The organism is Nitrincola iocasae (assembly GCF_008727795.1).
In the GTDB taxonomy this organism is placed as follows: Bacteria; Pseudomonadota; Gammaproteobacteria; order Pseudomonadales; family Balneatricaceae; genus Nitrincola; species Nitrincola iocasae.
Genome location: NZ_CP044222.1, coordinates 2,244,470 through 2,302,140, shown reverse-complemented (window position 1 = coordinate 2,302,140; position 57,671 = coordinate 2,244,470). Strand labels below are relative to the sequence as shown.

Below are 57,671 nucleotides of genomic sequence, written 5' to 3'. Positions count from 1 at the left end.
AGTGCTGTTCTGATCAAATTAAAACTGGCTAATCCTAAAGAGTGGAAGGGTCAAATATTGCAGGATCTTGCCCTGGCAAGTTTATTCCCAGCCTTGGGGCTGGTGGTGTTTTTAGCTTTATGGCATTTAGGTGCCCAGCAAATTAACACCTCATTGGGAACCTTTCCGGGACCTCTGCAGGTGGTTGAGCAGTGGAATAATCTGGTTGATGAACATCAGCATGAGATGCAGCGAGAGCAGGCCTATTATGATCGCCAAGAGCAAAGAAATGCGGCAGCTCTACTTAAAAATCCTGAAACTGAGATTAGCTGGCGTGATTTTAATGGTCGAGTCACTTTTTTCGATCAAATACTGACCAGTCTTTGGACTGTTTTGAGTGGTTTTTTTCTGGCTACACTGATTGCTATCCCGCTGGGAATAGTGATCGGCTTAAACAAGCATATTTATAATGCCATTAATCCAATCATTCAAATTTTTAAACCTGTATCACCTTTGGCCTGGTTGCCTTTGGTCACTTTGGTAGTTAGCGCCCTGTATGTGAGTGATGAACCGCTTTTTTCACGCGCATTTCTGGTTTCAATGATTACCGTAACCCTGTGTTCATTATGGCCCACTCTGGTTAATACCTCGGTAGGTGTGGGTAGTGTTAATCAGGATCTTAAAAATGTCAGCAAAGTGTTAAGGCTTGGCTGGCTTACCTATGTCATTAAGGTCGTTATCCCGTCGGCTATTCCTATGATGTTCACTGGCTTACGGCTGTCGTTAGGCATTGCCTGGATGGTGCTGATTGCGGCTGAAATGTTGGCGCAAAGTCCAGGGCTGGGGAAATTTGTATGGGATGAGTTTCAAAATGGATCGTCCAGTTCACTGAGTAGAATTTGTGTGGCGGTGTTGGTTATCGGTGTTATAGGTTTTTTACTGGATAGAGCCATGTTGTTCATTCAGAAATGGGTTAACTGGGATAAAAGTACAGTGGCCCGTTGAATATAGGTGATGATTATGAAACAAAAACAGTTAGTTTTATCCAAAATTGGCATGGAGTTTCCCACTGCAAATGGGGCTTTCTGCGCACTTAGCAATGTAGATCTGACTATCGATAAAGGCGAGTTTGTCAGCATTATAGGTCATTCGGGTTGTGGTAAATCCACCGTTCTTAATCTGGTTGCCGGTTTACATAAAGCGACGTCAGGTGGTGTTTTGCTTAACGGACGCGAAGTGAATGAACCGGGTCCTGAAAGGGCGGTGGTCTTTCAAAATCATTCTCTGATGCCCTGGATGAGCTGTTATCAGAATGTTGAGCTTGCGGTTAAACAGGTGTTCAAAGGCACTAAAAGCCGTAAAGAAATGAAACAGTGGATCGAGTACAACCTGGAACTGGTGCAGATGACCGACGCCATGCATAAGCGTCCTGATGAAATTTCAGGTGGGATGAAGCAGCGGGTAGGAATCGCCCGTGCCTTGGCCATGGAGCCGCAGGTGTTATTAATGGATGAACCCTTTGGCGCACTGGATGCACTCACCCGGGCGCATTTGCAGGACTCGGTCATGGAAATTCATGCTGAACTGAAGAACACCGTCATCATGATTACCCATGATGTTGATGAAGCAGTTTTGCTTTCAGATCGTATCGTGATGATGACGAATGGCCCATCGGCAACTATCGGAGAAGTTCTGGAGGTTGACCTGCCCAGACCCAGAGACCGGATTCAGATGGCTGATAACGCTAAATACAATCATTGTCGCCATGAAGTGCTGCGCTTCCTGTATGAAAAGCAGCGCAAGGTAGAGGCGTTATCGTCAACCACCCGAAAAGTACAACACAGCGATACAGTCCGTCTGACTAAAAAAGTAGCAACGGCCTGATAGGTTCGTGCCCCGCGTGAGCAGACCAAACCAAACAGAGGTTTAACAATGAAAAAACAACTCTTAGTCATCGGTAATGGCATGGTCGGCCACCACTTTGCCGAACAGCTGATGGCATCGGATAAAGCCGATGAATTTCAGCTGCAGATTTTTGCCGGAGAAAAACACCCGGCCTATGACCGTGTGCATCTATCTGAATATTTTGAGTCTCAGAGTGCGACTCACCTGCACCTGGGTGATGCTGATTTTTACAGCCGCGATGGGGTTAATCTACACCTGAATCAACCGGTATTGAGTATCGACCGGGAGGCGCACAAGGTCACGACGGCGGCAGGTGAGTTTAGCTACGATAAATTGGTGCTGGCCACCGGTTCTTATCCCTTTGTGCCGCCAATCCCCGGCCGTGAACAGGATCACTGCCTGGTGTACCGCACCCTGGATGATCTGGATGCGATTCGTGAGAGTGCCAAGGGCGCGACCCGTGGCGTCGTAGTAGGCGGTGGACTGCTGGGGCTTGAAGCGGCGAATGCACTGAAAAAACTGGGACTGGAAGCGCATGTCGTCGAGTTTGCCCCGCGACTTATGCCGGTACAGTTAGACACAGACGCCGGGCAGTTGCTGCGTCGTAAGATTGAAGAGTTGGGGGTACAGGTGCACACCGAAAAAGCGACGCGAGAGATAGTCGCCGGTGACGAGCATCGCTTGCGTATGTGTTTTAGCGATGAAACCTGGCTGGAAACCGATCTGATCGTGTTTTCCGCAGGGATTCGCCCCCAGGACAGTCTGGCTGCGCAGGCCGGTCTTACTCTGGGAGAGCGTGGCGGCATAGTGATCGATAACCAATGTAAAACCAGTGATCCTGATATTTATGCCATAGGGGAATGTGCGCTGTGGCAGAAGCAGCTATTCGGCTTAGTCGCACCGGGCTACACCATGGCCAGAACGGCCGTGTCAGACCTGACTGGAGACGGTAAAACCAGTTTTACCGGTGCAGATATGTCCACCAAACTGAAATTATTGGGAGTGGATGTCGGATCGATCGGTAATGCCCATGGCAGTACCCCCGGCGCGCTGAATTACCGTTACGCGGATGAACTGGTCGGTGTTTACCGACGCCTGGTGGTCTCAGCAGATGGTAAACATCTGATCGGCGCGATTCTGGTTGGCGACAATAGTTACTACGATACCCTGTTGCAGTATGCCTTGAATGGTATCGAACTGCCGGAGTATCCCGAATCCCTGATCTTGCCATCCACCGGTCAGGACATGCCAGGCCTGGGCGCTTCGGCCTTGCCCTATGAGGCGACCATCTGCTCTTGTCACAATGTCACCAAGGGGGATATTTGTGAAGCGATGAATGATGGTGCGGTGTCCATGGCTGATCTGAAAGCCAATACCAAAGCAGCAACCGGTTGCGGTGGTTGTGCTGCCATGGTCAGAACGGTGCTCGACAGTGAATTGGAAAAACGTGGGGTGCTGGTCGACAAGTCGATTTGCGAGCACTTCGGTTATACCCGTCAGGAGTTGTTCCATCTGGTCAAGGTTGAGGAGATCAAAACCTTTGCTGAACTGATCAGCCGTTATGGGCAGGGCGGCGGATGTGAGATCTGCAAACCGGCGGTGGCCTCGATTCTGGCCAGTATCTGGAATGATCATGTGCATGAGCCCGCCCATGTGGCACTGCAGGATACCAATGATACCTTCATGGCCAATATGCAAAAAAATGGCACCTACTCGGTTGTACCGCGTATTCCCGGTGGCGAAATTACCCCCAGTATGCTGATCAGCATTGGCGAAGTGGGTAAAAAGTACAATCTCTATACCAAAATCACCGGTGGCCAGCGTATCGACCTGTTCGGTGCCACGCTGGATGAGCTGCCATTAATCTGGGAAGAGCTGATTGCGGCAGGCTTCGAGACAGGCCATGCCTATGGCAAATCCCTGCGCACGGTTAAATCCTGTATTGGTGATACCTGGTGTCGTTATGGTGTGCAGGACAGCATGAGCATGGCGATACAGCTGGAAAATCGCTACAAGGGATTGCGTTCGCCGCATAAGGTAAAAATGGCCGTGTCCGGCTGTACACGTGAATGTGCGGAGGCGCAGAGCAAGGACATCGGTGTGATTGCCACCGAGAAGGGCTGGAATCTGTTCGTTTGCGGTAACGGGGGTATGAAACCGCGCCATGCCGATCTGTTTGCCACCGATCTGGATGATGAAACCCTGATGCGCTATATCGACAGGGTACTGATGTTTTATGTCTACACCGCCGACCGTCTGCAACGTACTTCGGTATGGATGGAAAACCTGCAAGGGGGCCTGGACTATCTGCGCGAGGTGGTGATTGAAGACAGTCTTGGTTTAGGGGCCGAGCTGGAAGCGCGCATGCAGCATGTGGTGGATAGCTATGAGTGTGAGTGGAAGAATGCTCTACAGGATCCGACCAAGCGCAAACGTTTCCGTAGTTATGTAAACGCCGGAGAGCCTCGTCGGGCGCGTATTGCGCTGATAGAAGAGCGTGGTCAGTTAATTCCGGCACGTGATGTAACTGAGGAGGAATGCGCATGAACTCTGCCATATTGACAGCATCAGAATGGATACCGGTATGCCAGCAGAGTGATCTGGTGGCGGGTGCCGGTGTCGCCGTGATCATCAAGGGACAGCCGGTAGCCATTTTCTGGTTACCAGGGCAACAGCCGGAATGCTATGCACTGTCGCACACGGACCCTTTTTCCGGCGCCGAAGTATTGGCGCACGGCTTGCTGTGTGAGAGTGAGGGGATCTGGTCGGTAGCCTCACCCATATACAAGCAGCATTTTCGACTGGATAATGGTGTGTGTCTGGAAGACTCGCAGGTCAGCATCAACTGCTGGGCTGTCAGGTTTCAGGGAGAGCAGGTGGAAATAGGTGACTTTACAGCACTAGGCGGGCTCGAAACTTGATAGGTTCTGAAAGATAATTTAATTATAACAAAATTCATAATCAGTATTTTCAGTTATAATGGTTTCGGAGTAGACTACGCCTCAATTGCCTATTTAAAAGCCTGTGTCAATGCAGGTGTCAGGGGAAAAGAGTCGTCATGTATCAGTATAATAACGTCGATCAGCAAATCGTTGATGAACGCGTTGAGCAGTTCCGAGATCAGACCCGCCGCTATCTGGCCGGAGACTTGTCGGATGATGAGTTTCTGGCCTTGCGCTTGATGAATGGATTGTATATCCAGCGTCAGGCGCCGATGTTACGGGTGGCAATTCCTTATGGATTGATGTCCTCGGATCAGTTGCACAAGTTGGCGCATATTGCCCGTACCTATGATCGAGGCTACGGTCACTTTACTACGCGTACTAATATTCAGTTCAACTGGCCCAAACTGGAAGAGGTGCCGGATATTCTCGCCGAGCTGGCGAAAGCGCAGATGCATGCCATTCAGACCTCCGGCAACTGTATCCGTAATACCACCACGGACCACTTTGCCGGTGTCAACGCCGATGAGTTGGAAGACCCACGTCCCTGGTGTGAAATTATTCGTCAGTGGTCGACACTGCACCCGGAATTTGCTTACCTGCCGCGCAAGTTCAAAATTGCTGTTACCGGCAGCAAAGAAGACCGTGCCGCCAGTCAGGTACATGATATTGGCTTGCATCTGGTCAGCAACACTGAGGGTGAAGTCGGCTTTGAAGTGCTGGTCGGTGGCGGTTTGGGCCGTACGCCGGTGATCGGTAAAGTCATTCGTGAGTTTTTGCCTAAAGCGGATCTACTGTCCTATCTGGATGCGATTTTGCGGGTGTATAACCTCAAAGGGCGTCGTGACAACAAGTACAAGGCCCGCATCAAAATTCTGGTCGAGTCTCTGGGTATCGATGCCTTCCGTGAGCTGGTTGAAACTGAATGGCAGGAGGCGCGCGATACAGAACTGACGCTGACCCAGCAGGAAATCGACCGGGTGAAGTCGTTCTTCGTGCCACACCCTTATGAATCCCTGCCTGATCACAGTGAAGTTCTGGAAGCCAAGCTGGCGGCCGATACGGATTTCCGTGTCTGGTACGAGCGCAATACCCGTGCGCACAAGGTATCCGGTTATCGCAGTGTTGTGGTGTCGTTAAAACCCCTGCTGGGTGCACCCGGTGATATTACCGATCTGCAGATGGATGTGGTAGCCGACCTGGCTGAGCAGTACAGCTTTGCCGAAATACGCTCAACCCATGATCAGAACCTGGTTCTGGCCGAAGTGCGTAAAGCTGATCTTTATGCTGTGTGGCAAAAGCTGGCTGAGCATAACCTGGCGCGTGCCAATATCAATACGCTGACTGACATGATTGTCTGCCCCGGGTTTGATTTCTGTGCGCTGGCCAATGCCAAAACGCTGAATATTGCCGATGCGATCAATACTGAATTTGAAGATCTGGACTACCTCTACGACCTGGGCGATATTCAGTTGAATATGTCCGGCTGTATCAATGCCTGTGGTCATCACCATGTCGGTCATATCGGTATTCTGGGTGTGGATAAAAAGGGCGAAGACTGGTATCAGATCACCTTAGGTGGTTCGGGCCGCGAAGATGCGTCACTCGGTAAAGTACTGGGTAAAGCTGTCGCAGCCGATGAAGTACCCGCGGTGTTACGTAAAATTCTGGAAACCTATGTAGAACAGCGTACCGATGAAGAGCGCTTTCTGGATACCGTGCGCCGTGTAGGCGTCGCCCCGTTTAAGGAGAAGGTTTATGCCGTTGCTCATTGATCGCCAGACAGCTGAAAATACCTGGACCTTCGTTAACCCGGAGCAGCCGGAAGACTTCCAGGCGGAATCTATTAAAGACCTGCTGGTGCCGTTTGCCTTGCTGCAACAGGCGGCTGATGCTAGACCGGGTCGTCTGGGTGTGCAAATCAATGGTGAGCAAGCGGCGGCTGATCTGCAGCCCTGGCTGGCGCAGTTGTCTCTGATCGCTATCGAGTTCCCCATGTTTCGTGATGGTCGTGGCTATAGTCTGGCTCGGCAGTTACGTCGACTCGGCTATACCGGTGAATTGCGTGCTGTCGGCGATATCGGCCGAGATCAGCTAGGCTATCTGGAACGTTGTGGCTTTAATGCTTTTGCCCTGGCCGATGAAAAATATAAACCGGAGATGCTCAGTGCCTTTACTGAAATCTCCGTGCGCTATCAGGGTGCGGCTGATGATCCGCGTCCGATCTACCGTCAATCCTGAAGGGTATAATAAAAGGTACAGACCATGTCAGATGTATTAACACCCCAGCTAGAAGAGAAAATTGCCCAGGCGGTGAGCCTGTTGCAGCAAGCCGAAAGCCAATATCAGGGCAATCTGGTGCTGGCGAACAGCCTGGGTGCTGAAGATATGGTGCTGGCTGACCTGCTGGCACAGCACCTGCCGGGTATCGGCCAATTTGTGCTGGATACCGGACGCCTGCCGGAAGAAACTCTGACGCTATTGGCAAAATTCTCTGAGCGTTATCCGCAACTGAAAGTGGATGTCTATTACCCGGATGCTACCGCTGTAGAAGGTTTTGTGCGTGATCATGGGATTAATGCCTTTTATGAATCCCAGGCGTTACGCAAAGCCTGTTGTGGCGTACGTAAGCTGGAACCACTCAAGCGCGCTTTGGCTGGGCGTGCGGCCTGGATTACCGGGTTGCGCCGGGAGCAGTCAGTCACACGTGATGCCGTCGAACTCTCCGAGTGGGATGCCGCTAACGGTTTGCAGAAGCTTAATCCGCTGGCTGACTGGACTCTGGCCGAGATCTGGGCCTATATCAAGCACTTTGATGTGCCCTATAATGCCCTGCATGATCAGCACTACCCCAGCATAGGCTGTGCACCCTGTACACGCTCCATTACGGTGGGTGAAGATGTGCGCGCTGGACGCTGGTGGTGGGAGAATCCTGAAAACCGTGAATGTGGACTGCATGCGGCCGCCAGCTCCAGTATTCCTTTACGCACTTCGAGATAAAATCTATGCAATATCTGCCGCTTTTTTTTGACCTCAAGGGTCGGGATGTGCTGCTCGTGGGCGGCGGCGATATTGCCCTGCGTAAAGCCAGGCTACTGAGCCGTGCTGGCGCGCAGCTCAGTGTTGTAGCCCTGGAAATTCTACCTGAACTGCATGAGCTACTGGATCAACATCAGGGTCTTGCCATTACCGGTCCTTACCATGCGGCCTTGCTGGCAGGAAAAACCCTGGTGCTGGCCGCAACCGATGATGAGGCGCTGAATGAGCGTGTGCATCACGATGCCATCGCTGCCAATGTGCCAGTGAATGTGGTGGATAATCCGGCGCTCTGCACCTTTATTTTTCCAGCCATTGTCGATCGTTCACCTATCGTTATCGGTATCAGCTCCGGTGGTCAATCGCCGGTGTTGGCACGTATTCTGCGCTCCAAACTGGAAAGTCAGATTCCGGTCAGTTTCAGTCGCCTGGGGCAGCTGGTTGGTCGGTTGCGCGATCAGGTCAAGGCACGCTTTGGCTCGGTCAATGAGCGTCGAGTGTTCTGGGAGAAAGTGCTGAATGGTCAGGTTGCCGAGCGGGTGTTTGCGGGTCGGGATGCCGAGGCTGAGGCGCTGCTGCTGGAGCAGATAGCCGCCGGTAATGCCGATAATCACACGGGTGAAGTCTATCTGGTCGGAGCGGGGCCGGGCGATCCAGAGCTGTTGACCTTCAAAGCCTTGCGGCTGATGCAGCAGGCCGATGTGGTGCTGTATGACCGTCTGGTGTCGGATGAGGTGTTGGAACTGTGTCGTCGTGATGCGGATCTGATCTACGTGGGTAAAAAACGCGATAATCATGCGGTGCCGCAGCAGGATATCAACCAGTTGTTGATCGACCATGCCCGTGCCGGACGGCGTGTGGTGCGGCTGAAAGGCGGCGATCCGTTTATTTTTGGTCGTGGTGGTGAAGAGCTGGAGCAGTTAAAAGCCGCAGGCATTCCGTTTCAGGTGGTACCGGGTATCACCGCGGCCAGCGCTTGTTCTACCTATGGCGGTATTCCGCTGACCCATCGCAACTACGCGCAGTCGGTGAAGTTTGTTACCGGGCAGCTAAAGAACCGTACCTCCGATCTGAATTTTGCCGAGTTAGTCCAACCCAATCAAACCATAGTGTTTTACATGGGGCTGCATACCTTAGAGCTGTTGGTGCAGGGGTTGATGGAGCAGGGGAAGCCAGCTGATACCTTGATAGCAATCGTGTCGCAAGGTACATCAGCGCAACAGCGGGTGCTCACCGGACAGTTGCAGACTATCGTTGCTCAGCAGGCAGAGGCGCAGCTGGAAGCGCCGGCGATCATTATTGTGGGAGAGGTAGTGGCGTTGCAGTCTCAGCTCAGTTGGTTCGGTGCATCAGCCGAAACTGAATGACGCTTGAGTCAGCGCCAAATTCTGGCATCATAGTGTTATGAATCCTTGGTTTGTTTATATACTCCGCTGTGCGGATAACTCCCTGTACACAGGTATCACCACCGATACCAACAGGCGTGTCCTGGAACATAATCAGTGCAACCGACTGGGGGCTCGCTATACACGCGCTCGCCGTCCAGTGGCGCTGGTCTGGCAGGAGTCTCACCCGAATCGTAGCAGCGCACTAAAGCGCGAAGCGGCGGTAAAAAAACTGCCGCGTCCGGCCAAAGAGCGCTTGCTGGAACTTAAAGAACAAGCCCTTAGCGAGTGAACAGCATCCGCTGACCACTGATACCGGGCTCCTGAATCTGCCCGTCCTGGTACACCACCCGTCCATTCACTAGCGTCGTATCTATACTGCTTCTGAATTGATAATGCTCAAACGGTGACCAGCCGCACTTGTACAGAATATTGTTACGCGTGACTGTGAAGGGTTTATGCAGATCGATCAGAACCAAATCGGCAAAGTAGCCTTCACGCAGGTAACCACGATCAGCGATTTTGTAACGCTCAGCAACATTGTGACTGGTTTTCTGCACAATGCGTTCTAGAGTAATAATGCCGTTATGGTAATGCTCCAGCAGGCTGGGTAGCGCATGTTGTACCAAAGGCAGGCCCGCCGGAGCGGTAAAGTAGCTATCGGCCTGTTTTTCTTCCCAAGTGTGTGGAGCATGGTCGGTAGCGATGATATCTATCACATCTTCATTCACGGCACGCAGTAGCGCCTCGCGATCCGCCAGAGACTTGATTGCCGGATTGCATTTGATCTGGTTGCCCAGTGTCAGGTAGTCATCACTGCTGAAAAACAGGTGATGAACACAGGCTTCCAGGGTAATCTGCTTGCCGGTAATTGGTCCTGCTGTAAACAGCTGCAGCTCATCGGCGGTGGTCAGATGCAGTACATGCAGTTGTGTGCCGAACTGTTTTGCCAATTCCACAGCCAGGGTGGAAGACTTCAGGCAGGCTTCACGTGAACGTATTTCCGGATGATGGATGACCGGGATATTATCGCCGTATTCAGCGCGGTAACGGGCTTCATTCGCCAGAATGGTTGGCGAGTCTTCACAATGAGTAACGACAATAGCAGGGGCTTCGCGGAAAATACCCTCCAGTGCGTGGATATCATCGACCAGCATATTGCCGGTTGATGCACCCATGAATACCTTTACTCCACAAGCCTGATTTTTGTCCAGGCGCTTGATCTCTTCAAGATTATCGTTGGATGCACCCATGTAAAAAGAATAGTTTGCGATCGACTTCTCACCTGCAATAGCAAACTTAGCTTCCAGTGCATCCAGCGTCAGTGTGGGTGGTTTGACGTTTGGCATTTCCATGTAGCTGGTGATGCCGCCGGCAACCGCAGCACGTGATTCGGTGAAAATATCACCCTTATAAGTTACGCCTGGCTCTCTGAAATGCACCTGATCATCAATCATACCTGGCAGCACATACTTACCACTGGCATCCAGAATTTCACACCGCTCCGGTGGCGGAATGAAATCGGCAATTTTCTCGATTCGTTCGCCGGAAATCAGAATGTCGGCATCACTGATTCGACCTTCGTTGACGATTTTGGCGTTTTTAATCAATAGATGGGTCATGCTGGTGTCTCAGTTAGCTGGTTTTGTTTAAATTATAAACCGAATGCGCTTTATTCGCAGCGCATCAATGACTACAATAGTGAACAATAGCTTCGCATCTCTGGCAGAATAAAGGAACCGAAATGCTGTCTCTATCCTTGAGAAAACTGGCAATTACCACCGGCATCGCATTAGCGCTCTCAGCGAGCGCTGTACAGGCACAACAGGAAAATGATCCATGGGAAGGGTTTAACCGCTCCATGTTTTCATTCAACGACGGTCTGGATAGAGCAATCATTAAACCGGTAACCAAGGGTTACCGTTACGTAACGCCTGAAATCGCACAAACCGGCGTAAACAATTTCTTTGAAAATCTTAGAGATTTCAGGACCATGCTAAACAACTTGCTGCAAGGCAAGGTACATAATGCGCTGGAGGATTTCTCCCGTATTACGTTTAACAGCACTTTTGGTCTGGCAGGTTTGATCGACGTAGCTACCCCGATGGGAATTCCCAAGAATGATGAAGACTTCGGTCAGACCCTTGGTCACTGGGGAATGTCATCAGGCCCATACGTGGTACTGCCTTTATTTGGACCCAGCACAATTCGTGACACGGCCGGGATGGTACCTGATTGGCATCTTGACCCGGTCAACTACGTTGATGATGGTGGAGCACGTAACTCATTAAGGGTATTGCGTCTGCTGGATACGCGCTCGCAACTACTTGATGCTGAACGCATTATCAGTGGCGACCGTTATATATTCATTCGGGATGCCTACCTGCAGCGCCGCGAATACCTGATTAATGACGGTGTGATGGATGTTCGCTACGATGAATCGGATTTTTAAAACCTCTTGCCCCCAGTGTTGTTAAACAGGTCGGCTCATGAATCAAATCAACAACAGGTTTAGTGATTTATGAGCCGAATTTTTCAGCATGTACTACTGGTTTCTGCATCCACAGAAACGGTAGATCAGCTGTTTGAACTCTGCGAACTTTGCGATCAGCCCAACATTAAAATTTCGCTGGCGCGTGATCTCGATGTGGCGTTTGAATCATTAGAACATGTTGAGTTCTCTCTCACTATTGTGGATCTTTCCATTGTTGATCTCGATACGTTACGACGTATCGCGGCTCGTTTGAACCCGAAGCCTGTAGTGGCGATCACACCGACAGATAGCTCGGAAATTCTGCGTCAATCGCTGCGTGCTGGTGCTGATGATGTGTTTTTGCGCTCGGAACTTGATGAGCAGCCAGAAGCTTTCGTGGCATCCATGCAGCGCCACATTCGTCGGGCTGCTTTTATTGAAGACACTTCGCGCCTTAGAGAATCACTGGAACGAAGTCTGGACGAGTTGCGTGCCGATCACCATGCCGCTCAGCATGTACAGCAAAATCTGTTACCTCCGAATGAGCAGGTGATCAACAATCTACGTTTTGAATACACCCTGACACCATCGCTGTTGCTCAGTGGTGATTTTGTCGATGCGATTAAAATAAATGACCATCAGGTGATGTTCTATCTGGCTGATGTTTCAGGCCATGGCGCATCATCAGCACTGGTTACTGTGCTGCTAAAGAATCTAACCAGCCGTTTGGCGCGTAACTATCATCGTAACTCCAGCTTTGACATTCTCTCACCATCAGCTACGCTTAGCCGCATTAATCAGGAAATTCTTCTGACGCGTATGGGTAAGCACATGACGATGTTCATCGGGCTGGTCGATACGCGTACTCTCGTATTGACCTATGCCGTGGGTGGTCACCATCCTATGCCCGTGTTAAGTGCCAACGGAACGGCAACGTTCCTGGAAGGGCGTGGTATGCCGGTGGGATTATTTGAGAAGCCTGTTTTTGAAGAGCGTGAAATTGAGCTGCCAGCACATTTCACCCTAACGTTATTTTCAGATGGAATCCTGGAAACAATCGCTGAACCTTCTCTGGCGGACAAGGAAGCCTTGCTGCTGAGAAAATTACAAAATGGCTATGTTTCGTCAGCACAACTCACTACAGAATTTGAGTTTGGCGCCGAAACACACCCTGATGACGTAGCCATTATGACGGTATCCAGAGCCTGACCATATTATGAGTGACGGTGAAATTTTTTATGCCTGTCAGGATGGGCATTATGTGCTTAAGTTTGTTGGAGAGGTACGGTTAACACTTTGCTCTACCATTGATAAACACTTAGAGCAGTGCCTGTCCAATATCACGATCAAAGACACCTTGATCGATCTGACAGAGACAACCAATATCGACAGTACCTCGCTAGGCCTGGTGGCCAAGCTTGCGGTGAAGTGCAGTGAACGGGGCATGCCCAAACCAACGCTGGTTTCAACCAACCCGGATATCACCCAGATACTACTGGCGATGGGTTTTGATCAGGTTTTTTTGCTGCTTGATTTTCTGCCTACCAGCGTAAAAGATCTGAAGCAGGTTCCGTTTGTGCTGGAGTCGGAAGATGATGTGCGTATGCGCATTATCCACGCCCACAGGGTATTAATCGACTTGAATGAAGGCAACCGCAGTGCTTTCAAGGATCTGGTTGAGACCCTTGAAAGCTGTTCTTGATGTGCTAGATTAGCGCGACTTAAAGCTTGCTGAGCAGAGTTTCCAGCTTGACCTGATCTGCTGCGAAATTACGTATGCCTTCAGCCAGCTTTTCAGTAGCCATGGCATCTTCATTCATCTGCCAGCGGAAAGCGGTTTCATCGATCGCGGCTTTCTGATCATCTGACTGTGGGTTTTCGGCACTGAGCCGACGTTCCAGCGTCTCCTCAGAGTCAGACAGTTCCTGCATCAACGCAGGGCTGATGGTAAGACGGTCACAACCGGCCAGCGAGCGTATCTCACCAATGTTACGGAAACTGGCACCCATCACCACGGTGTCATAGCCATGCGCCTTGTAGTAGCGGTAGATGCGACTTACCGAGGCTACGCCTGGGTCCAGTTCACCACTGAAATCCTGATCGGGATAACGCGCCTTGTGCCAGTCAAGAATACGTCCGACAAAGGGTGAAATCAGAAACACACCCGCCTCAGCACAAGCCTTAGCCTGACTAAAACCGAACAAAAGCGTCAGGTTGCACTGAATACCTTCGTTTTCCAGTATTTTGGCCGCTTGAATACCTTCCCAGGTCGAGGCAATTTTGATCAGCACGCGTTCACGGCCCACGCCGAGCTTGGCATACATTTCAATCAATTGACGGGCTTTGGCCAGGGTTGCCTGGGTATCAAAAGAAAGGCGTGCATCCACTTCAGTTGAAATACGCCCCGGGATCATCTGACTGATCTCGCTACCCAGCAACACCGCCAGTTGATCAGTCATATTTTGCAATATGTCAGCATTGCTGCCACCCAGCGCTTCGGCTTGCTGTTTGGCTGTTTGCAACAGGTGCGCATACTTGGTGTCCTGCGCGGCTTTCAGCATCAAAGATGGATTGGTGGTGGCATCTACCGGCTTAAAGCGTGCAATGGCATCGATATCACCGGTATCGGCTACCACACTAGTCATCTGTTTCAGTTGTTCGAGCTGGTCCATTATCAATTCCTTATCCTGTTACAAATTCAAGTGCTTGTATAAAAACTTCGGGTCCTGCCGCTTGCTTGTGGCCATTTTCGCTGATATGGCGGCGAAATTGTTTCCCGCCGCGCTGACCATGGAACAAACCCAGCAGGTGCTTGGTAATGGCATAGAGCGGGGCACCCAGCGCTACCTGTGCTTCAATATAGGGAATAAAGGCTTCCGCTATGGCCTGCCGGGATGCTACCGGGTGGTGATCATTAAATAACAGGGCATCCACCTGGCTCAGAAGCGGGTAGGGGTTCTGGTAGGCCTCCCGACCGATCATAACACCATCCACATGCTGCAAGTGCGTAATGCAGGCATCCATAGATGTTATACCGCCATTGATGATAATTTCCAAGTCCGGAAACACTTGTTTAACTTCATAAACCCGATCGTAGCACAGCGGCGGTATTTCGCGGTTCTGTTTAGGGTTCAACCCTTGCAGAATGGCCTTGCGAGCATGAACGATAAAAGTGCTGCAGCCACTCTGGCGCACCTGGTCGATAAAGCCCAGCAAGTATTCCTGGCTGTCCAGTTCATCAATCCCCAGGCGATGCTTGATGGTTACCGGAATGTTCACTGCATCCTGCATCTTCGCCAGACAGTCCGCCACCCGCTGAGGGTGCTCCATCAGGCAGGCACCAATCATATTATTCTGCACCCGGTCACTGGGGCAGCCGACATTCAGATTGACCTCATCATAGCCATGATCTTCTGCCATACGTGCACAGAGCGCCAACTCCTCCGGATTGCTGCCACCCAGTTGCAGGGCAACAGGGTGCTCATCGGCGGTATAATGCAAAAAACGCTCCCGATGCCCATGAATCAACGCGCCAGTGGTTACCATCTCGGTATAGAGCAGGGCATTGTGTGTCAGCAAGCGGTGGAAAGAACGACAATGAGAATCAGTCCAATCCATCATAGGTGCTACAGAAAAGCGCCGAGCCCTTGTAACCCTTGTGTTGTCCGGTGTGTTGCTTGATTTTACTGTGTTTTCCGGTGTCTGGTTTTTGTTCATGTCTACGGGAGTCTGTGTCTTTTTTAAAAGCAGCCTAGCCTGCTGGGGGACATAGTATACAGTGGCAGCCGGTGTTTACGAAAATCGGATTTCGAAGTTCAAGGGGTCAGGTACCTTGAAGATTCACCCGGCGAAGTTCAAGGGGTCAGGTACCTTGAAGATTAACCCGGCTGATTTCAATCTGCGTCTAACCGCTCCACAATCATATAAGTGTGTAATTCTGGGTGTTGATCAAATTCTAAGTGTCTGATGATACAACCTGATTCCATGAATAACTTCAGGAATCCATTAACACCTAACGATGAGTAGTAGACTTCAGGGCCCATAAAGTCATCTGTTTGGTCACCGGCATCAGTCGTACCGCCAAACGAAAATATGAACACCCCGCCTGCATTCAAGCTATTGATGATTTTGCTGATAACCTGTTGCTGCTGTGCCAGTGGAATATGCCAAATGCTGTCCCAGGCGGTGATGAAATCGTAAGTTTCAGGCAGTTCGAATACGCAGATATCGGCATGATAAAACTGAATGTCTGGATGGCGCTGTTTTGCCAGGCGAATCATTTCGGTCGATACATCGATACCCGACGGTTGGAAGCCATGCTCCTGCAATAGGTCAATAAAGCGGCCCGTGCAACCACAGCCGATATCCAGTGCCTTACCTGCGTTTTTAGTGAAAGCTATGGCTTTCTCATGCGGCTTGATCCCATTGTTCCGGTTAAAGCCTTCGCTTTCCCAGAGGTGGGTGATTTGATTGTAAGCCTGTCCAATATCGGTTGGTTTCATAAATTCAGACTGTGAAAATGGCAAGCCAATCGGCTAATATTAAAATAGAGATGGAATCTACTATCAACTACTACATTCATGTCAGGGAAGATTAAAACATGTTATTGAATAAAATTGTATTTCTGACTGCGCTACTGCTGTCTTCTGAAGCGCTATCACAAGTCTATCGGTGTACCGGCGATAACGGCCAAAAAGTATTTTCAAACTTGCCCTGTGGTCCGGATGCTCATCAAATACCTGCGCTGGATCTCACGCCTACCAGTGGCGGCACGCTTGGTGTTCAACCAGGTCAAAGATCGTTAGGTCATAGCGCGGGTGGAAATGCAGGTCGGCCACTGGATAAACAGCTGATAACAACCCGCTATCAGGATCTCAGAAGTATTGTTAACCGGTTAGTGGGTAGCGATCAACCGGCACTTCGTGATCGTCTTAGAAGTGAGATACAACGAAATGAATCACGAGCCTTGCGTGCTAACCTGCTGCATCCGGATTGGAATGTGATTAACGGTCGCTATGATGAGAGGTTAGAGCAGATACAGCGCCAACATTTGGGTGATAACGTAAACTTGGCGCGAGCGTGGATCCGACTGGAAGCTGAGCGAGATGCCGCATTATTTTTGTTAGCCCCCGGCAGTTAAAGCCGAACCGGTATCCTTCTGGCGTAGTCACATCAAACTGAAGTCTATGGAAATGTTGCGAGTGCACTGGCCGTGTATCTATTAAACGGTACATAGACTTTGCACGATACCATAAACGGGATTAGATGATTCCAAACTTATTTAAGTAATAAGATCAGCAACTCTTGAAAATGCTATAAATTATAAATATCTTATATAAATCAATATATTGTTGATTGCAGAAAAAAGTTTTTAAGCGCTGTTTCCTGAGATTCTCTGTCAATTATTCGATTAGACAGACAAGTGCTTAAGGGGTATGTTTTGTTTCGATTCTTTCCAATAATCTTGTGAAATTTTCAGACAGAAATAATGAATAAAAATAAAACATCAAATGCTTCTAAATCCGACGTACGGTATCTGATTCGAATATATGATCGAACAGAAACTTTTCAAGCACCAGAAAACCGAAATCTGCTGGTCAGTATGGAACAGACACGGCTGGCTATGATTGGTGTTGGTTGCCGTGGTGGTGGCTGTGGAAAGTGTCGTATTCGTGTGCTTAAGGGTGGTTATAACAGCAAGCGCATGAGCCGTGCATGGATATCCGAGGAGGAAGAGGCCCAGGGCATGGTGTTGGCTTGCCGCATCTTTGCCCGCAGTGACATGCTGATAGTCCCTTACCCCCCTAAACTGACGCCAGGTTATCAGATGCTTTCGCACGACTGATAGGTGTGCTGATGTATTAAAATAACGTTAGGAGTACAACGATGAAAAAAGGTGTAATGCGCCCTGGACATATTCAGATACGTGTTCTGGATATTGATGAAGCTTTAAAACATTACCGCGACTTGCTTGGTTTGTTGGAAATGGACCGTGATGAACAAGGTCGTGTCTATTTGAAAGGTTGGACCGAGGTTGATAAATTCTCTGTTGTGCTCCGTGAAGCCGACTCTGCAGGAATGGATTTCGTTGCCTATAAATGCGTTGATGAGGCAACAGTGGATAAATTGCGTGAAGAGTTAATTGCATACGGTTGCCAAATTCAGGATATTCCAGCCGGTGAGTTGAAAGACTGTGGTCGTCGTGTCCGCTTCGATTCACCGAGTGGGCATCAGTTTGAGATCTTTGCCACCAAAAAACAGACTGGCAAATGGGGTCTGAATAACGTCAATCCGGAAGCCTGGCCACGAAATCTAACTGGAATGAAAGCCACCCGTTTTGATCACTGTTTACTTTATGGTCCCAACATCAATGACACAATTGACCTGCTACGAAGTCTGCTGGGTTTCGATCTGGCTGAACAGGTAGTCGATGATAAAGGTACCCGCCTGGCCGGTTTCCTTACAGTGGGTATGAAAGCGCATGATGTGGCGTTCATTGAGCATCCTGAACCAGGCAAGTTGCACCATGTGTCTTTTTATCTGGATACCTGGGAAGATGTTCTGCGTGCCGCTGACCTGATTTCTATGACTGATACGTCACTTGATATCGGGCCGACACGCCATGGTTTAACACATGGTAAAACTATCTACTTCTTCGATCCTTCAGGTAACCGCTCAGAGGTTTTTGCCGGTGGTGATTATCACTATCCGGACCATGAACCTGTTACCTGGTTGGCCGACCAGTTAGGTAAAGCAATTTTCTACCATGATCGTGTTTTGAATGATCGCTTCCTCACGGTATTGACCTGATCGGCAAGCGCGCCTCTGGCACATGCAAGAGGCGCGCTTTTATTCAGTTATTAGCGTAGATTCCGTTCATGTTTAGGAAACAGCCAAAAAGCAAACCAGCGTGTGAAACGTGGCATCAGAACATAGGACATTACCAGCATTACTATAGCCGTAACTATGCATGTGCGCAGAAGCAGTGGAAGCTGTTGCAACCAATCTCCGAACACAAAGAAAACTAACGTTACTGTTGGATAGAGAGCCAGCCAGCTAATAAAGGTCATTTTGTATTTGGCAGGCGGTTTTACCGGGTTTTGGCCGGGAAGTGTAAACCAGTTCACGATACCCGATAATAACTCCTTTTCACTCGGTGAGACTAACAAAGACTCGATTTTCTCCAGTAATTCAGAGCGTTCCGATGAATGTTCCCACTGCTGTAAATCTGTGTGAGATGCAAATTTGAATATGATTCGGTATTCCGGATCCTCGGCATTCGCCGGGCGAAACAGGTTAGCGCCTAAATAACCCGGGTATTTAGAGGCTCGCTCTGTCATTTGTGTGCTCAATTGTTCGAACTCACTCTCTTTTCCTTTGATGACTCGCCGTGAAATAACCACGGTAATAGGGTCATGGTTGATGGCCTGTTTTGACTCATTGTTCATGGTGTACTCACTGTCAGTATTTGAGAGAAGGGTTGTTGCGCCACGAAGCTTACGCAAGATTTTTATGTTATAACGGAACTGCCAGAGCTCTGCCGACATGCTCAACACTTGCGACACCCTATAACCATAGTAAAATTTGTACCCGGTTTGTCCACTGCATCAGCGGGATGTGATGATTCCATATTTGAGGGGCTTATGAATTATCAGGATCTTTATTACTTCATTAAAGTGGTTCAGAAGGGGAGCCTTATCTCTGCTTCTAAATACCTGGATATACCCACATCCACATTAAGCCGACGTTTGCAATCCTTTGAACAAGAGCTGGGCTATAAACTGATTCATCGTAGCGCAAAGAAATTTGGCCTGACTGAATCAGGACAACGTTTTTATAGCACCCTGTCTGGCGTAGTCAGTGAGTTGGAAACCTTGCTTGAAGATGTGAATAGTGAGCTTTCCTCGCTATCCGGTGATATTAAGATAACAGCGCCGGTTAGTTTTGGTCACCATTATGTCAAGGAGTGGGTGTTCGAATTTATGGAACAGAATCCAAAAATTTCTGTGGAAATGTTTCTAAGTAATGACAATGTTGATCTGGTAAAAAACAGTATTGATATCGCCTTTCGCATAGGTGAAATGACCTTAAACGATTGGGTTGCACGTCCCTTATTTGATAATGATCTGGTTATTTGTGCCAGCCCGACTCTGATTCAGAATAAAGGCACACCCAAGGAACCTGAAGATCTGGCACACTTGCCACTGGTAGTAATGAAACGTTCAGCCTTCTGGCGATTCTATGACCAGGATGATCAAGCTATCACCTTTACGCCCAAAGCCCACCTACGCACCGATGAAATAATGTTTGCCAAGGAAGCCGTGAAGAGAGGTATTGGTGCGGCTTGCCTGCCACGCTATGTGGTGCAGAATGCAGTCGATGCGGGTGATATCCAGATCCTCCTTGATCATTGGAAAATAAAAGGAAAAACTGTGCATATTATGTATCCGCACCGTGAGAGTGTGCCTTTGAAAATACGTACTTTTATTGATTTTGTTATAAATAAGGTGCGTACCGCCAATTTGTAAATACCTGTTAAATGACTAAAACCATACAGGTTTTATAACCCCGATATGCCCTTTACTATGCTCCCATTGATGGGAACTTCATATCTCGTTTTTGACCCTTTCATCACTTGGTTGCCTCGTTATACTTGAACAAATGCCTGAAAACATTGTTTAGGTAAACAGATAGGTGAGGAATGAAAGAATTTAAACATTTTATCAATGGTCAATATTCTGCTTCTATCGATGGTAAAACCTTTGAGAACCGTTGTCCGGTAGATAATAGCCTGATCGGCAGAGTTCATGAAGCCGGAAAAACCGAGGTCGATGCGGCGGTACGTGCCGCCAAGGCCGCTCTGAAAGGGCCCTGGGGTCAGTTGACTCAGACTCAGCGTACCGAGTTGCTGAACAAGGTAGCCGATCGTATCAATGAACGTTTTGAAGAGTTTCTACAAGCCGAGTGCCTGGATACGGGCAAACCGCGCTCCATCGCCTGCCATATCGATATTCCCCGGGGTGCGGCTAACTTCAAGGCCTTCTCGGAAACCCTCGCCAATCATCCTACCGAAGCTTTCCGTATGGATACCCCGGATGGCAAAGGCGCACTCAATGTTGGCCATCGAACCCCCAAAGGCGTGATTGCCGTTATCTCTCCCTGGAATCTGCCACTGCTGCTGATGACATTCAAGGTGGGTCCGGCGCTGGCATGTGGTAACACCGTGGTAGTCAAGCCCTCTGAAGAAACCCCGGCAACAGCAACCTTGCTGGGTGAAGTGATGAACGAGTGCGGTGTGCCGCCGGGTGTGTTTAACGTAGTGCATGGCTTTGGACCCAACTCGGCGGGTGAGTTTCTCACCACGCATCCGCTGGTAAACGCCATCACCTTTACTGGTGAAACCCGTACCGGTGAAGCGATTATGAAAGCCGCTGCAGTTGGACTGCGCAACATCTCCATGGAGTGTGGTGGCAAAAATGCAGGGCTGGTATTTGCTGACTGCGATATCGAAAAAGCTGTTGAAGGCACCATGCGTTCAGCGTTCGTCAACTGCGGTCAGGTCTGTCTGGGCACCGAACGGGTGTACGTGGAACGCCCGATCTACGACAAGTTTCTGGCGCGGATGAAAGCAGAAGTGGCCAAGCTAAAACTGGGCCGTCCGGAAGACCCGACGGCCAACTTTGGCCCGCTGGTCAGTCTGGAACACCGTGACAAGGTCAAATATTACTACGATCTGGCGCGTGAAGAGGGTGCAACCGTTGAGATTGGTGGCGGTATTCCTGACATGGGCGAAGCACTCAACTCAGGTGCCTGGATAGAGCCGACCATCTGGACCGGACTGTCGGATGATGCCCGTGTGATTCGCGAAGAGATCTTTGGCCCTTGCTGCCATATCCGTCCGTTTGACACCGAAGAAGAAGCAATCGAACTGGCCAATGACACAGAATACGGGCTGGCATGCGCCATCTGGACCGAAAACTCGGCCCGTGCCGTGCGTGTAGCGGAACAGATGGAAGTGGGTCTGGCCTGGGTTAATTCCTGGTTCCTGCGTGATCTGCGTACCGCCTTCGGTGGTGCCAAGCAATCCGGTATCGGCCGTGAAGGCGGCGTACACGGACTGGAGTTCTACACCGAAACCAAGAATATCTGCATCAAGCTTTAAGGAATACACAATGGATAAGCAACAGATTCAAACCTGCGGTGACGAACTCTACCAGGCCATGCTTGAGCGCAAGCCGGTGCGCCCGCTGACCGAACGTTTCAGCGATATCAGCATTGATGATGCTTACCATATTTCCCTGCGTATGCTGGAGTGCCGCATTGAAGCTGGCGAGCGTGTCATCGGTAAAAAAATCGGTCTGACCTCCAAAGCCGTGCAAAACATGCTCAAGGTAGGGCAGCCTGACTTTGGTTACCTGACCCATGTTATGGCGTTCAGCCAGGGCGAGGAGATGCCGATCTCCGAGCGTCTGATGCAGCCTAAGGCCGAGGGTGAAATCGCCTTTATCTTGAAAAAGGATTTGATGGGGCCGGGCGTCACTAATGCTGATGTACTGGCCGCCACCGATTGCGTGATTCCCTGCTTTGAAGTAGTGGATTCCCGTATCGAAAACTGGGAAATCAAGATTCAGGATACCGTGGCAGACAATGCTTCCTGCGGTCTGTTCCTGTTGGGTGACCGTGCTGTCGATCCACGCAAGGTCGATCTGGCAACCTGTGGCATGGTGGTTGAGAAGAACGGTTCGATTATCAGCACCGGTGCCGGTGCGGCGGCGCTGGGTAGCCCAGTCAACTGTGTCACCTGGCTGGCCAACACCCTGGGTCAATTCGGTATCCCGCTAAAGGCGGGTGAAGTGATTCTGTCCGGTTCTCTGGTGCCGCTGGAGCCGGTCAAAGCCGGTGATTTCATGAGTGTCAGTATCGGTGGTATCGGCAGTGCATATGTTCGTTTCATCTGACCGATTTATCTGAATTGGCCCCGTTGATTACAGGAATACAAAATATGAGCAAAAAACTCAAAGCGGCCATTATTGGTCCAGGTAACATTGGTACCGATCTGCTGATGAAAATGCAGCGCTCCGAATGGATCGAGCCAGTGTGGATGGTTGGCATCGACCCCGAATCCGAAGGCCTCAAGCGCGCCGCCGAAATGGGGATCAAAACCTGCGCCACCGGTGTGGACGGCATTCTGCCGCATGTGCTTGAAGACGATATTCGTGTCGCCTTTGATGCCACCTCAGCCTATGTGCATGCCGAGAACAGCCGCAAGCTGAATGAGTTGGGCGTGATCATGATCGACCTGACTCCGGCAGCAATCGGCCCTTATTGTGTGCCGCCGGTGAATCTTGAAGCCCATGCCAAAAATCTGGAGATGAACGTCAATATGGTCACCTGTGGTGGCCAGGCAACTATACCGATGGTTGCCGCGGTATCCCGTGTACAACCAGTGGCCTATGGCGAGATTATCGCAACGGTGTCCTCTCGTTCCGTTGGACCGGGAACTCGCCAGAACATCGATGAGTTCACCCGTACCACCGCGGCGGCTGTGGAGAAAGTCGGAGGAGCCAAGCAGGGTAAGGCGATCATCATCATCAACCCGGCCGAGCCGCCATTGATCATGCGTGACACTATTCACTGCCTGACAGAAGGTGAACCGGATCAGGCCGCTATCACCGAATCAGTGTATGCGATGGTGAAGGAAGTACAGAAATACGTGCCTGGTTACCGTCTGGTGAACGGTCCGATTTTCGATGGCAAGCGTGTCTCCTGCTTTATGGAAGTGGAAGGTCTGGGTGACTTTTTGCCCAAGTTTGCTGGCAACCTGGACATCATGACGGCGGCGGCTCTGCGCACAGCTGAAATGTTTGCTGAAGAAGCGGCCAATAGTGTCATTACACTGCCTGCACGCGGCTAAGGAGAGAATACACATGAATCTGAACGGCAAAAAAATTACTCTTCACGATATGAGTCTGCGTGATGGTATGCATGCCAAGCGTCACCAGATCAGTCTGGATGACATGATCCGCATCGCCACCGGCATGGATCAGGCGGGTATGCCGCTGATTGAAGTGACTCACGGCGATGGCCTCGGTGGGGCGTCCGTGAACTACGGTTTCCCGGCTCACAGCGATGAGGAATACCTCAACGCTGTGGTTCCGAAAATGAAAAATGCCAAAATCTCCGCGCTGCTGCTGCCGGGGATCGGGACCGTTGATCATCTGAAAATGGCCAAAGACTGTGGTGTAAACACCATCCGTGTGGCAACTCACTGTACCGAAGCCGATGTGTCGGAGCAACATATTGGCATGGCTGCCAAGATGAACATGGACACCGTTGGTTTCCTGATGATGGCACACAGGGTCGGCCCAGAGAAAATTCTGGAGCAAGCACGCCTGATGGTCAGCTACGGGGCCAACTGCATTTATGCCACCGACTCGGCAGGCTACATGCTGCCGGATGATGTGACCGCCCGTATTGGCCTGCTGCGTGCCGAGTTGCCAAAAGAGATCGAGATAGGGTTTCACGGCCATCACAACCTGGGCATGGCGATCGCCAATTCACTGGCGGCGATTGAAGCTGGAGCATCCCGTATCGATGGCTCAGTTGCGGGTCTCGGTGCCGGTGCTGGTAACACTCCGCTGGAAGTCTTCTGTGCCGTACTGGATCGTATGGGTGTCGAAACCGGTGTCGATCTGTTCAAGATCATGGACGTGGCCGAAGACCTGATCGTGCCGATCATGGATCAGCCAATCCGTGTGGACCGCAACGCCCTGACACTCGGCTATGCCGGTGTGTATTCGTCGTTCTTACTGTTTGCCAAGCGTGCAGAAGACAAGTACGGCATCTCCGCGCGTGACATTCTGGTAGAACTGGGCCGCCGCGGTACTGTCGGTGGACAAGAAGATATGATTGAAGACCTGGCACTGACCATGGCAAAAGACAAAGGGTTGATCTAATGGCTGAAGTATACGAAAACAAGCTAACAGCGGCACAGATTGAAGCGTTGGCAGTTCACTGCGAAAATGCCGAACTGCAAGCCTACGAGATCACCAAGATCACCGACGACTACCCCGATATGACCTACAAGGATGCCTTCGATATCCAGTGGGAAATTCGTCGTCGTAAAGAAGCGCGTGGCCACAAGATTGTCGGTATGAAAATGGGGCTGACATCCTGGACCAAAATGGCGCAGATGGGTGTTGAACAACCCTGCTATGGGTTCCTGGCCGACTACTTTAGTGTACCTGAAGGGGGAGAGATCAAGCATGATGAGCTGATTCACCCAAAAATTGAGGCTGAACTGGCGTTCGTACTGAAGGACGAGCTGAAAGGGCCGGGCGTACATATCGGCGATGTGTTGCGCGCCACAGATTTCGTGATACCTGCTGTGGAAGTGATTGACTCGCGTTACAAGGATTTCAAATTCGATCTCAAGAGTGTTATCGCGGACAACTCCTCCTCCAGTCGTTTCGTCACTGGGGGTCGCATGGCTAATATCGCTGATGTGGACCTGAAAAACATCGGTGTGGTGATGGAAATCAACGGTGAAGTGGTTCAGACCGGTGCCGGTGCGGCGGTACTGGGTCATCCAGCCGCCTCAGTTGCCATGCTGGCTAACATGATGGCGGACCGTGGCGAAAGTCTTCCAGCAGGTAGCTTCATCATGATCGGTGCCATCACGGCAGCAATCCAGGTGAATAAGGGTGATGCTTTTACCGTACGTTACCAGGACCTGGGTAGCATCAGTGGTAAGTTCGTATAAATAGGGAAGGAGTATTAGTTATGCCGATTGCCATGTTGCACATTATAGAAGGGCGTTCAGACGAACAGAAAGAGCGGTTGATCAATGAGGTAAGCGATGCAATTGCACGCTCACTTGATGCCCCCAAGGAGAGTGTTCGGGTACTGATCACCGAGATGCCCAAACAACATTTTGGCATTGGTGGCGTATCAGCTAAAAAATTAGGACGTTGATTCTCACGTCTCATTAATGGAATTTCAAAAGGCTATATGAAGCTGAGTGAGATGCTGCATTGTTTTTGTTAGCCCTTTGAGCTTTCCGTTCGCCTAAGGCCTGATTCGATCAGGCCTTAGCCAGATTCTGTGGTTTTCCTTGCGCAAATGCCACGACGTTTTCAAAAGCAATTTTGAAATAAAGCTCATAACTGCCTTTTTCAACATAGCCCAGATGAGGGCTACAAAGCACATTGGTTAAGGATAGTAAGGGCTCATTTGCGGTGGTGGCCGGTTCAATCGAGAATACATCCAAGGCCGCGCGTTTGGTTGGATTGGCTTGCATCTCGATGTACAAAGCATTGGCTTCAACCAGCTCAGCCCGACTGGTATTCACAAATAATGAGTCTGGCTTCATCAACGATAAATCCGCTTGAGTTACACAACCTTTAGTCACTTCATTTAATCTCAGATGAAGTGACACTATGTCAGAATCAGCAAAAAACTCGCGCTTCGAGCCAGCCGCCATAAATCCATGCGCTTCAGCCAGCTTTCTTGATGAGTCACTTCCCCAAACAAGAATCGACATACCAAAAGCTTTGGCATACTGGGCGATGCGTTGGCCAATCTTTCCGTAACCCCAGATACCTAGAGTTAATCCGTTTAATGTTCGACCTAATCCAAGCCCACCCGATTGTTGCCACTGGGAAAGCGAAAGATTTGATACGTACTCAGGAATATGTCGTGAAGCGGCCATGATTAAAGCCCAGCAAAGTTCTGCTGGGGCAATGGCAGAGCCAATACCCTCCACGACAGAAACTCCGTACTGATGGCATACCTCCAGGTTTAAGTGATTGCTGATTTTTCCAGTCTGACTGATGAGTTTGAGATTGGGGAGCTTAGAAAGCAGCTCTTCTGTGATCTGGGTACGTTCACGAATTAACACCACTGCATCAAAATCTGCAAGCTTAAGCGCTAACTCATTGGTATCTATGTAGGTTTCATTAAAAACATGTACATCATGGTCACTAAGAATACTGAAACAGTCCAGTGTCTTCACAACATCTTGATAATCATCTAAAACTGCAACTTTCACAAAACGCTCCTTGGGGTTATAGCGCTAGGCTTCTGTTAGCGCTTCAGCACCTGTCTAGTAATTCTCTTGAGTGTAAGTGTGTTGGCACACTGTTTAGATCACAGCAGAATTCTATCTTATAGCACCTTGTTGGTTATACAAATTGGCACTTCTCCAGAACAGTATCACCATCAAAGGTATACATGAGAACTAACGGCTAGCCCACAAGCCTTTAGATTTCATGAGTGTATTTAAATGCAAAAGTTGAGGATTCAACTATGAAAAAATTTTTACTGGGCGCTATGCTGATGCTGGTATCATTTACTGCTTCGGCAGGAAGTGTGTCCATCACAAATCCAACTTCGGCGGGAAGCGGAGTCCTCTCACTGGTCACTGTCCCTTCCGTTCAATACACCTTTGGCAGTGAGTTTGCCGCTGGTGAATCAGTTGCACTGTCCTGGGATACTCAATTAACAGGCGCCTCTTTGGGTTTGGTTGATTTCAGTGTGGCTAGCACACTGGTTAATTGGTCTCTGTCTATCTTTGATGGTTTGAATGAAACTGTGCTGACTAGTGGTAATCCAGCTAATGTACGGGTTTCTTCGCTGTTTAGCATGACAGGTGATACTGTGTATAACCTTCTCATGACCGGTACTTCAGCTATCACCAGCTTCGCTGTTGGTTTCTCCTATCCACCCGATGTTTCTGAAGTACCCCTGCCTGCGGCTGTATGGCTGTTTGGTTCCGTGCTGTTCGGTGGGCTTGCATTGCGTCGTCGCACAAGAAAAGCAAACATGCAGGCTGTAGCAGCCTAAGCAGGTTATTGATCGAAAAGGGCTTTGTTGGAGGCTGTGTGAAAACAGCCTGAGAGCCTAGCAAAATAACCGCGATATAATACTCGCGGTTATTTTTTATGACGTTAATCCCTCTGGTATAAAGACTCAATTGAAACCAATTCTAGTGTGTTGGCGTTTATCATATAGCCAGCCAGAGCCCCCGAAACTTAATCTGGCCCGATCTTTAATGAGTGCACACTGACCACCGTACCTAGTTCATGGCTGCGTCAGGGCAGGATCGCCTGCACCTGTTTTGTTTGCAGCATCCTCTGGTTGTTTGAGTGCCTTGGTAGCCTGCGCTATCAGTTACTCGCTGTAGGGCGAACGACGATATCGCTGGTATCAACATCTTCGGGTTGGTTAATGACATGCGCGATGGCCGAGGCAATTGCGTCCGGTTTGAGGGCAATCTGACGGTAAATATCGATGATCTTGGCTGTTTCGGTATCGGTGATGGTATTAGCCAGTTCTGATTCCACCACACCAGGGTAAACACAGGTTACACGAATTTTGTCGGTTTCCTGGCGTAAGCCATCGGAAATGGCACGCACTGCATATTTGGTAGCACAATAAACCGCCGCGGTTGGCACCACGCTTAATCCTCCGATGGAGGAGATATTAATCACCTGGCCGCGCTCCTGAGCCTGCATGGTCGGCAGAACAGCGGCAATCCCATTAAGTACACCGCGAATGTTGACATCAATCATGCGGTTCCATTCATCGACTTTGAGCGCCGCCAAAGGTGATAGTGGCATCACACCCGCATTGTTGATGATCACATCAATGCGGCCGTGAATCTGTAGAGCAAAATTCGCGAAGTCCTGCATGTCCTTAAGGTCGGTAACATCCAGCGCCTTAAAATCCACCGTGCCGCCTTCTGTACGAATGGCGTCGGTCAAGCTTTCCAGTCTGTCGATACGACGTGCACCAATGATCAAACTGTGCCCCTGGCTGGCTAACCAGCGCGCAGTTGTTTCGCCGATACCACTGCTGGCACCGGTCAATAAAATAACTTTTGGGGAGTGGGTTGTTGAAGTTGTCATGTGCTAATCCTTCTGTTGGTGAGTACCCTGAGAAGATTAGCCAGTAATGGCAAGTGGCAATAGCGACGTTCCTATTGCGTGTTTGCCTAATCCTATTTGATGGTTGATAGTGCGTGTTAGTTTATAGGTAAAAGCATGTATATTACTCTCATGACTGCATGGCTTCGATTAGCAGCACTGGGTTATTTTAATTAACCTTCACCTACTGAGTGGGTTACTCGTATGACGCTGAATAGCAATGCTTCGGTACATGACAAGATAGTCAAACGCTTATATCAGCTTGCGCCACACCAGGGTTATACGCAGTCTCAACTGGAGGGTGTGCGCTTTATGCGTTCAAACCGTCCGCTTACAAACACCCCGGTTCTCTACGAGCCAGGTATCGTTATTATTTGCCAGGGCCGTAAACGGGGTTACTTAGGTGATGAGGTTTATGTTTATGATGCCCAGCATTATCTTGTGCTCTCTGTTCCCTTGCCGTTTATCTCGGAAACGGAAGCCAGTGAGGAAGAGCCCATGCTGGGCATCGCTATCAGTCTTGATGCGGTGATCATTGCTGAGTTGGTGATGCTGCTGGAAGCCTCCGGTGGTGCCAAATTAGCGCCACCGCGCGGTATGCTTTCTACCCCGTTGGACGAAATCCTGGCCGATGCAACCTTACGTTTGCTGGATGCCCTGGCGACTCCTGCAGAAGCACGCATACTGGCGCCGTCGATTGTACGGGAGATTTTTTATCGGGTACTGGTGGGAGAGCAGGGTGGCAGTGTTCGATCAGCACTTAACCATTATGGGCAATTTGGTAAAATCGCCAAGGCGTTACGCCATATCCATGTGAACTACGCTGATGCTCTGGAAGTCGGGAGCCTGGCGAGTGAGGCGGGAATGAGTGCTCCCGCCTTTCATGTACACTTCAAAGCGGTAACCCAAACCTCGCCTATCCAGTATATTAAATCGACACGCTTACACCATGCCCGTCTGTTGATGATACGTAATGGACTGACCGCCGCTGCAGCCGCCGGTCGCGTCGGGTATGAGAGTCCGTCTCAGTTCAGCCGAGAGTTCAAACGCTTCTTCGGACGCACCCCTTCAGAGGAGGTGCGCACCATGAAGGTCAGCTTTGATTTGTTACCACCGACTCAGCTAGCTGATATTGCTGTGTCTCACTGATCTTCGGCTTCTTGCTGTTGTCCGCTCAATTCAAAGTATGCTTTTTGCTTATCATTAATAGCTAGCTCTATAAACCTGCGGATTGTATTAGCCTGTGAATCTATTGAATCTTCCACTGGAAGGTAAGGCAAAGTCATTTGTAGAGCATATTCAAAAACACTTAACCCTGTGATGTCTTTAAGGGTGGGGTCTGCACCTGCAGCCAGCAAAGTTTCAACAGCATTAATGCCATTGAATAGCAACGCGTCGGACAGTGGTGTTCTGCCATACATATCTTGCACATTAACATCTGCGCCGTTCTCAATTAACAGAGAGAGGATTTCTGGACAGCCAGGCATATCAGAGACTGTTAAGTCTCCCAGCAGATTAACTCTATTGCTGGTAGATGATATTTGTTCAAGATCTAACGTTGCACCAGCCGATAACAGCTGCTTGGCCTGCTCAGGTCTACACTCAAGCCAACCATTAGGGGTTCTATTTGCGTTGTTTGAAAAATAAATAGGCGTTCTTGGTATTTCTCCAGGAAATAAGGCATTTACATCAGCACCGGCTGCAATCAGTGTATTCAACTGCTCTGGGGTGCCAAACATAACGACTTCAAATATAAGTGGATATTCTAGTGTTTCCGATTTATGTGGAACTACATAGCTATAGTTCGCATCAGCTAAAGGCAATTCATGATCAGTGTGATAATTTATTACGGCTTGAATTTCATCCGCTTTTTGTTGTTTGAACGCTTCATATTCCAACTGAAGTTTTTGGTGTTTATCATGCTCGGCAACCCGCGGCTCAGAAAACACAGAGCCACTAAAGATGGTGCTTACGAACCCTAGCACAACAAAAGGGTGGCAAAAACGCTTCATTTTAATTCCTTTTATAGATTTTTAATCCTATTCCATAGGCTTGTAAATTCACAACTGTCATGTGCTGCTACTCAAAAATCCACTTTATTACGCAGTGACTTGGTTTTACCGCGCTGGGTTTTGTTATCCACACGGCGGCGCTGTGAACCTTTGGTGGGTCGGGTGGCACGGCGTAATTTGACCGGTTTGATGGCCTGCTGAATCAGTTCCTTCAGCCGCTGCAGGGCATCTTCCTTATTCATTTCCAGGGTACGAAAGCGCTGGGCTTTGATCACTATGACCCCATCCTGGGTGATCCGCTGATCGGAATAGCTCAGCAGACGTTCCTTATAGAAGGGCAGTAATGACGAGCGCTGGATATCAAAGCGCAAATGCACGGCAGATGAGACCTTGTTAACGTTTTGCCCACCCGCGCCCTGAGCACGAATCGGTTGAAACTCGATCTCCCAGTCTGCCAACTGAGTGTTTTCGGTGATTTCTAGCAAAAGAGCCTCTTGGTTAATATTGGGTTTGTCGCTTACTCAAGTGTAATTGTCCTCGTCAGTTGAAGCTACTAATAGACTCAAATACTCATCCGGCGGCATGGGGCGGTAGAGGTAGTATCCCTGGCCCGAGTGACAACCCCAGGATTTGAGTAGATCGAGTTGCTCTTGTGTTTCTATGCCTTCAGCGGTGGCATGCGTGTGCAGATCCCTACTCAGGTGGATCAGGCTACGGCACAGTGTCTGGTGGGTTTCATTGCTGGTCAGATCGGAGACAAACTGCCGGTCGATCTTGATCTCTTCAGGAGCCAGGCGATTGATATTCTGCATCGAGCTGTAGCCGGCACCGAAATCATCAATAGACAGGCTGAAACCGGCCGACCTAAGCAGGCTGGCATTGTCTACAGCAAGGTCTCTATCGCTGATGACGGCGGTTTCAGTAATTTCCAGCACAAGACTTCGGGGTGAAATGCCATATTCGCGGCACAACTCGATCAACCCGGAAGCAAAGTTCTGTTGCAGCAGGTCACGGGCTGAAATATTGATGGCGAGCGTGGTGCCATTGCTTATCGCTTTACTCATCTCAGCCACCAGCATCAATTGCTTATGTTGATGCAGCTGTAGATCCTGCTGGTATTGATTCCAGAGATGATTGGAACGCCAGTTAGCTCGGGCAGCCAGTTGTGCATGTTGATAGAGTGTTGTCATATCCAAATCATTTAAACTACCTGACGCGACGCCGATGGAGAAAAGTTGCTGGAACTCTATCTGCTCCAGGTGGATGGTTCGATGTAGGACTGGTTCGAGGTGCTCAATGACCTCTTGCGGACTAGTGGTCTGATGACAAAGAAATATCAGAATCCCCTGATCCATATCGATGAGCCTGGCCTGGCTGAGATTGGGGAGGTGATGCCTTATAACGCAGGGCTCAGATTCAAGCGCCTGATTGACCCGCTTGGCAAGGATCGCTGTTGCTTTCACTGCGCTGCCAGGGCCAACCGCTTCGCTAAGTTCAGTAATACCTGACAGCTGGATCAGAACAAGATGTACCGACCTATCTGACAACGCCTTCTGGTGGTGCAGATGGTTGAGAAAGTAGTTGCGATTGGGTAAACCCGAGTCAGGATTGGTCATCAATTGCTGATTTTTTTCGGTTTCTAAATGCTGAGCTCGCTGCGTCAGACTGAATGAAAAGCACAGTAGTTCAATGACCGTACTGATAAGCAAAGCATGCTCGGTGAAACTGTTGAATGGTAGCTGATTGCGAAATACCATCGCGCCGATTGCAGCACCGACAATGAAAAAAGACCAAGCAACCAGATACAAGCCTGCCGGGGTGAAACCACGACGTAGAATAGTGATTCCCCAGTATAAACTGAGAATTGAAACCACTCCCTGCAGGATGGAAAAGGGAGTAGCGTAATAGTTTTCAGGTATGACCAGGCTGATCAGTACCGCCGTGGCGAAGGCGTAAGCGCCGCTAAATCCGCACCTTGACTCTAATCGTATTGCGCCACTTTTTTCGGAGTTTTATCCATCGATACATTCCATGGCAGCAGTTGCTCTAACGCTTCTACTGTCTCAGCTTCAGCGATATGTTCCAGGACATGCTGGATATAAGCAGCCGGTTCGAGCTGATTCGCCTTAGCCGTTTCTATCAATGAGTAACAGGTTGCACTGGCACGTGCCCCTTGAGGGGTATCGGCAAACAACCAGGCTTTTCGGCCTAAAGCGAAGGGACGGATGGCATTTTCAGCCAAGACATTACTGATCTGTAGATCGCCACGTTCGCAGTAACCCACAAGGGTTGGCCACTGGTTAAGCGTATACTCCATCGCCTTGCGAGTCAGGGAGTCTTTTAGCACGCGTGTGACGTTGGCTTCCAACCAGGCCTTAAGCTCATTCAGCTTTGCCAGGCTCAACTCCTGACGAATGCGGTAACGCTCAGCCACGCTCAGGTCTTTAATCTCTCGTTCGATGACATAGAGCTTGTTGATATAACTCAGTGCCATGTCAGCCTTAGAGAGCTTAGCCTGTTTGCCCTTACCTTTGGGCTTGGCGGCTTTTGATGCCTCGACGAACTTGCGGCGGGCATGATCCCAGCAACCAATGCGGGTGATGTTGTTTTCAGTACAGACACGGCCATAACCGGAATAGCCATCAGCCTGTAAGATGCCGCTAAAGTCATCCAATAGACGTACGGGTACACTGCCAGCACGGGAGGGATCGTATTCGAACAAGACCGAGGGATGGTCCGGTGGCCCTCCGCGTGTCACCCACATCCATTTATCCGATTGGGCTGTTTTACCGTCTTCTTTCAGCACTTGTATCCGCGTTTCATCCGCTTGTAAGTAGTCGCTGCTGTTTTGTACTTCGCGCATCAGATTGATCAGTGGTTTGAACACCTGTTCTAAGCGGATCACCCAATGAGCCATGTTGGTGCGGCTGATCTCGTGCCCATGACGCTTAAAGATGTTCTCTAACCGATACAAGGGTAAGCCATCCGCATATTTTGCAGTGATGATGTAGGCCAGCAATGACGTAGTAGCAATACACTTACCTAAGGGGTGTACTGGGCGTTGAGCGGCCACAATACGCTCTTCACCCTGCTCAATGAAGACGGCTTTTTCCTGCCAGATTTCACGTACCTTCAGTTGAGCTGGGATAAACTGTAGCTCTTCCTTTACCTTGGTAAAGAACACTTTGCTGGCACCGGCTTTCTCTGCATCGGTCAGTGTCAGTTCGATACGTTCACGCAGTAGATGTTCAGAGAAGCCCCGGTGACGCGCTTTACGTTTTTCACGCGGTGCATCGGCTTCTTCCATGTCGTCAGGTAATTGGTCACGCCGTGCATCGATCTCGGCTTCAAGCTCAGCCTCATCGAATAAGTGGTGTTGATGAGCCGACTTCTCGCTACTGGCAGCGAACTGCTGGATGCGTTTCCAGCGCAGGAGTTCTTCAAGCAGCTGAATATATTGATCGCGTTGCTTGACGGTTTGGTTACGCTGTTCGAGCACGTCATTGCGCTTCTGGATTTCAGTTTCTTTTTCAACCAACTGCTGCTGAAGCCCGGCAACCACAGACAGTAATTCGGTGGCCGAAAGGCCACTAAAATCAGGGGTTTTGACGGGGTTTTCAGGTGGTTTTTTCATGCGTAAAGTATAACAAAAACAGCTTGTTATGGCACGTAAAAAACCTATCCAACGGCCTCATAATGCAGAGTTTTATGGCCCTTCAGCAGGGTAATATCATAGCCATCTAACAGCCAGTTGATCTGCTCACCCGTCAGGGACATTAGCTCATCTGACGGGCTTGGCCATTTGAATTTCTCTTCAGCCAACGCTTTGTAATACAGGATAAAACCGTTATCTTCCCACATCAGGCACTTGATCTTATTACGCTGCCTGTTGGTGAACGCATAAAGTGCCCCATTAAAAGGGCTGTGTCCCAGCTCGTGTTCCACGAGCAGTGCCAGTCCATTGGCTTGTTTGCGAAAGTCGATCGGTACGCGATACAAATATATCTCAGGCAACGCATAGGAAGGACGCAAGTATCGACCTTTCATCACAACTGCCTCAAAATAGCACCTAGCAGATGGATGTTGTTGGCCTGCAGTCCGGTGATGCTAAAGCCACCTGGCAAGGTCAATACAAGCTCACTGGCGGTAATGGATTCCTTGACCTGAGTGACGCGTGTAAATCCTGTTGGCTGTATTGACTCACCGATCTGGTCATCTGTCAGCTTTTGCCGCCAATAGGAAAACTGATGATACGATACGGACTGCTGCCGACAAAAAGCGGCACCTGAAAGATCAGATTGCTGCCATTGTGTAATAATCTGCTGCCAGTTGTCTTGGCGTTTTTGGTTGGTCATTTTGAACTCCATACATTGAATTTGATGGAGTTAGTTTGAAGCGGTTACATTCTAAATTGTAGGTGCTGATTCTTTGGCGCTTACGCGAAGGCCAGATCTGCTAGGCGACGATAACGCCACCAACGGGGCAAACGGGTGCGGATCTGCAGGAACTGCAGACTGAAGTGGAAAATGCTCCAGGCCGATAGCGTGTAAAGGGTCAAAATGATCGACCCCAGGAATTGATTGAACGCCATCGGCCACAACCAGGGCCCGAATCCCTGACTCACGCCTAGACTGAGAAATACAATCAGATGAAACAGAATATAAAAGCCATAGGCCGGGTGGCGAAAGAGTAGAAAGGTGACCGTATTATGGAGCAGTAATATCAACAGGGCGCCCGCCGCCGCTGCCCAGATCTTGAAGCTGAGCTCGGTCTGCCGGTCAAATTGCTGTGGACTCATTATGCGTAGCGGAAGCAGTAAGGGCCCGTCACTGGCTTTTCTGATCAGCACCAGGCTTTCGGTGTCGGGGGGCAGATCGATAGGAAACCAGATGCTGGCGTAGGGCGCCTCTGGAGTCCATCTCTGGGTATCTCCACGCACCCAGTGACGTATTATCTGACCATCCTGGATCAGATAGAAATCCAACTCATCAATCATGATGTTGCTAAGACGCAGAATCAGTTCGGTGGGTGCCTGTACCGGCGAAAACTCGATTTTGTGCCAGTAAGCCTCGGCGGAGATGTCGCTGGATTGTCGAAAGTGAAGGTTGCTGAAATTTAGCGTATCAAATGCTTGCTCGGGTGTGAGACGCTCAGCACCTTCAACCGCTGTGAGCAGTGGTTCAGTGATGTAATCAGGTGAACCAGTGAAATCCGCGGGTACAGTGTAAGCTCCGGCATGGGCGGATAACAGCAACAACAATATACCAGCGTGAATAAATAGGCGCAGAGCTAACTTCCCATGCAGGCGTTTGCGACAGAGGGTCCAGTACTGAGTATAGTGCTTTTTTGGTTTATCGTTTGACTAGGCTTTCTACCAGATAACCTAGGCATAGCCAAACCCCAAGCCAAAAGATAATGACCATGACAATGCCAAGTCCAGATGGACTGGACCAACCCCAGCTACCTGAACTTTGAAACACAGGCAATCCAAGACATGCCTTGTGCTCACTAATCCTGTCAGGCAGCCTGAACTTAGCAAACTCACTCACTTGTATGTATATCATATCTGACATGTAGTGTATTCCATGAGCCCAAAGGACAAGCCATTGTTGTAGCCTATGTGTTTCTAAAAAAGACTGAAGCTACCCCAAAAAACATAATTGATGTATGTAAATCCAGATTCAGGATGTATGACGATGCAAGAAAGTAATCGAAAGAGACTGGAAGCTGCGGGTTGGAAGGTCGGTAGCGTTGATGAGTTTCTGGGTTTGTCCCCTGAAGAGTCAGCATACATTGAAATGAAGTTAGCGTTGAGTCATGCGCTTCGGCAGCACAGACTCCACAATAAGCTGAGCCAGATAGAATTAGCCAAATTGGTTCACTCCAGTCAGTCCCGCATAGCAAAAATGGAGGCTGGAGATCCGAGTGTTTCCATAGATCTGATCATGAAGTCACTTTTAGCACTTGGCGCTTCTCCCAACGATGTCGCCAAAGCAATAGCTTCAGGTTCGTCCCACGCTGCATAAGCCAGGCATTAAGTTATATGTATCCTGCGCCAATCCTGGCAGGTCATCCGATACAGCCGCACTGGCCGACCATGAAATTCGCGAATTGTGTAATCATGGAAACCTGCTTTCTCAGATACTCTAACTGACGCCACATGCTCTGGTTCGATGATGGCAACTACCGATTCACAGTGTTTTTGCTCGAACGCATAATCAGTAACAGCATTGACAGCTTCGGTCGCGAAACCTTGATTCCAAAACCTTCGTCCTAACCGATAGCCCAGATTCATTTCCTCAACATCCTCGACTAATTCAGGGCTGATGCCACAAAAACCAACCAGGTCACCTGAGCTTTTCTCCAACAACGCCCAGGGGCCGATTCCATGCGATGAGTAACAGGCTCTACACCAGTCAATAAACTCGCTGGTGGCTTTCTCGTCACAGACCCCGCGAACTGAATACTTCATAACCTCGGGATCACTCAAAATCTCGGTGAGGGCCGGTAGGTCCTCATGGCTGAGTTGTCTTGCAGTGAGCCTTTCTGTTTCAAATAGTTGCACTGAGTTTTTCCTTATAGATTGCTCATTCCTACTCTTCGGCTCGAAAGGTATCAATATACAGCGCCTCAACCTTGTCTCTAGCCCATTGCGTTCGGCGCAAAAATTTCAGCGACGATTTGATTGATGGCTCGTTGTGAAAACAGTTGATGTTGATCTGCGCATATAAAGCATCCCAGCCGTAATGCTCCACCAGGCGGGTGAGTATTTTTTCCAGATTTAATCCATGTAAAGGATTGTTGGGTTGTTCTTGGCTCATAGGGTTTTCCTGTGGGTGTAAGGGCCGGCGTAAGATAGGCTTGCGCGGCTATCAATAGGTTGGATTTTACAGAATTTGAGCCAGGTTTCCTAAATCACGCTACACTAGCATAAAGTAAATAATAACAACCCTTAGGAGACAGCTACATGCAAGCGCAAGAAGAGGCGCCCGTCAGAGGCCGATTAACTATTCGCACCCTGGCCATGCCATCGGATACCAATCCTTCCGGCGATATCTTTGGCGGCTGGGTGCTGTCACAAATGGATTTAGCCGCCGGGATATGTGCAGGTCAGCGGACACAATGTCGGGTAGTGACAGTGGCACTTGATGGCATGAGCTTTATCCGACCGGTTAAGGTGGGTGATATCTTAGGGGTGTATACCGAAGTTTGCCGAGTAGGGCGCAGCTCACTCGATATTCATGTTGAGAGTTGGGTTCGACGTGGCCGTATCGGTAAGCGTGAAAAAGTCACTGAGGCGGTCTTTAAATTCGTAGCGTTGGATGAGGAAGGCAAGCCCACCAAAATACCCGAGGCGAGTTCACTGCCACTTTATGTAGAAAGTGAGATCTAAGGCCGCCCGCTCTTATCTGTCAATGTGCGCTATCGCACCAAGCCCAGCCGCCTCATCATCTATAGTAAAAAGCCAGTTAGTGTGTAGGCACGTTTGTGTAGGCACTCTATAGCCTGGTGTCTTACCGCTAGCATCAATTATATGCAATTCAATATATGAGTAAGGCTTATGCTGTTATTTTCAATTCTAGTGGCGCTGATGGGTCTGGCTCTGACGGCGGGTGGTGTCTACTTGCTCAGCCTTGGCGGCAGCCTCTATTATCTGTTGGCAGGCGTTGTGTTGCTGGTCAATGCCGGTCTGGGCTTTAAGCGCCATGAGCTGACCCGTCCGTTATTTGCATTGTTTCTGGTGGCCACCCTGATCTGGTCCTTGTGGGAATCCGGCTATGACTGGTGGGCGTTAGCACCGCGCATGGGCTTGTTTATGTTGCTGGCTATCCCGCTGTTGTTTTCCAGCGTGGCGGACACGGGCGGGCGCAAAGTGCTGTTTCCTGTCTGGGCTGTGTTGGGGGTGATACTACTGGGCAGCATTTGGGCCAAGCCGCATGAGTTTTCCGGCACCCTCGATATGCAGGTGGACAGTGAGTCACCGAACCTGGGGGAAGCACCTGAAGCCAGCTGGTATGCCTATGGGCGATCCAACATGGGGCAGCGCTATTCGCCGTTGGATCAGATCACCACCCAGAATGTCGGGCAGTTGGAAGAGGTCTGGCAGTATCGCACCGGGGATATGAAGCGCCCTGACGATATTGGTGAAACCACCTATCAGGCGACGCCACTTAAAATCGGCGACACGCTGTATTTGTGTACACCGCACAACTGGTTGGTGGCCTTGGATGCCGACCTAGGCACCAAGCGCTGGGTCTATGATGCCCAGGTGCCGATGGAAAGCCAGCGTCAGCATCAGACCTGTCGCGGTGTGTCGTATCTGCCACCCGCGTCAGGTGAGGTTCCCTCCGCTGAGAGGCTGGATGTGGCTGCCGAAACCCAGGCCGCAGTGCAGTGTGATGCCACCCTTTATATGCCGACCTCTGACGCCCGTCTGATTGCCATTGATCCAGCCACCGGCGCACGCTGTGCTGACTTTGGTGAAAACGGTGAACTCGATCTAATCCATAATATGCCGTTCAAGCAAGCCGGTTTCTATTACTCCACGTCGCCACCCGTAGTGGCGAATGGTTTGGTCATCGTGGCGGGTTCAGTGAACGATAACTACGACAAAAACTCACCATCGGGAGTCATTCGTGCCTATGACGCTAAAACCGCTGAGCTGGTGTGGAACTGGGATTCCGGCAACCCTGAGGATACCGCACCGATCGGACCGGATCAGGTTTATACGCCCAGCTCGCCCAACAGTTGGGCCATAGCCAGTGCCGATGAATATCTGGGGCTGATTTATTTCCCGATGGGCAACCGGACACCCGATCAGCTTGGCTGGTATCGTACTGAACATGATGAAAAATATGCCAGCTCCGTGGTGGCGCTGAGCCTGGATACCGGTCAGGTGGTCTGGGTGCAACAGTTTGTACACCATGACCTGTGGGATATGGATACACCGGCCCAGCCATCACTGATTGATCTGGATACCGCAAGCGGCTTGCAACCGGCACTCATCGTACCAACCAAGCAGGGCGATGTGTATGTGCTGAATCGTCAGACCGGTGAGCCGATCTTCGCGATAGATGAACTACCTGCCCCTCAGGGGACCGTCGAGTTGGATCATGCGGCACCCACACAACCGATATCAGCGCTGACCTTCCGTCCGCCACCCATGACAGAAAAACAGATGTGGGGCGCAACACCGCTGGATCAGATGTGGTGCCGGATTCAGTTCAAGTCACTGCGGTATGAAGGCCAGTACACACCGCCATCGGTGCAGGGCACGCTGGTCTATCCAGGTAACTTTGGCGTGTTCAACTGGGGCGGTATCGCTGTGGACCCGAAACGTCAGGTGATGTTTGGCATGCCACTTTATCTGGGCTTCATCCAGCAGTTGGTCGAGAAAGATGGATCGGACATGGGCGCGACCAACCAGGGGGAGCAGGGTATCAATTCAAATGAAGGCGCACCCTATGCCGTTGATATGCGACCCTTCCTGTCACCCCTGGGCGTACCCTGTCAGCAACCGCCCTGGGGCTATGTCGCCGGGGTGGATCTAAAAACCGGGGAAATCGCCTACAAGCATAAGAACGGCACCATCCGTGATATGACACCGCTGCCGTTACCAATCAAAATGGGCGTGCCCGGCATAGGCGGCCCGATCATCACCGAAGGCGGCGTGGTCTTCCTGGCGGCGACGGTAGACGACTACCTGCGGGCTTATGATCTGTCTACCGGTGAGCAACTGTGGCAGGCTCGTCTTCCAGCAGGCGGACAAGCCACGCCGATGACCTATCTGAACAGCCAGGGTGAGCAGATGGTGGTGCAGGTGGCCGGTGGACATGGCTCCGTCGGCACGACGATAGGGGATTATGTGGTGGCGTATAAGATTAAGCGTTAAGGCGCTCCCTGGCTTTGGCGAAGCTGGAATAGATCATAATTGGCTTGCATGGTCATCCAGAACTCAGAGCTGCCAGATTTCGGCCTGGGTGCGAAGGGCTATGCATTGCCATTTTTATTGACCTAAAGGAATCTCTGTTGAGGACTTCACGGTTCGAAGTGATACCGAGGTTTGGAATTTTCGGATGTTGGCTTCTGTGTGAAGTACTCTATCGACAAAGCTTTCGTAAGCCTGAATATCCGGTACAGTGACGACCATCATGAAATCGTAGTTGCCCGTTATTTGGTAACAGTGTCTTACTTCTGGTGCCTGGCTAATGACGCGCTTAAAGGCGTCATACAGATCTTTTCGATCTCGCTCCATCTCGACCGAAACCAGTAATGTCAGTTTGTTGCCGGTTAATTCTGGGTTCACAAGAGAAACATCACCCACAATAACGTTTTCATCTCTCAGTCGTTTTACTCTTTTATGGCAAGCTGGTGGCGATAGTCCCACTTCTTCGGCCAGCTCAACGTTTGCGATACGATTATTACGCTGCAAGATGGCCAGGATTTTTCGGTCTATCTTGTCCAATTCCATAAATTTCTCACAATCATGCTTTTGTGGTTAAAAATTTCCTATTGGTTTTTATATTAAAAATATTCGATATTTTCAATCATTAAATTGATCGGCATATTTCTTGTCATCTCAATACACTTCCTCCATAGACTGTTTGGAGAAAGAGAAGTGAATAAACGAAACTATCATTGGGTTGGGCTTTTATTGAATGGACTCTGGAAAGAGATCTTTGATGTCACATGGACGCTGTATAAGATCATGATTCCGATGATCATCGTGATCAAGGTTGTTGAAGAGTTTGGTGGCATCGAGCTACTGAGCCAATGGCTGAGTCCTGTCATGTCGCTGGTTGGCTTGCCAAGCGAAATGGGCTTGGTGTGGGCAACCACGCTTGTCACCAATATGTACGCTGGACTCGTGATATTTATGAGTATTGACACGGACTTAACCGTTGCTCAAGTCTCGATTCTTGGCACTTTGATGTTGCTTGCTCATTCACTTCCTATCGAAGTAGCCGTTGCTAAAAAAGCAGGCGTTGGGATTGCTATGACACTGATAATTCGCATTGGTGGTAGTTTGTTGATGGGGTGGATTTTGCATCAAATCTACCAAGGCGGAGATCTACTAAATACGCCTGCTGAAGTGATTTGGCGACATGCGCCAGTAAGTGATCCAAGTTATGTGGTTTGGACAATCGATCAGCTTAAAAACCTTGCGATGATTTTTGTGGTGATTGCTGCATTAATGACATTTTTACGATTGTTAAAATGGCTTGGTATCGAAAAATTGATGGCAATATTGCTCAGGCCGATTTTGTCTGTGCTTGGCATTAGCCGAGAAGCAACAAACTTGACGATTGTGGGGATCACGCTAGGCGTTTCTTTTGGTGGCGGTTTGCTTATTAATGAAGCAAAACGAGGACACATTTCCCCACGAGATATTTTCGTCGCCATGATGTTGCTCAACCTGCTTCATAGCTTGATTGAAGACACGTTACTGATTCTGTTGATTGGGGCGGACTTTATGACTATTTTTTGGGGACGAATTGTATTTGCAGTGACGGTGATTGGGGTTTTAGTCTTTGTCCTTAAACGGCTGGATGAAAGCACTTGTCGTAAATATTTATATAAGAAGATAAGTGATGGTAGACAACCCCGAAATGGTGCGTGAATCAATTCGCGAATATAGTCCAGGCTGACCCGGATACGAGCGGCAGACTCCGCCACATCCCTGACCAGGTAAGAATTTCCCGGTCCACGCTTGAGCTCAAACAGATCATTACCCGGCTAAGCCGCACCCCGGCTTTGGCGAAGCTGGAACAGATCAAAATTGGCCTGCATTGTCATCCAGAACTCAGCGCTGCCAGCACCCGCCTGCTCCAATGCCAATGCCATTTCAGGTGTTACGGATGCGCTGCCGTTAATCAGCCGATTCAACGTATTGCGGTGACACCCCAGCCGTTCGGCAACCACGGCCACGCTATCGATCTTGTGACCGTCTTCGTCCTCAATCAGGCGCTGCCGGATGATTCGGCCTGGGTGCGAAGGGCTATGCATCGCCATGGTGTCTTCTCCAATCAGTGGTAATCGTCATAGTGCAGCAGGTAAACATTGCCGTCTCGGAACTCAAAGAACAGTCGCCAGTTGCCATAAGTTTTATACTTGTGACAACAGCATATTATGCCACTTCGCTGAGAACGTCTTCAAACTTATTGGCAGGGGGATCAGCATCGATCAATATGGCTATTTATTGTTTTGATTCGTCTATTCTGGGCTAGTTTTTCTCTGAGGCCTATGTAAGCAGTTTCATAGATTGTAGTATAGAATACGATATACTTTTGTAATCAGCGGCTCATCCTAAGGAGGCTTGTTAGATGATAAATGAAAACAGTCCAAAGCTATCGGATGAGTTCCTATTAAGCGATGAGCAAAAACAGATTTACTCTAGTGCTATTTCTCGCGCATGGAATCACTTTCTGAAGATAGATGATATGACTCTCATCGTACTTAAGGGACATTTGCTTATTGAAGAGCAGTTAAAATTATTGGTTGATGATAAAATGATAAAACCAGAAAAAATTCAAAGAATTAGTTTCTCTCAGTACTTGAGTTTGGCAAATGCTATGTATGAACTTCCAGAGGATATGGTTTGGCTTTGGGGTGCTATTAGGGCATTGAATCAGCTTAGAAATACAATGGCTCATGAGCTGACTCCAGGCGATATCGATAAAAAAATAAATTTATTTCGTTCAACTATTCCCCAAAACGAAGAGCATACACCAGAATATTCCATTAAAGATTGCATTGTTGAAACTTGGATTGCATGCATGTATTTTACGATTAAGAATAATTGTTCTGTAAGTCCGCAACACCCATCTTCTCGATGATATTCTGAAGCTGTTGTAGTAGGTATATGTCTGTGTTCATACTTTATCTTAGATTTATCTTTATTGAGTCTTGGCTGATTTACGTAAAAAAATAAGATAAACATTATTTTATTATATTTATTTTTAAATTAACGTGTAATCATAATTAACTTGTTAGGTGAACTCAATTGGTGATAGTTGATTTGTTCTAATCAGAAGATCTAAACCAACTAACATTGGAATATAATCAAGTTCATCAGGGATTTTTTTGATATTATAAATGCAAACACCAGCATCAGTTTTACCAGATATAAATAGTTCTTTTTCGGATTCTTTTAATCTAAATGTTGGGTCTATGATTAAATAGTTTTCTGTGATAACCCAGACGTGATAATTTATCTTGTCATGTGGTTTTCCATTTATTATTTCATAAAGATGTTCGTATGATGTATTATATTCTAATTCTCCGAATATTTTCATATCTCCAATAACAATATGACAAGGAATGCCTAGTGTATCTTGAAGGAATAAGTATAGGGATACAGCCATTCCTGAACAGTCATAAACAGTACTTTCTCTAGATATTCCTTTCATATCACGATCTTTGATCATAGCTTTAAACCAGCTATCTATTAGTTCATTGATTTGTGTTGAATTTTTGTCTGAGTAGTCTTGAAAAGAAATTACTGGTACATCCTTTAAAAAAAACTTTGCAGAAGTTGACAACGCAATGTTAAGGTTTTTGAAAAACAACTCTGTTTTTTGCACGTTAACTCCTGGAGAATCACTCGGGTAAGAAATTTCTAAATAAAAATGTACACCGTCACAGACTCTCATTATTTTTAAATCGCGATGGCGTAATTCAAACACGCTGAGTGGTTTTGACGCCCGATCAGCCAGTCTGGCTGGTATGGTAGTGAACATGATGAAAATATGCCAGTTCCGCTGCGTTTTTTCGTTCAACCCCTACTGACCGGCGTAAGGCCACGACGGCTAGCAATGAGTGAGACGTCCTTTTGGTTGGCATTGCGGTGGAGGCGTTGTAAAACACTATGTTGCGTCTCAGGCGTCCAGAAAATCTGCAGCCGCTTACGTGCCCTTGTAATGGCTGTGTAGAAAATGCTATGCGTAATGTCGTCTTCATTGGCATCGGTGATTACGATCTTGACTGAGTCAAATTCGAGCCCTTGTGCTTTATGAATTGACACGGCGTAGGCCACTTGAAATGGCACGGTGGTGTTCAGTGAGTCGTCGTCCTCGTCGCTAATATCAGACTCGTAGACGGAGAAGCGCACAGTCGAGCCTTCCAGCCATTCAAGATCATCACAGTCGACATCGAAATCACTGAGCGATCTCTCAAGTTCAACGTCGAATTGGATTCGTCCGCGTTGGCGGTCAATGTCAACGATCTTGCCTTTAAGGTTGTTATAGATTACCGGTCGGAACCGCTCGGCCTCGTAGAAAAGAACAGGGTCGCCAATCTTGTACGTAGACTCACGCCAGGTGGTTTCTGTACCAGGGTTGCTGCTTTGCAAAAATCGGTTGATGTTGTTGATACCATAGAGTCCATCGTAATTCAGACACAGGATGATCTGATCTTCCTCTTGCGTCTCGAATAGCGTTTTGTCCAGCATGGTCGAGTATCCGTTGCGAGCCATAACCTCTGCGATGTCATCTTCGATGGCTCGGACCTTGTTCCAGAAGCTCAAGAGTGCGGGGTTCTGAGTTCTGAAGGGAGTCGTCAGCTCGAACACTGACGTATTTGGGATGAATGAACGAATAATTTCGAACCAGTTGCCGAACTGGATTGACTCGATCTGGTAGACGTCACCCACTAGTACAAGTAGCTTGAAGGAGGTACTACTCAACACTTTAATCAAGTCAGAGTTGCTGACGGTACTACACTCGTCGATAACGAGGAGGTCATACTCCGAATCGGAGGATTTTCTGCCAATCTGGCTGCTGATCGTCCGGAAGTCAGAGTTTTGTGCGGTTACCTTGCGCTTGAGGTTGTCGATTGCTGGATTGGTGTGTGCAAGAAAGAGCTTTTGCTTATCGTTGAAGTAGTGTGCGATGTGGTCCACCATCGTGGACTTGCCAGTGCCAGCTGCGCCGTAGATCAGGGCGACGCGAGACTTGCTGAACAGCTGCTTTAGCGCTATCTCCTTCATTGGGTCGTCGATGCTACGAGGTGTTTCATTAAGCCAACGCTCAACGGCTTGCGTGTAGCCATCGATTTGGGAGGATGCGTACTTCTGAAGCTTCTCGACTATGGATACTGTGTCGTTCTCATACTCACAGATGAAAACGTGCCCTTTGTCGAGCACGAGCTGGCGCTGCGTATGCTTGCGATAGAGCTTATTATTGTATGAGAGTATTAGTCCTTTGACGTCTCCAAACTCCTCAAGGTCGGCCATGGGGGTGTAAAGAATGCCATGACGCTCCACGTTGTTCTTCACTCGTCGAGCGAGCAGTTCATGGCTTCGTCCGGTCATATCGAGGCTTTCGACAACATCCCAGTAACGAGGGTTGTGTGCCGGTAGCGAGGTGCACAGTGGCATGGTATCAAAGGGAATGCAGCCGTACTGAAGCTTCATGTGGGAGAGGCGGCCACAGCCCTCCCAGTTATACTGGGGCTTAATATTATGGTTGTGCATCCGCAGCAGGAGATAGCGAATGATATTGTGGCCCGGAGCGGCTGACCTGACGATACGGCGGACTTCATCCAGCATGTGAAAGATCCGTGCTTGGGATACTCCTCTAGTACCTTCCTCCCTTACCTGCAAATACTTATTATCGGGCATCTCTATCAGGTCGATCAGATTATTTGAGTTAAATGTTAGCCAATGCATCAGGAATCGATACTCCGCCGAGTTAGTCTGAGCTGACATAGTGATGCCTAGCAGGTGCGCGAAGTTGTCGAACTCACATGGGCGAATCGATACTTCCCACTCGCAGATGATCGTGATTGGCATGGTCTGGTCGAGTACGTCAATGGAATCTCGCTGGAGCGTCAGCATGGCTGCGTACTTGTCAGTCATGTCGATATCGGTGAAGGCGATGATGCGGTCGAACTTGCTTACCTTGTTGACGGCGCGGTAGAAGGTGACCTCGTAGTAGATCCGCCCGCCAACACAGAACGGACATGTTTTGTGAATGTAGTACCGACCCCTATCTCGATCAGTGCTGTGTGGATGTGCAGAACGAACCGCTTCAATCCTTGCGGCGATCTTCTCGTGGTACTCCCGAAGCGACGGATCTAGATCGATCGGGAAGGCTTCCAGGTTTGCCAGAACACTTAAACCACAGTTGTCTTGCAGCAAACTGCGGATGCGGTAGAGGTACTCGAAATACTTTAGCATCAAGCGTTCAGAAGAATCTCCATCCAAAGTGTAGTGGGAAGCGCTTTTTTGGATTAGTTTGTGAAACTTGCCGAGGAAGTTGAATTTTGCCTTGCTTTTGACAAAGGTGAGCCCCGGTTCAATCGCTGGGTGATTAAATTCAGCATCCGGTGAGCCTGTGTGAAGGCGGACCGCGACTCCCTCTACCAGGTTTCTGAGTTGTGATAGGAGGTTCTTCGAGAGCAATGCCCGCTGCTCAGACAGCGAGTCGATATTCTGACAGATTGCCTCGTCAGCGCTTTGGATCTGCTTGCTGACAGTGATCATAAATTATACAGTCTCGTTTGGTTTAAGAAGATCCTTGTTGATTATGCATGCTTCTACCACCCATTGATTAACGTGAATGCACGCCTAAATCTTTCCACCCACGCCTTTAAATTTCTCAACAAACGCGGCAATTTTCTGAAAAACATTCTGTTTCTTGGTTTTGTAGGCTGGATTAAGCGGGCTCATTTTGGGTAGTGTTGAATTTAATTCAGTACCGTTTTCACTGGCGTACTCTCGTTTCAGTGAGGCGAGGATGTAGCGCTTAGCGGCGTCTTCATTTAAGCCCTCTGAACGAATCAACTCTTCCGCTTCTCGGGCTTGTTCCGTTTGTGCAAAGCTGAAGAATTCATCAATGATACCGGCCTTATCAACCATCATATCCAGGTCAGTTTGGTTAATAAAATCAACAATCAGGCTTTCCTTTGCACGGTTACCAAGGCTGGCACGAATCAACCGGCGCACTTCTTCGATCATTTCGCCCTTAGTTCTATTCTTTTTGTTTTGCTCAAAAATCAGCTCAAGAATGTAATCAAGATTTATTTCTTGCGATTTAAGCAAGTCTACTTCAAACACCACATCGTCCCAATCAATGGTGGAGTTTTCTTTATATTCAGCGGCTTTCTCACGGCGCAGCCAATCACGAATATCATTATAGCTTGAGCGGTAATCTTGAATTTTGCGCTCAGCAGGGATTCTGATAGTTTGCAGTGCAGCTATGTCATCATCCGTTAAATAGTGTTCAGCCTTGAAGGCTTCAACCGCTTCTGGATCGCTTAAGTCAATACCTTGCAAGGCTTTCAGGCTGGCAAATTCATCGTAATTTTGTAACACGTTCTCTACGCGCAAATACTCACCAAACAACTTAGCAAAGTCTTTTTTATCCTTTTCCAATACAATCTCATCAGGGTTAGGGAAGCGTTGTTCTAATTCCGCAACTACATCCATGAAGCCACGTCGGGCTTCACCGGTAACCAGATCGGTAAAGCCTTCCATGTATTCCTGATAGCTTTTTTCAAGTACTACGTTTTTTGTGTTCTTATCACCAAACAAGGTAATGGCATCAATCGTAGCTTTCTCTAAGTCGCGGAAGGTAACGATATTGCCAAAGGTTTTGGTGGCATCATAAATACGGTTGGTGCGTGAATAGGCCTGGATTAAACCGTGATAACGCAGGTTTTTATCGACAAATAGCGTATTCAAAGTTGGGGCATCAAAGCCGGTCAGGAACATGCCCACCACAATCAGCAAGTCTATTTCCTGGCTTTTCACACGCTTGGCCAGGTCACGGTAATAGTTTTGAAAGCCGTTTCTGTCTACGCCAAAATTGGTTTTAAAAGTCGCGTTATAGTCATTAATAGCTGCATTTAAAAACTCCTTAGCACTGCTGTTCATGGCAGATACATCAAAGCTTTCATCTGGAATCTCGCCCACGGCATCCTGTTCTTCATTGGCCGCAAACGAAAAGATAGTGGCAACCTTCAGCGGCCTATCTGTGTCTTGCTGCAACTGCCTGAACGCCTCGTAATACAGCTTGGCTGCATCCACACTGCTCACCGCAAACATGGCGTTAAAGCCCTTGCCGCCCGCTTGTAGACGGTGAGTTTTTTGGTGAAACTTATTCAGAATATACTGCGATACTTCCCGAATCCGGTCGGGGTGCAACAGGGCTTGCCTGTTCTCTGCTGCGTTGAGCTTTTTCTCATCCTGCTCTGTTTCAATCACCTTGAATTGCGGGCGCACATCGTTGTAGTCCACCTTGAACTTGAGCACTTTTTCATCGCGAATAGCATCGGTAATCACATAAGAGTGCAACTCCCGTCCAAATACGCTGGCAGTGGTTTCGGCACCAAGGGCATTTTGTGGGAAGATGGGCGTGCCGGTAAAACCAAACTGATAAAACTTTTTGAATTTTTTCTGCAGGTTTTTCTGCGCCTCACCAAACTGGCTGCGATGGCATTCATCAAAAATAAACACCACCTGCTTGTTATACACCGGCAGGTCACCCTCGCTTTTCATCAGGTTGTTGAGCTTCTGAATAGTGGTGACGATGATCTTGTTATCGTCTTTATCCAAGTTGCGCTTAAGCCCAGCGGTGCTGTCTGAGCCATTCACGCTATCGGGTGAAAAGCGCTGGTATTCCTTCATGGTTTGGTAGTCCAGATCTTTCCTGTCCACCACAAAAAAAACTTTATCAATAAACGCCAGCTCAGTCGCCAAGCGTGCCGCTTTGAAACTGGTCAACGTTTTACCGGATCCGGTGGTGTGCCAGATGTAGCCACCGCTTTCGGGCTTGCTCCAGTTTTTGGCTTGATAAGCGCTGTTGATTTTCCATAGCGTACGCTCGGTGGCCGCAATCTGGTAAGGACGCATCACAAGCAGGGTGTTGCTTACATCAAATACCGAATAATGTAGCAGCACATTGAGCAGGGTGTTTTTCTGGAAAAAGGTCGCGGTAAAATCTTTTAAGTCTTTAATCAGGCTGTTATCGGCTTTCGCCCAATTCATGGTGAAGTCGAAACTGTTTTTGTTGCGCGCTGTGGTGTTGGCGAAATAGCGGCAGTCGGTGCCGTTGGAAATCACAAACAGTTGCAAATACTTAAAGAGCGAGCTTTCAACATTAAAGCTCTCTTTGCTGTAGCGGTGTACTTGGTTAAACGCTTCGCGAATCGCCACACCACGTTTTTTCAGCTCAATTTGAACCAATGGCAATCCATTGACCAAAATGGTTACATCGTAACGGTTGGCGTGAGTACCGGCTTGCTCAAATTGCTTAATTACCTGCAGCTTATTGCGGGCAATGTTGTTTTTATCGAGCAGGTAGATGTTCTGAATACGGCCATCATCAAACACAAAATCGTGAATATAATCATCATGTACCTTGCGGGTTTTATCGACAATGCCATCGCTAGGCTTATCCAGGTAGGTTTCCACAAAGCGCAACCATTCACCCTCGGCAAACTGTACCTTATTCAACACTTGCAATTGCACGCGCACATTGGCCAGCATGGCTTCGGGGTTGTTTAGGCCAGGCAGGTACTCATAGCCTTGATTGACTAAATCCTGAATCAACTCGCGCTCTAAATCGCTCTCGCTCTGGTAGCTTTCAGAAACTTGCCATTGCTTGGTGTATTTATCTAAAACGATAAAGCGATTCGATTCGGCGATGGGTTTATAGTCGATCATTGCTTAGTATCCTTTTTATGCAGCAGTTTTTTCACTTCACGATCAAAATCAGACTCAATAGGTTGCTGTTTGTTGAACTTGTCATACTCTGCAAACGCTTTCTGTTCGGCCTGCTTACGGCTGACGCTACCGTAGCCCTCCAGAACCTGGTATTCATTAAAGGCCAGAAACTTATTCACACTTTCGGCAAAGCTTTCCATGGTGAAGGTGTTACGTCGCTCGATAATACCCTCTATATAGTCAAAAAATGCCGACACAGTGCGTTCCAGTTTTTTTATGTCGTCCTCACCTAAATAATTTTTCGCCACGGTTGAGTCCGACTTCAATACCCGCCCATCCGGTGCATTTTTATAAGTGCTCATGCCCATCAACGGTTTGCTGGAATCCGCTTTTAGCGAAATGATTTCAGCCGCGGTATGGCCGGTAATGGCATAATGAAACTTGTCTTGCACGTGGGCGTAAAACAACCGGGTGGTTTCCGATTTTGGGTCGTAATCGATGCTGCATTCGGCAAAAATATCGGTAATTTGTTGATAGATGCGCCGCTCATTGGCGCGGATGGAACGCACCCGCTCCAGTAACTCGCGGAAATAATCCTTGCCAAAGTAACGGCCATTTTTCAGTCGTTCATCATCCATGGCAAAACCCTTGATGATGTACTCCTTGATCAGTTGGGTTGCCCAAATTCGGAATTGAGTCGCCTGCGCCGAGTTGACTCGGTAGCCAACGGAGATCACCGCATCCAGATTGTAATACTTGACCTTGCTGGTCTGAGTTTTACCGGCAATCGCTCCGTGTTCAGTGGTATGTTCCAAAATGGAACATACCATGCTTTCCTGTAATTCATTGCTTTCAAATATATTTTTAAGGTGTTTGGTGATCGCTGGGCGCTGCACACCAAACAGCTCGGCCATGCGCTCCTGGGTCAACCAGATGGTCTCACCACTGAGCAGTACCTCCACTTTTATCTCGCCATTGGGTGCGGTGTAGAGCAGAAACTCCGTGGTTTGGTCTTGCAGGCTTAGATGCTTGGACATAGGGTTCCTTCCTTATGCGTGAGTGTCAGCGTATTTAATCATTGGTTTCTACCTGCTGCCAAAAGCCATATTCTTTTTTCAAGTGATTTAGCAACAAGTTAACAGTCTGCTTCTCAGGCGGTGTTGGTTCGGCAACTGCGTCATTCGACAAGGTTGAATGACTGGTAAATTGAATGATGCGGTTCAAATAAGCTTGCTTATCACCAGGCAAGAGTTCAGACCATTTCGGGTAGCCCAGAAAGCTGGCAGTTTTTTCATACAGGTTGCGCAAAAGCGTAAAGTGGTATTTTTGTACCTGATTTTCGGCGACCGCTTGTTCAAGGGTTTGTATTAAATATAGATGATAGGAGAAGCTTTTGTTGGAGTCGCCCTGTTTTTCAGTCAGGGAAAAGGTACCATCTTCAAAACGTTCCAGCAGGTAGCAGGTCTTGCTATTTAGTTCATTGAAAAGCACGTTATAGAACAGCGGGCTGTGCGTTGTGATGATAAATTTCAAACCAGACTGACTGGATTTAATCAAGCCCGCCAAGCTAACTGCCAGCTCGATCAAGTGATTTTCATCCAGAGAACTCACTGGGTCATCAATAAACACATATTCCAACTGATCAAACTGGTTCGTTTCCCGCTCTTCGGGTTCGGGGACATTGAGGATGGTAATAACTTGATCCAGCAGGGTGTAGAAAATACTCCAGATAAAATTGCTTTCTTCACCTTTGGAGATTTTCAGGCTGCCTGAGTGCTCATCGTCACCGCGCTCCAGAGAAAAAGTCACCTCGGTAAAATCTTCGCTGAAATGCGGGGTCAATTTGTCATTGGCATAGTGTTGAAAGTACTTAACGATATTACCATCTTGGCCGAGATCTTTAAGCAGTGTGAGCAACCAATCAGTATATGAGTTAGGTTGAATTTTCAGTTTTGGCTCGACATCACTTGCTAAATCGTTATCCCAGTAAAATAAATCTTCGGTAAAGGCGTTGTAGTAGAGTATTTTGTCACGTGGCAATGGCGACTCTTCGCCATCATTAGTGCATTTTGGCGCGACCAGCTGCTTAAACTCCCGAGAAAGGCGCGTTTTTCCTGTACCATTGAAAGCATAGATAAGCTGTACTTTTGGAACTTGCTTTACTACCTCAACCTCGGTAGTTTTCTTATTCTTAACATTTCTTGGTGTGCTCAGAAGATGAGCTATATCTTTCAGCTTCTTGCCCATATTACGCAGTAGCCTCCTCGAATTTCGGGAAACTCAGCAACAGATCTCGATAATATTCGTATTGCTTTTGGCGTAGTTCAATTTCGCGAGGCAAGCCTTCGGTGATGGAGTAGGTTAGGGCATCGAATTTATCCAGGATGGTAACGATGCGGGATTGTTCGGCTAGCGATTTTTCAGGATCGTTAGGATATGGAATAGGCAACTTGAAGCTTTTTATGATGCTTGAGTTAAGGTCCCCTCTGGCGCCTTGCCCTAACGATTTAATGTTTTCATAATTTAAACTTACCCAATGAAAGACATAGCGGTATAACGCCTTATCACTATCGATTTCCAAACAACCGCAGTGCTGGTTGGTTGCCAAAGGTATTTTATTAATTGCAGATCGACCTGCTGTGGCTCCAGATATCGCAATTATTACACAATTTTCAGGAATCCATTTTGCGGCCGAGTTTTTCAATGCAGCTTCAGTTATCTTTATTTCGGTGTTATCGATATCTGAAAATTTAACTTCTTGAGTTCTTAACCATGGGATTTCGCCATAATTGTAATATTCCGGTCTTCCCGCTGTAGGCGTCCCACCTGAGTACCATTTTTTGGTTACGTCACCCAGCGTCTTCCACTCCACTTCACCTTCTTTAAAACTCAACAACTGGTCACGGTAGTAGTTGTATTGTTTTTTGCGTGCTGTAAGCTCGGCTGTAAGCTCGGCTGTAAGGGAGGTAAATGCGTCCAGAATGCGGACGATTTCAGTCTGGATGGCAAGGGATTTTTTCGGGTTTTGTGGACATGGGATGGGGATTTGGTAATTCAAAATCGCCGTTTTGTTTCCACGCGGCATCTTTGCGCCTTTTGCGTGCTGCATGCTGTACGAGAAAAACTCATCTGATGACAAGAGATAGTAGAGAAAATCTGAGTCAACTACTTGTTTGAACATACCTAGGATGCGTATGACAAGGACGTCACCACTACAGCCACCTGAGTTGGTCGCCTTCCACACCTTCTTGAGGTACGGGCGGATATTGCCGAGAAGGATGTCTCCTGGCTCATATGCCGTCAAGCGGGCAGTGTTCGGCAGATAGCTTGCATCAACACGTCCACCTTTTTCAGCGACAAGATTATCCACTCCCACGAACGAGCTCGCATCAAGTTCAGCAGCATTGACTCGCGTCGGTGAATATTCTGCCACTTCGCTCAATGCCTTCCACTCTACCTCAACGCCATCCAGCAGTTTTTCCATAAAGCTCAACTCGCTCATACATCAACCCCTTCGCCTTCAATCTCCGCTACAATGGCATCAATCTCCGAGCGCAGTTGATCGATTCTTGCGACGGTGGTTTTTAGCTCGGCATTGAGCTGAGTAATATCAATGGCTACTCGGTTGTCTTTGGCTTCCACATAGCTGCTGACCGATAGGTTGTATTCGTTAGTGGCGATGTCTTCAAAAGGTACCGATCTAGCAAAGTGCTCAAGGTTCGCTTTACTGTCAAACGCTTGCATGATCTGTTCGATATGCGCATCGGTGAGAGTGTTATTGTTGGTTTCTTTTTTAAACAGGCCACTGGCATCGATAAACTGGGTAGTGGTGTCGGTTTTGTGTTTGGACAGTACCAGGATGGTGACGGCGATGGTGGTACCATAAAAAAGGTTAGGCGCGAGGGAAATCACCGTTTCCACAAAGTTGTTATCCACCAGATATTTACGAATTTTTTGCTCTGCGCCGCCACGGTAAAAAATACCAGGGAAGCAGACAATGGCCGCACGGCCTTTGCTGGAAAGGTAGCTCAGCGCATGTAGCACAAAGGCAAAATCGGCTTTGGATTTGGGCGCTAATACTCCAGCGGGGGCAAAGCGGTCGTCGTTAATCAGGGTTGGGTCGTCTGAGCCGATCCACTTAACCGAGTAAGGTGGGTTGGAAACAATAGCATCAAAAGGTTTGTCATCTTCAAAATGCGGGTCGGTGAGGGTGTTGCCCAGCTGTATATTGAACTTGTCGTAATTGATGTTGTGCAAGAACATGTTCATACGCGCCAAGTTGTAGGTCGTGTGGTTGATTTCCTGACCGAAGAAGCCCTCCTCAATAATGTGATCTTTAAAATGCCTTTTGGCTTGAAGTAATAAGGAGCCAGACCCAGCGGCTGGATCATAAATTTTGTTGACGCTGGTTTGCCCGTGCATGGCGAGCTGGGCAATCAGCCGGGATACATGTTGCGGGGTGAAAAACTCACCACCGGATTTGCCAGCATTGGCAGCGTAGTTTGAGATCAGGAATTCGTATGCATCACCAAACAGGTCGATCTGATTACCTTCAAAATCACCAAAATCTAAGCCAGCTACGCCTTTGAGCACAGCGGCCAAACGGATGTTTTTATCTTTTACCGTATTGCCGAGCCTGTTACTGGTGGTATCGAAATCAGCAAACAGACCTTTGATGTCAGGCTCAGAGGGGTAGCCGTTGGCGGAGTTTTCGATGTCGGCAAAGATGCTAGCCAGATCCGTATTTAAACTCTCGTTGGTGTTGGCCCCTTTGGCAATATTGACAAACAGCTGACTGGGGAAAATAAAATAGCCCTTGGTTTTAATGGCATCATCTTCGATGTCGTCGGTGATTACCTCATCGCCAAGCTCGGCATAGTTGATGCTTTCGTCGCCGCCTTCAATGTAGCTGGCAAAGTTTTCGCTAATAAACCGATAGAACAGAGTACCGAGTACGTATTGCTTAAAATCCCAGCCATCCACAGAGCCGCGTACATCATTGGCTATTTGCCAGATCTGGCGTTGCAGTGCGGCGCGTTGTTGAGTACTTGTCATGGTTTTCCTGTCTAAAAAGTCATTAGCTCGAAATAGAACTCGGTATTATACGAGCCAAGGCGCACTAATCTAATCATTTATTGCCGTGGAGTGGTTCATATTTAGCTGGCACCACTCAAGAATAGAGGCGATAGCTCTGTGTGCCTTGGCTGACGCATTTGTAGTGAACGTAGCGAACAAAAAATATGTCTGAGTTTATGGCCTTGCTACTCATTGAACCTTTTCACCAGGCTAGTCAGCTTGACGAAGCTGAATAGGCGACCCGATGATCACCGATCACCTATCTGAACAGCCAGGGTGAGCAGGTGGTGCAGGTGGCCATGGCTCCGTCGGCACTATGATAGGGGATTATATGGTGGCTTATAAGATCAAGCGTTAAGCTGATTTACTCTTGCGCGCGTCCCTGACCAAGTAAGAATTTCCCGGTCCACGCTTGAGCTCAAACAGATCGCTAGCCTTGAACAGGCTGCTTAGGTTCTTAAAACCGTAATTGCGGGTATCAAACGAGGTTTTGTTGGAAATATGCGAGCCCACCGGACCCAGCGCCGCCCAGCCATTGTCTTCCTCGGTGGCTTCGATTGCCTGGCGCAGTAAGCTGATAAGCTTGGTATTGGAGTTAATGTTTTTCGATTTGGACTGTGACGTACCGTTCTGTTTCTGCTCTTGTTCCTGATCTAAAAACAGGAACTTGGAACACGCATTCACGAAGGGAGCAGGGGTCTTACGTTCACCAAACCCCAGCACCACTTTTCCTTCAGCAAGGGCACGCGTGACCATTGGGGTGAAATCACAGTCTGATGACACAAAGCACATGACATCGATGTTTTTGGTGTACATCACATCCATAGCATCAATGACCAGCGCAATATCTGAGGCGTTTTTACCCTTGGTCAGATCATACTGCTGCACTGGCTGAATAGCATACTCGTGTAACAGATCTTCCCAGGGCTTCAGAGTAGGGGCCTTCCAGTTGCCATAAGCTTTTCGGATTGTGACCACGCCATATTTCGCCACTTCGCTGAGAACATCTTCAAACTTATTGGCAGGGGCGTTATCGGCATCGATGAACAAGGCTATTTTTTGTTTTGAATCGTCCATTTTTTTGGAGCTCCTTGTATGGTTAATTAGCCTATTGGGGTGGCCGGTATATAACGTCAAAGATGGCCACGAAGGTTTGAGACTTACCGTAGTTGGCTACATTGCTTTGTTAGGGTCTTAAAATGTTTAATATTTCTGTATTCTCTGATGTAGTTCTGCTCCTAATACGAAGACAATAAGGACCGGGTCTTCAGCAGAGTTTTTCAAAAACACACACGGAAACCTCCTCTACCTTCTTTCCCAAAAAACTCTGAGCCCACTTGACAGCTGTCCATCCTGCTCTAACAGCCGAAATTTATGCCGGGTATTCTGTCTCGTTTGATGATCAGATAAAGATGAATGGTCGTTTTTTCATGTTCTCTGCCTAGCAAGCCAGTCGAATTGTAAATTTTGAAATCGAAACCTCCTACATCAACAGTTACTCGATAATTATGTACGGCTCTAGTCAGTGAATAGCTTAACTCATTTAAACAGCAGAGATTTACTAGACTAGGCTATCAAGCCACAGCTTGGTGGCATATGATGCAGCTCAATACCGGTATTGAGCTTGAGTCACAATCTTATCAAGCGATGAACCATACAGTGCATAAACCACAGGGCATTCACCCTGGCTCTGCGTTTCGGTGTAAACCGAGTGTTAATGGCCATTGACACCGAGCAATCTTTTGTTGCTTTTACGTTTTCGAGAACCAGCGCTACCATACCCATGTGTTGGTTGCAGTTTGGCGTTCCATCGGAAACAGTTTCATATTCCGAAAAAAGCCGCAGAAATTATCCAATAGCCTTAATCAGCTACGCTGAGTCGAGAAGTGCAATTGACGGTATATTTGCAAGAAATGTGAGTTTATGCTGAGTCAGTTTGAGAGTTGGCTGTGTGTAATTAAGCATGCATCAGCTTCATTGCACCGGATGCTGATAAAATACAGTTAACACTACATATAGTGGTTGTAGGGACGATAAATACCCGTATAATGATTTATGTCTATTTAGTATACAGTTATTTCTCATTGAGATAGGGGGCTGCAATGGCTAAAACTAAAGATGGTAAGAAGAAAGTGCACGTGCCGGAGCACAAAAGAACCGTGGGTGACAAAAAGAGAAAAGTAACAGTGAAAGAGCACTATCGCTCTACACCGGACTAGTTGTTACTTACTCTATCTTGACAAATGGGTTACCAGCTAAATCTGGTAACCCA

Annotated in this window: 55 protein-coding genes (1 of these 55 cut by a window edge); 29 read left to right on the top strand and 26 right to left on the bottom strand. The window is 48.6% G+C overall.

The genetic code is table 11. From position 1 onward, the window contains the following. From F5I99_RS10630 to F5I99_RS10590, 9 genes are all read left to right on the top strand, one after another. Positions 1–984: the 3' portion of an ABC transporter permease gene (locus F5I99_RS10630; protein WP_151055839.1), read on the top strand. It extends 3 nt beyond the left edge of the window; the window shows 984 of its 987 coding nt (coding positions 4–987); its start codon lies beyond the left edge, outside the window; the stop codon is at positions 982–984. 15 nt (positions 985–999) lie between these two features. Beyond that, positions 1,000–1,863: an ABC transporter ATP-binding protein gene (locus F5I99_RS10625; protein WP_151055837.1), complete on the top strand. Its 864-nt coding sequence runs from the start codon at positions 1,000–1,002 to the stop codon at positions 1,861–1,863. A 48-nt stretch (positions 1,864–1,911) separates the two neighbouring features. Next, positions 1,912–4,431, top strand: coding sequence for a nitrite reductase large subunit NirB (gene nirB, locus F5I99_RS10620; RefSeq protein WP_151055835.1), 2,520 nt, complete (start codon positions 1,912–1,914; stop codon positions 4,429–4,431). Then, positions 4,428–4,805, top strand: a complete 378-nt coding sequence (nirD, locus tag F5I99_RS10615) for a nitrite reductase small subunit NirD (protein ID WP_225307373.1) — start codon at positions 4,428–4,430, stop codon at positions 4,803–4,805. Before nirB ends, nirD begins: the two co-directional genes overlap by 4 nt. A gap of 137 nt (positions 4,806–4,942) precedes the next feature. Further along, on the top strand, positions 4,943–6,601 hold the full coding sequence (locus tag F5I99_RS10610; protein WP_151055831.1) for a nitrite/sulfite reductase: 1,659 nt from the start codon (positions 4,943–4,945) through the stop codon (positions 6,599–6,601). Beyond that, complete coding sequence (locus tag F5I99_RS10605; protein ID WP_151055829.1) at positions 6,585–7,067, top strand: DUF934 domain-containing protein; 483 nt, start codon at positions 6,585–6,587, stop codon at positions 7,065–7,067. Before F5I99_RS10610 ends, F5I99_RS10605 begins: the two co-directional genes overlap by 17 nt. A gap of 24 nt (positions 7,068–7,091) precedes the next feature. Further along, positions 7,092–7,826 (top strand): phosphoadenylyl-sulfate reductase, encoded by a 735-nt coding sequence (locus F5I99_RS10600; RefSeq protein ID WP_151055827.1) that lies wholly within the window; start codon positions 7,092–7,094, stop codon positions 7,824–7,826. A 5-nt stretch (positions 7,827–7,831) separates the two neighbouring features. Further along, positions 7,832–9,229, top strand: coding sequence for a siroheme synthase CysG (gene cysG / locus F5I99_RS10595; protein ID WP_151055825.1), 1,398 nt, complete (start codon positions 7,832–7,834; stop codon positions 9,227–9,229). A 37-nt stretch (positions 9,230–9,266) separates the two neighbouring features. Continuing rightward, complete coding sequence (locus F5I99_RS10590; protein WP_151055823.1) at positions 9,267–9,539, top strand: GIY-YIG nuclease family protein; 273 nt, start codon at positions 9,267–9,269, stop codon at positions 9,537–9,539. On the opposite strand, the gene F5I99_RS10585 is transcribed toward F5I99_RS10590, so the two are convergent. Beyond that, the gene (locus F5I99_RS10585) at positions 9,529–10,869 is read right to left on the bottom strand and encodes a dihydroorotase (protein WP_151055821.1); all 1,341 of its coding nucleotides are present in this window, start codon (positions 10,867–10,869) and stop codon (positions 9,529–9,531) included. The genes F5I99_RS10590 and F5I99_RS10585 overlap by 11 nt on opposite strands. Positions 10,870–10,991: 122 nt before the next feature. Between F5I99_RS10585 and F5I99_RS10580 the strand changes: the two genes are divergently transcribed. The 3 genes from F5I99_RS10580 (at position 10,992) to F5I99_RS10570 (ending at position 13,422) form a co-directional block, all read left to right on the top strand. After that, on the top strand, positions 10,992–11,699 hold the full coding sequence (locus F5I99_RS10580) for an MlaA family lipoprotein (RefSeq protein WP_151055819.1): 708 nt from the start codon (positions 10,992–10,994) through the stop codon (positions 11,697–11,699). Positions 11,700–11,768: 69 nt separating this feature from the next. Further along, positions 11,769–12,929, top strand: a complete 1,161-nt coding sequence (locus F5I99_RS10575; RefSeq protein ID WP_151055817.1) for a PP2C family protein-serine/threonine phosphatase — start codon at positions 11,769–11,771, stop codon at positions 12,927–12,929. 7 nt (positions 12,930–12,936) lie between these two features. Continuing rightward, positions 12,937–13,422, top strand: coding sequence for an STAS domain-containing protein (locus F5I99_RS10570; protein ID WP_151055815.1), 486 nt, complete (start codon positions 12,937–12,939; stop codon positions 13,420–13,422). Positions 13,423–13,441: 19 nt separating this feature from the next. On the opposite strand, the gene tal is transcribed toward F5I99_RS10570, so the two are convergent. From tal to F5I99_RS10555, 3 genes are all read right to left on the bottom strand, one after another. Beyond that, entirely contained in the window at positions 13,442–14,392 is a 951-nt protein-coding gene (gene tal / locus F5I99_RS10565) for a transaldolase (protein WP_325062989.1), read from the bottom strand. A gap of 10 nt (positions 14,393–14,402) precedes the next feature. Continuing rightward, positions 14,403–15,437: a tRNA dihydrouridine(20/20a) synthase DusA gene (gene dusA, locus F5I99_RS10560; RefSeq protein ID WP_151055813.1), complete on the bottom strand. Its 1,035-nt coding sequence runs from the start codon at positions 15,435–15,437 to the stop codon at positions 14,403–14,405. 176 nt (positions 15,438–15,613) lie between these two features. Next, positions 15,614–16,222, bottom strand: coding sequence for a class I SAM-dependent methyltransferase (locus tag F5I99_RS10555; protein WP_151055811.1), 609 nt, complete (start codon positions 16,220–16,222; stop codon positions 15,614–15,616). A 98-nt stretch (positions 16,223–16,320) separates the two neighbouring features. On the opposite strand from F5I99_RS10555, the gene F5I99_RS10550 reads away from it, so the two are divergent. From F5I99_RS10550 to F5I99_RS10540, 3 genes are all read left to right on the top strand, one after another. After that, positions 16,321–16,860: a DUF4124 domain-containing protein gene (locus F5I99_RS10550; RefSeq protein ID WP_151055809.1), complete on the top strand. Its 540-nt coding sequence runs from the start codon at positions 16,321–16,323 to the stop codon at positions 16,858–16,860. A gap of 348 nt (positions 16,861–17,208) precedes the next feature. Beyond that, positions 17,209–17,565 carry a 2Fe-2S iron-sulfur cluster-binding protein gene (locus tag F5I99_RS10545; protein WP_151055807.1) on the top strand — a complete coding sequence of 119 codons (357 nt, stop codon included), beginning with the start codon at positions 17,209–17,211 and terminating at the stop codon, positions 17,563–17,565. Between the two features lie 41 nt (positions 17,566–17,606). Then, positions 17,607–18,530 carry a catechol 2,3-dioxygenase gene (locus F5I99_RS10540; RefSeq protein ID WP_151055805.1) on the top strand — a complete coding sequence of 308 codons (924 nt, stop codon included), beginning with the start codon at positions 17,607–17,609 and terminating at the stop codon, positions 18,528–18,530. 50 nt (positions 18,531–18,580) lie between these two features. Here F5I99_RS10540 and F5I99_RS10535 read toward each other — a convergent pair whose 3' ends face one another. Further along, the gene (locus F5I99_RS10535; RefSeq protein WP_225307372.1) at positions 18,581–19,267 is read right to left on the bottom strand and encodes an antibiotic biosynthesis monooxygenase; all 687 of its coding nucleotides are present in this window, start codon (positions 19,265–19,267) and stop codon (positions 18,581–18,583) included. Between the two features lie 96 nt (positions 19,268–19,363). Here F5I99_RS10535 and F5I99_RS10530 point away from each other — a divergent pair, with 96 nt between their 5' ends. From F5I99_RS10530 to F5I99_RS10500, 7 genes are all read left to right on the top strand, one after another. Then, positions 19,364–20,248 carry a LysR family transcriptional regulator gene (locus F5I99_RS10530; RefSeq protein WP_151055803.1) on the top strand — a complete coding sequence of 295 codons (885 nt, stop codon included), beginning with the start codon at positions 19,364–19,366 and terminating at the stop codon, positions 20,246–20,248. Between the two features lie 173 nt (positions 20,249–20,421). Continuing rightward, positions 20,422–21,882: a 2-hydroxymuconic semialdehyde dehydrogenase gene (locus F5I99_RS10525; protein WP_151055801.1), complete on the top strand. Its 1,461-nt coding sequence runs from the start codon at positions 20,422–20,424 to the stop codon at positions 21,880–21,882. Positions 21,883–21,892: 10 nt separating this feature from the next. Further along, on the top strand, positions 21,893–22,678 hold the full coding sequence (gene dmpE / locus F5I99_RS10520) for a 2-oxopent-4-enoate hydratase (RefSeq protein WP_151055799.1): 786 nt from the start codon (positions 21,893–21,895) through the stop codon (positions 22,676–22,678). A 44-nt stretch (positions 22,679–22,722) separates the two neighbouring features. Continuing rightward, complete coding sequence (locus F5I99_RS10515) at positions 22,723–23,634, top strand: acetaldehyde dehydrogenase (acetylating) (protein WP_151055797.1); 912 nt, start codon at positions 22,723–22,725, stop codon at positions 23,632–23,634. Between the two features lie 13 nt (positions 23,635–23,647). Beyond that, positions 23,648–24,676, top strand: coding sequence for a 4-hydroxy-2-oxovalerate aldolase (dmpG, locus tag F5I99_RS10510; protein WP_151055795.1), 1,029 nt, complete (start codon positions 23,648–23,650; stop codon positions 24,674–24,676). Next, positions 24,676–25,482, top strand: a complete 807-nt coding sequence (dmpH, locus tag F5I99_RS10505; RefSeq protein ID WP_151055793.1) for a 2-oxo-3-hexenedioate decarboxylase — start codon at positions 24,676–24,678, stop codon at positions 25,480–25,482. The genes dmpG and dmpH overlap by 1 nt, the downstream gene beginning before the upstream one ends. A gap of 20 nt (positions 25,483–25,502) precedes the next feature. After that, entirely contained in the window at positions 25,503–25,694 is a 192-nt protein-coding gene (locus F5I99_RS10500; RefSeq protein WP_151055791.1) for a 2-hydroxymuconate tautomerase, read from the top strand. A gap of 109 nt (positions 25,695–25,803) precedes the next feature. Here F5I99_RS10500 and F5I99_RS10495 read toward each other — a convergent pair whose 3' ends face one another. Beyond that, the gene (locus F5I99_RS10495; protein ID WP_151055789.1) at positions 25,804–26,769 is read right to left on the bottom strand and encodes a D-2-hydroxyacid dehydrogenase family protein; all 966 of its coding nucleotides are present in this window, start codon (positions 26,767–26,769) and stop codon (positions 25,804–25,806) included. A 257-nt stretch (positions 26,770–27,026) separates the two neighbouring features. Between F5I99_RS10495 and F5I99_RS19450 the strand changes: the two genes are divergently transcribed. Next, a complete protein-coding gene (locus F5I99_RS19450) occupies positions 27,027–27,563 on the top strand; it encodes a hypothetical protein (RefSeq protein ID WP_191905834.1) in 537 nt (178 codons plus the stop codon). Between the two features lie 323 nt (positions 27,564–27,886). Here the strand turns inward: F5I99_RS19450 and F5I99_RS10480 are convergent, their stop codons facing one another. Next, positions 27,887–28,627, bottom strand: a complete 741-nt coding sequence (locus tag F5I99_RS10480) for an SDR family oxidoreductase (RefSeq protein ID WP_151055787.1) — start codon at positions 28,625–28,627, stop codon at positions 27,887–27,889. Positions 28,628–28,849: 222 nt separating this feature from the next. On the opposite strand from F5I99_RS10480, the gene F5I99_RS10475 reads away from it, so the two are divergent. Beyond that, positions 28,850–29,794, top strand: coding sequence for an AraC family transcriptional regulator (locus F5I99_RS10475; protein ID WP_151055785.1), 945 nt, complete (start codon positions 28,850–28,852; stop codon positions 29,792–29,794). On the opposite strand, the gene F5I99_RS10470 is transcribed toward F5I99_RS10475, so the two are convergent. The 7 genes from F5I99_RS10470 to F5I99_RS10440 form a co-directional block, all read right to left on the bottom strand. Continuing rightward, complete coding sequence (locus F5I99_RS10470; protein ID WP_151055783.1) at positions 29,788–30,657, bottom strand: ankyrin repeat domain-containing protein; 870 nt, start codon at positions 30,655–30,657, stop codon at positions 29,788–29,790. The two genes, F5I99_RS10475 and F5I99_RS10470, sit on opposite strands and share 7 nt — an antisense overlap. Before the next feature lie 71 nt (positions 30,658–30,728). Then, entirely contained in the window at positions 30,729–31,142 is a 414-nt protein-coding gene (arfB, locus tag F5I99_RS10465; protein ID WP_151055781.1) for an alternative ribosome rescue aminoacyl-tRNA hydrolase ArfB, read from the bottom strand. A gap of 36 nt (positions 31,143–31,178) precedes the next feature. After that, the gene (locus F5I99_RS10460; protein ID WP_225307654.1) at positions 31,179–32,648 is read right to left on the bottom strand and encodes an EAL domain-containing protein; all 1,470 of its coding nucleotides are present in this window, start codon (positions 32,646–32,648) and stop codon (positions 31,179–31,181) included. Next, positions 32,639–34,291 (bottom strand): IS66 family transposase, encoded by a 1,653-nt coding sequence (gene tnpC, locus F5I99_RS10455; RefSeq protein WP_151053925.1) that lies wholly within the window; start codon positions 34,289–34,291, stop codon positions 32,639–32,641. Before tnpC ends, F5I99_RS10460 begins: the two co-directional genes overlap by 10 nt. Before the next feature lie 44 nt (positions 34,292–34,335). Beyond that, positions 34,336–34,704 carry an IS66 family insertion sequence element accessory protein TnpB gene (tnpB, locus tag F5I99_RS10450; RefSeq protein WP_151053924.1) on the bottom strand — a complete coding sequence of 123 codons (369 nt, stop codon included), beginning with the start codon at positions 34,702–34,704 and terminating at the stop codon, positions 34,336–34,338. Beyond that, the gene (gene tnpA, locus F5I99_RS10445; protein WP_151053923.1) at positions 34,704–35,012 is read right to left on the bottom strand and encodes an IS66 family insertion sequence element accessory protein TnpA; all 309 of its coding nucleotides are present in this window, start codon (positions 35,010–35,012) and stop codon (positions 34,704–34,706) included. The genes tnpB and tnpA overlap by 1 nt, the downstream gene beginning before the upstream one ends. Positions 35,013–35,092: 80 nt before the next feature. Then, positions 35,093–35,911 carry a 7TM-DISM domain-containing protein gene (locus tag F5I99_RS10440; RefSeq protein ID WP_151055777.1) on the bottom strand — a complete coding sequence of 273 codons (819 nt, stop codon included), beginning with the start codon at positions 35,909–35,911 and terminating at the stop codon, positions 35,093–35,095. 442 nt (positions 35,912–36,353) lie between these two features. Between F5I99_RS10440 and F5I99_RS10435 the strand changes: the two genes are divergently transcribed. Further along, positions 36,354–36,683, top strand: a complete 330-nt coding sequence (locus tag F5I99_RS10435; RefSeq protein ID WP_151055775.1) for a helix-turn-helix transcriptional regulator — start codon at positions 36,354–36,356, stop codon at positions 36,681–36,683. A gap of 8 nt (positions 36,684–36,691) precedes the next feature. Here the strand turns inward: F5I99_RS10435 and F5I99_RS10430 are convergent, their stop codons facing one another. Continuing rightward, positions 36,692–37,222 (bottom strand): GNAT family N-acetyltransferase, encoded by a 531-nt coding sequence (locus F5I99_RS10430; RefSeq protein WP_151055773.1) that lies wholly within the window; start codon positions 37,220–37,222, stop codon positions 36,692–36,694. A 28-nt stretch (positions 37,223–37,250) separates the two neighbouring features. After that, positions 37,251–37,478, bottom strand: a complete 228-nt coding sequence (locus F5I99_RS10425; RefSeq protein ID WP_151055770.1) for a VF530 family protein — start codon at positions 37,476–37,478, stop codon at positions 37,251–37,253. 146 nt (positions 37,479–37,624) lie between these two features. On the opposite strand from F5I99_RS10425, the gene F5I99_RS10420 reads away from it, so the two are divergent. Together F5I99_RS10420 and F5I99_RS10415 are read left to right on the top strand one after the other, a co-directional pair. Next, positions 37,625–38,050 (top strand): acyl-CoA thioesterase, encoded by a 426-nt coding sequence (locus tag F5I99_RS10420; RefSeq protein ID WP_151055768.1) that lies wholly within the window; start codon positions 37,625–37,627, stop codon positions 38,048–38,050. A gap of 168 nt (positions 38,051–38,218) precedes the next feature. Then, on the top strand, positions 38,219–40,549 hold the full coding sequence (locus F5I99_RS10415; RefSeq protein WP_151055766.1) for a glucose/quinate/shikimate family membrane-bound PQQ-dependent dehydrogenase: 2,331 nt from the start codon (positions 38,219–38,221) through the stop codon (positions 40,547–40,549). Positions 40,550–40,663: 114 nt separating this feature from the next. Here the strand turns inward: F5I99_RS10415 and F5I99_RS10410 are convergent, their stop codons facing one another. Further along, complete coding sequence (locus F5I99_RS10410; protein ID WP_151055764.1) at positions 40,664–41,128, bottom strand: Lrp/AsnC family transcriptional regulator; 465 nt, start codon at positions 41,126–41,128, stop codon at positions 40,664–40,666. A 147-nt stretch (positions 41,129–41,275) separates the two neighbouring features. Between F5I99_RS10410 and F5I99_RS10405 the strand changes: the two genes are divergently transcribed. After that, on the top strand, positions 41,276–42,277 hold the full coding sequence (locus F5I99_RS10405; RefSeq protein ID WP_151055762.1) for a hypothetical protein: 1,002 nt from the start codon (positions 41,276–41,278) through the stop codon (positions 42,275–42,277). 116 nt (positions 42,278–42,393) lie between these two features. On the opposite strand, the gene F5I99_RS10400 is transcribed toward F5I99_RS10405, so the two are convergent. Next, a complete protein-coding gene (locus F5I99_RS10400) occupies positions 42,394–42,669 on the bottom strand; it encodes a HigA family addiction module antitoxin (RefSeq protein ID WP_151055760.1) in 276 nt (91 codons plus the stop codon). A 311-nt stretch (positions 42,670–42,980) separates the two neighbouring features. Between F5I99_RS10400 and F5I99_RS10395 the strand changes: the two genes are divergently transcribed. Further along, positions 42,981–43,493, top strand: coding sequence for a hypothetical protein (locus tag F5I99_RS10395; protein ID WP_151055758.1), 513 nt, complete (start codon positions 42,981–42,983; stop codon positions 43,491–43,493). A 153-nt stretch (positions 43,494–43,646) separates the two neighbouring features. Here the strand turns inward: F5I99_RS10395 and F5I99_RS10390 are convergent, their stop codons facing one another. The 8 genes from F5I99_RS10390 to F5I99_RS10355 form a co-directional block, all read right to left on the bottom strand. Continuing rightward, the gene (locus tag F5I99_RS10390; protein ID WP_151055756.1) at positions 43,647–44,240 is read right to left on the bottom strand and encodes a hypothetical protein; all 594 of its coding nucleotides are present in this window, start codon (positions 44,238–44,240) and stop codon (positions 43,647–43,649) included. A gap of 191 nt (positions 44,241–44,431) precedes the next feature. Beyond that, positions 44,432–47,140, bottom strand: a complete 2,709-nt coding sequence (locus F5I99_RS10385) for an ATP-dependent DNA helicase (protein ID WP_151055754.1) — start codon at positions 47,138–47,140, stop codon at positions 44,432–44,434. Positions 47,141–47,224: 84 nt separating this feature from the next. After that, a complete protein-coding gene (locus F5I99_RS10380; RefSeq protein ID WP_151055752.1) occupies positions 47,225–50,323 on the bottom strand; it encodes a type I restriction endonuclease subunit R in 3,099 nt (1,032 codons plus the stop codon). After that, positions 50,320–51,360: a virulence RhuM family protein gene (locus F5I99_RS10375; RefSeq protein WP_151055750.1), complete on the bottom strand. Its 1,041-nt coding sequence runs from the start codon at positions 51,358–51,360 to the stop codon at positions 50,320–50,322. The genes F5I99_RS10380 and F5I99_RS10375 overlap by 4 nt, the downstream gene beginning before the upstream one ends. Positions 51,361–51,394: 34 nt before the next feature. Further along, positions 51,395–52,570: an AAA family ATPase gene (locus F5I99_RS10370; RefSeq protein ID WP_151055748.1), complete on the bottom strand. Its 1,176-nt coding sequence runs from the start codon at positions 52,568–52,570 to the stop codon at positions 51,395–51,397. 1 nt (position 52,571) lies between these two features. Continuing rightward, a complete protein-coding gene (locus F5I99_RS10365) occupies positions 52,572–53,825 on the bottom strand; it encodes a restriction endonuclease subunit S (protein WP_151055746.1) in 1,254 nt (417 codons plus the stop codon). Then, complete coding sequence (locus tag F5I99_RS10360) at positions 53,822–55,378, bottom strand: type I restriction-modification system subunit M (RefSeq protein WP_151055744.1); 1,557 nt, start codon at positions 55,376–55,378, stop codon at positions 53,822–53,824. Before F5I99_RS10360 ends, F5I99_RS10365 begins: the two co-directional genes overlap by 4 nt. 375 nt (positions 55,379–55,753) lie before the next feature. Beyond that, positions 55,754–56,476 (bottom strand): NYN domain-containing protein, encoded by a 723-nt coding sequence (locus F5I99_RS10355; RefSeq protein WP_151055742.1) that lies wholly within the window; start codon positions 56,474–56,476, stop codon positions 55,754–55,756. Positions 56,477–57,671: the final 1,195 nt, after the last annotated feature.

Bases quoted from the DNA above. Each gene is read 5' to 3' on its own strand.
- F5I99_RS10625 (WP_151055837.1), top strand. From the start codon at position 1,000: ATGAAACAAAAACAGTTAGTTTTATCCAAAATTGGCATGGAGTTTCCC.
- nirB (WP_151055835.1), top strand. From the start codon at position 1,912: ATGAAAAAACAACTCTTAGTCATCGGTAATGGCATGGTCGGCCACCAC.
- nirD (WP_225307373.1), top strand. From the start codon at position 4,428: ATGAACTCTGCCATATTGACAGCATCAGAATGGATACCGGTATGCCAG.
- F5I99_RS10610 (WP_151055831.1), top strand. From the start codon at position 4,943: ATGTATCAGTATAATAACGTCGATCAGCAAATCGTTGATGAACGCGTT.
- F5I99_RS10605 (WP_151055829.1), top strand. From the start codon at position 6,585: ATGCCGTTGCTCATTGATCGCCAGACAGCTGAAAATACCTGGACCTTC.
- F5I99_RS10600 (WP_151055827.1), top strand. From the start codon at position 7,092: ATGTCAGATGTATTAACACCCCAGCTAGAAGAGAAAATTGCCCAGGCG.
- cysG (WP_151055825.1), top strand. From the start codon at position 7,832: ATGCAATATCTGCCGCTTTTTTTTGACCTCAAGGGTCGGGATGTGCTG.
- F5I99_RS10590 (WP_151055823.1), top strand. From the start codon at position 9,267: ATGAATCCTTGGTTTGTTTATATACTCCGCTGTGCGGATAACTCCCTG.
- F5I99_RS10585 (WP_151055821.1), bottom strand. From the start codon at position 10,869: ATGACCCATCTATTGATTAAAAACGCCAAAATCGTCAACGAAGGTCGA.
- F5I99_RS10580 (WP_151055819.1), top strand. From the start codon at position 10,992: ATGCTGTCTCTATCCTTGAGAAAACTGGCAATTACCACCGGCATCGCA.
- F5I99_RS10575 (WP_151055817.1), top strand. From the start codon at position 11,769: ATGAGCCGAATTTTTCAGCATGTACTACTGGTTTCTGCATCCACAGAA.
- F5I99_RS10570 (WP_151055815.1), top strand. From the start codon at position 12,937: ATGAGTGACGGTGAAATTTTTTATGCCTGTCAGGATGGGCATTATGTG.
- tal (WP_325062989.1), bottom strand. From the start codon at position 14,392: ATGGACCAGCTCGAACAACTGAAACAGATGACTAGTGTGGTAGCCGAT.
- dusA (WP_151055813.1), bottom strand. From the start codon at position 15,437: ATGAACAAAAACCAGACACCGGAAAACACAGTAAAATCAAGCAACACA.
- F5I99_RS10555 (WP_151055811.1), bottom strand. From the start codon at position 16,222: ATGAAACCAACCGATATTGGACAGGCTTACAATCAAATCACCCACCTC.
- F5I99_RS10550 (WP_151055809.1), top strand. From the start codon at position 16,321: ATGTTATTGAATAAAATTGTATTTCTGACTGCGCTACTGCTGTCTTCT.
- F5I99_RS10545 (WP_151055807.1), top strand. From the start codon at position 17,209: ATGAATAAAAATAAAACATCAAATGCTTCTAAATCCGACGTACGGTAT.
- F5I99_RS10540 (WP_151055805.1), top strand. From the start codon at position 17,607: ATGAAAAAAGGTGTAATGCGCCCTGGACATATTCAGATACGTGTTCTG.
- F5I99_RS10535 (WP_225307372.1), bottom strand. From the start codon at position 19,267: ATGTCGGCAGAGCTCTGGCAGTTCCGTTATAACATAAAAATCTTGCGT.
- F5I99_RS10530 (WP_151055803.1), top strand. From the start codon at position 19,364: ATGAATTATCAGGATCTTTATTACTTCATTAAAGTGGTTCAGAAGGGG.
- F5I99_RS10525 (WP_151055801.1), top strand. From the start codon at position 20,422: ATGAAAGAATTTAAACATTTTATCAATGGTCAATATTCTGCTTCTATC.
- dmpE (WP_151055799.1), top strand. From the start codon at position 21,893: ATGGATAAGCAACAGATTCAAACCTGCGGTGACGAACTCTACCAGGCC.
- F5I99_RS10515 (WP_151055797.1), top strand. From the start codon at position 22,723: ATGAGCAAAAAACTCAAAGCGGCCATTATTGGTCCAGGTAACATTGGT.
- dmpG (WP_151055795.1), top strand. From the start codon at position 23,648: ATGAATCTGAACGGCAAAAAAATTACTCTTCACGATATGAGTCTGCGT.
- dmpH (WP_151055793.1), top strand. From the start codon at position 24,676: ATGGCTGAAGTATACGAAAACAAGCTAACAGCGGCACAGATTGAAGCG.
- F5I99_RS10500 (WP_151055791.1), top strand. From the start codon at position 25,503: ATGCCGATTGCCATGTTGCACATTATAGAAGGGCGTTCAGACGAACAG.
- F5I99_RS19450 (WP_191905834.1), top strand. From the start codon at position 27,027: ATGAAAAAATTTTTACTGGGCGCTATGCTGATGCTGGTATCATTTACT.
- F5I99_RS10480 (WP_151055787.1), bottom strand. From the start codon at position 28,627: ATGACAACTTCAACAACCCACTCCCCAAAAGTTATTTTATTGACCGGT.
- F5I99_RS10475 (WP_151055785.1), top strand. From the start codon at position 28,850: ATGACGCTGAATAGCAATGCTTCGGTACATGACAAGATAGTCAAACGC.
- F5I99_RS10470 (WP_151055783.1), bottom strand. From the start codon at position 30,657: ATGAAGCGTTTTTGCCACCCTTTTGTTGTGCTAGGGTTCGTAAGCACC.
- tnpC (WP_151053925.1), bottom strand. From the start codon at position 34,291: ATGAAAAAACCACCTGAAAACCCCGTCAAAACCCCTGATTTTAGTGGC.
- tnpB (WP_151053924.1), bottom strand. From the start codon at position 34,704: ATGAAAGGTCGATACTTGCGTCCTTCCTATGCGTTGCCTGAGATATAT.
- tnpA (WP_151053923.1), bottom strand. From the start codon at position 35,012: ATGACCAACCAAAAACGCCAAGACAACTGGCAGCAGATTATTACACAA.
- F5I99_RS10435 (WP_151055775.1), top strand. From the start codon at position 36,354: ATGCAAGAAAGTAATCGAAAGAGACTGGAAGCTGCGGGTTGGAAGGTC.
- F5I99_RS10425 (WP_151055770.1), bottom strand. From the start codon at position 37,478: ATGAGCCAAGAACAACCCAACAATCCTTTACATGGATTAAATCTGGAA.
- F5I99_RS10420 (WP_151055768.1), top strand. From the start codon at position 37,625: ATGCAAGCGCAAGAAGAGGCGCCCGTCAGAGGCCGATTAACTATTCGC.
- F5I99_RS10415 (WP_151055766.1), top strand. From the start codon at position 38,219: ATGCTGTTATTTTCAATTCTAGTGGCGCTGATGGGTCTGGCTCTGACG.
- F5I99_RS10410 (WP_151055764.1), bottom strand. From the start codon at position 41,128: ATGGAATTGGACAAGATAGACCGAAAAATCCTGGCCATCTTGCAGCGT.
- F5I99_RS10400 (WP_151055760.1), bottom strand. From the start codon at position 42,669: ATGGCGATGCATAGCCCTTCGCACCCAGGCCGAATCATCCGGCAGCGC.
- F5I99_RS10395 (WP_151055758.1), top strand. From the start codon at position 42,981: ATGATAAATGAAAACAGTCCAAAGCTATCGGATGAGTTCCTATTAAGC.
- F5I99_RS10385 (WP_151055754.1), bottom strand. From the start codon at position 47,140: ATGATCACTGTCAGCAAGCAGATCCAAAGCGCTGACGAGGCAATCTGT.
- F5I99_RS10380 (WP_151055752.1), bottom strand. From the start codon at position 50,323: ATGATCGACTATAAACCCATCGCCGAATCGAATCGCTTTATCGTTTTA.
- F5I99_RS10375 (WP_151055750.1), bottom strand. From the start codon at position 51,360: ATGTCCAAGCATCTAAGCCTGCAAGACCAAACCACGGAGTTTCTGCTC.
- F5I99_RS10370 (WP_151055748.1), bottom strand. From the start codon at position 52,570: ATGGGCAAGAAGCTGAAAGATATAGCTCATCTTCTGAGCACACCAAGA.
- F5I99_RS10365 (WP_151055746.1), bottom strand. From the start codon at position 53,825: ATGAGCGAGTTGAGCTTTATGGAAAAACTGCTGGATGGCGTTGAGGTA.
- F5I99_RS10360 (WP_151055744.1), bottom strand. From the start codon at position 55,378: ATGACAAGTACTCAACAACGCGCCGCACTGCAACGCCAGATCTGGCAA.
- F5I99_RS10355 (WP_151055742.1), bottom strand. From the start codon at position 56,476: ATGGACGATTCAAAACAAAAAATAGCCTTGTTCATCGATGCCGATAAC.